The sequence below is a fragment of the Clostridium uliginosum genome, from assembly GCF_900112485.1.
GTDB lineage: Bacteria > Bacillota > Clostridia > Clostridiales > Clostridiaceae > Clostridium > Clostridium uliginosum.
Window position 1 is genome coordinate 1 of record NZ_FOMG01000017.1, and the last position, 57,671, is coordinate 57,671.

The 57,671-nt window shown below is 26.9% G+C and carries 57 protein-coding genes and 2 pseudogenes (1 of these 59 running past the window's edge); 46 read left to right on the top strand and 13 right to left on the bottom strand.

Annotation, left to right across the window (positions count from 1 at the left end):
- Positions 1 to 269: 269 nt before the first annotated feature.
- The gene (locus tag BM027_RS11345; RefSeq protein WP_090091766.1) at positions 270 to 2,570 is read left to right on the top strand and encodes a sensor domain-containing diguanylate cyclase; all 2,301 of its coding nucleotides are present in this window, start codon (positions 270 to 272) and stop codon (positions 2,568 to 2,570) included.
- 367 nt (positions 2,571 to 2,937) lie between these two features.
- Here the strand turns inward: BM027_RS11345 and BM027_RS11350 are convergent, their stop codons facing one another.
- On the bottom strand, positions 2,938 to 3,438 hold the full coding sequence (locus BM027_RS11350) for a GRAM domain-containing protein (protein WP_090091768.1): 501 nt from the start codon (positions 3,436 to 3,438) through the stop codon (positions 2,938 to 2,940).
- A 426-nt stretch (positions 3,439 to 3,864) separates the two neighbouring features.
- Here BM027_RS11350 and BM027_RS11355 point away from each other — a divergent pair, with 426 nt between their 5' ends.
- The 6 genes from BM027_RS11355 to BM027_RS11380 all read left to right on the top strand — a co-directional run bounded on the left by BM027_RS11355 (position 3,865) and on the right by BM027_RS11380 (position 8,417).
- The gene (locus tag BM027_RS11355; protein WP_479723318.1) at positions 3,865 to 4,434 is read left to right on the top strand and encodes an MBL fold metallo-hydrolase; all 570 of its coding nucleotides are present in this window, start codon (positions 3,865 to 3,867) and stop codon (positions 4,432 to 4,434) included.
- 244 nt (positions 4,435 to 4,678) lie between these two features.
- Positions 4,679 to 5,302, top strand: a complete 624-nt coding sequence (locus tag BM027_RS11360) for an HAD family hydrolase (RefSeq protein WP_090091770.1) — start codon at positions 4,679 to 4,681, stop codon at positions 5,300 to 5,302.
- 310 nt (positions 5,303 to 5,612) lie between these two features.
- Positions 5,613 to 6,338, top strand: a complete 726-nt coding sequence (locus BM027_RS11365) for a hypothetical protein (RefSeq protein ID WP_090091772.1) — start codon at positions 5,613 to 5,615, stop codon at positions 6,336 to 6,338.
- Between the two features lie 245 nt (positions 6,339 to 6,583).
- On the top strand, positions 6,584 to 7,075 hold the full coding sequence (locus tag BM027_RS11370) for a GNAT family N-acetyltransferase (RefSeq protein ID WP_090091774.1): 492 nt from the start codon (positions 6,584 to 6,586) through the stop codon (positions 7,073 to 7,075).
- A gap of 87 nt (positions 7,076 to 7,162) precedes the next feature.
- On the top strand, positions 7,163 to 7,822 hold the full coding sequence (locus BM027_RS11375) for a flavodoxin family protein (protein ID WP_242943320.1): 660 nt from the start codon (positions 7,163 to 7,165) through the stop codon (positions 7,820 to 7,822).
- 166 nt (positions 7,823 to 7,988) lie between these two features.
- Positions 7,989 to 8,417, top strand: a complete 429-nt coding sequence (locus tag BM027_RS11380) for a DUF6678 family protein (protein WP_090091778.1) — start codon at positions 7,989 to 7,991, stop codon at positions 8,415 to 8,417.
- 95 nt (positions 8,418 to 8,512) lie between these two features.
- On the opposite strand, the gene BM027_RS11385 is transcribed toward BM027_RS11380, so the two are convergent.
- A complete protein-coding gene (locus BM027_RS11385; protein WP_090091780.1) occupies positions 8,513 to 8,803 on the bottom strand; it encodes a hypothetical protein in 291 nt (96 codons plus the stop codon).
- Positions 8,804 to 8,979: 176 nt separating this feature from the next.
- Between BM027_RS11385 and BM027_RS11390 the strand changes: the two genes are divergently transcribed.
- The 6 genes from BM027_RS11390 (at position 8,980) to BM027_RS11415 (ending at position 13,324) form a co-directional block, all read left to right on the top strand.
- On the top strand, positions 8,980 to 9,438 hold the full coding sequence (locus BM027_RS11390) for a hypothetical protein (protein WP_090091782.1): 459 nt from the start codon (positions 8,980 to 8,982) through the stop codon (positions 9,436 to 9,438).
- 252 nt (positions 9,439 to 9,690) lie between these two features.
- Positions 9,691 to 10,383 (top strand): L,D-transpeptidase family protein, encoded by a 693-nt coding sequence (locus BM027_RS11395; RefSeq protein ID WP_090091784.1) that lies wholly within the window; start codon positions 9,691 to 9,693, stop codon positions 10,381 to 10,383.
- A gap of 378 nt (positions 10,384 to 10,761) precedes the next feature.
- Positions 10,762 to 11,130 (top strand): hypothetical protein, encoded by a 369-nt coding sequence (locus BM027_RS11400; protein ID WP_090091786.1) that lies wholly within the window; start codon positions 10,762 to 10,764, stop codon positions 11,128 to 11,130.
- Positions 11,131 to 11,683: 553 nt separating this feature from the next.
- Positions 11,684 to 12,307, top strand: coding sequence for a class I SAM-dependent DNA methyltransferase (locus BM027_RS11405; RefSeq protein ID WP_090091788.1), 624 nt, complete (start codon positions 11,684 to 11,686; stop codon positions 12,305 to 12,307).
- 104 nt (positions 12,308 to 12,411) lie between these two features.
- Positions 12,412 to 12,858 carry a hypothetical protein gene (locus tag BM027_RS11410; RefSeq protein ID WP_090091790.1) on the top strand — a complete coding sequence of 149 codons (447 nt, stop codon included), beginning with the start codon at positions 12,412 to 12,414 and terminating at the stop codon, positions 12,856 to 12,858.
- Positions 12,859 to 12,901: 43 nt separating this feature from the next.
- Entirely contained in the window at positions 12,902 to 13,324 is a 423-nt protein-coding gene (locus tag BM027_RS11415) for a GNAT family N-acetyltransferase (RefSeq protein WP_090091792.1), read from the top strand.
- Between the two features lie 137 nt (positions 13,325 to 13,461).
- Here BM027_RS11415 and BM027_RS11420 read toward each other — a convergent pair whose 3' ends face one another.
- The 3 genes from BM027_RS11420 to BM027_RS11430 form a co-directional block, all read right to left on the bottom strand.
- Complete coding sequence (locus BM027_RS11420) at positions 13,462 to 13,983, bottom strand: hypothetical protein (protein WP_090091795.1); 522 nt, start codon at positions 13,981 to 13,983, stop codon at positions 13,462 to 13,464.
- 71 nt (positions 13,984 to 14,054) lie between these two features.
- Positions 14,055 to 14,774: a hypothetical protein gene (locus BM027_RS11425; protein WP_090091797.1), complete on the bottom strand. Its 720-nt coding sequence runs from the start codon at positions 14,772 to 14,774 to the stop codon at positions 14,055 to 14,057.
- A 16-nt stretch (positions 14,775 to 14,790) separates the two neighbouring features.
- Positions 14,791 to 15,588, bottom strand: coding sequence for an ATP-binding cassette domain-containing protein (locus BM027_RS11430; protein ID WP_242943321.1), 798 nt, complete (start codon positions 15,586 to 15,588; stop codon positions 14,791 to 14,793).
- Positions 15,589 to 16,084: 496 nt separating this feature from the next.
- Here BM027_RS11430 and BM027_RS11435 point away from each other — a divergent pair, with 496 nt between their 5' ends.
- Positions 16,085 to 16,786: an MBL fold metallo-hydrolase gene (locus tag BM027_RS11435; protein WP_175559979.1), complete on the top strand. Its 702-nt coding sequence runs from the start codon at positions 16,085 to 16,087 to the stop codon at positions 16,784 to 16,786.
- 436 nt (positions 16,787 to 17,222) lie between these two features.
- On the opposite strand, the gene BM027_RS11440 is transcribed toward BM027_RS11435, so the two are convergent.
- Positions 17,223 to 17,540 (bottom strand): hypothetical protein, encoded by a 318-nt coding sequence (locus BM027_RS11440; protein WP_090091802.1) that lies wholly within the window; start codon positions 17,538 to 17,540, stop codon positions 17,223 to 17,225.
- A gap of 222 nt (positions 17,541 to 17,762) precedes the next feature.
- Here BM027_RS11440 and cbiD point away from each other — a divergent pair, with 222 nt between their 5' ends.
- From cbiD to cobT, 11 genes are all read left to right on the top strand, one after another.
- Positions 17,763 to 18,977: a cobalt-precorrin-5B (C(1))-methyltransferase CbiD gene (gene cbiD, locus BM027_RS11445; RefSeq protein WP_090091804.1), complete on the top strand. Its 1,215-nt coding sequence runs from the start codon at positions 17,763 to 17,765 to the stop codon at positions 18,975 to 18,977.
- Positions 18,978 to 19,219: 242 nt separating this feature from the next.
- Positions 19,220 to 19,822: a precorrin-6y C5,15-methyltransferase (decarboxylating) subunit CbiE gene (cbiE, locus tag BM027_RS11450; protein ID WP_090091807.1), complete on the top strand. Its 603-nt coding sequence runs from the start codon at positions 19,220 to 19,222 to the stop codon at positions 19,820 to 19,822.
- A 9-nt stretch (positions 19,823 to 19,831) separates the two neighbouring features.
- Entirely contained in the window at positions 19,832 to 20,413 is a 582-nt protein-coding gene (gene cbiT / locus BM027_RS11455; protein WP_090091809.1) for a precorrin-6Y C5,15-methyltransferase (decarboxylating) subunit CbiT, read from the top strand.
- Between the two features lie 5 nt (positions 20,414 to 20,418).
- Positions 20,419 to 21,084 (top strand): cobalt-factor II C(20)-methyltransferase, encoded by a 666-nt coding sequence (locus BM027_RS11460; protein WP_090091811.1) that lies wholly within the window; start codon positions 20,419 to 20,421, stop codon positions 21,082 to 21,084.
- A gap of 18 nt (positions 21,085 to 21,102) precedes the next feature.
- Complete coding sequence (gene cobM, locus BM027_RS11465) at positions 21,103 to 21,861, top strand: precorrin-4 C(11)-methyltransferase (protein WP_090091813.1); 759 nt, start codon at positions 21,103 to 21,105, stop codon at positions 21,859 to 21,861.
- A gap of 182 nt (positions 21,862 to 22,043) precedes the next feature.
- Positions 22,044 to 23,279, top strand: coding sequence for a cobalt-precorrin 5A hydrolase (gene cbiG / locus BM027_RS11470; protein ID WP_090091951.1), 1,236 nt, complete (start codon positions 22,044 to 22,046; stop codon positions 23,277 to 23,279).
- Between the two features lie 838 nt (positions 23,280 to 24,117).
- Positions 24,118 to 25,803: an AAA family ATPase gene (locus BM027_RS11475; protein ID WP_090091815.1), complete on the top strand. Its 1,686-nt coding sequence runs from the start codon at positions 24,118 to 24,120 to the stop codon at positions 25,801 to 25,803.
- A 167-nt stretch (positions 25,804 to 25,970) separates the two neighbouring features.
- A complete protein-coding gene (cobJ, locus tag BM027_RS11480; protein ID WP_090091817.1) occupies positions 25,971 to 26,711 on the top strand; it encodes a precorrin-3B C(17)-methyltransferase in 741 nt (246 codons plus the stop codon).
- A complete protein-coding gene (locus BM027_RS11485) occupies positions 26,708 to 27,475 on the top strand; it encodes a cobalt-precorrin-6A reductase (protein ID WP_090091819.1) in 768 nt (255 codons plus the stop codon). Before cobJ ends, BM027_RS11485 begins: the two co-directional genes overlap by 4 nt.
- A 96-nt stretch (positions 27,476 to 27,571) precedes the next feature.
- A complete protein-coding gene (locus tag BM027_RS11490) occupies positions 27,572 to 27,976 on the top strand; it encodes a bleomycin resistance protein (protein WP_090091821.1) in 405 nt (134 codons plus the stop codon).
- 40 nt (positions 27,977 to 28,016) lie between these two features.
- Entirely contained in the window at positions 28,017 to 29,168 is a 1,152-nt protein-coding gene (gene cobT / locus BM027_RS11495; RefSeq protein WP_242943323.1) for a nicotinate-nucleotide--dimethylbenzimidazole phosphoribosyltransferase, read from the top strand.
- A gap of 175 nt (positions 29,169 to 29,343) precedes the next feature.
- On the opposite strand, the gene BM027_RS11500 is transcribed toward cobT, so the two are convergent.
- On the bottom strand, positions 29,344 to 30,750 hold the full coding sequence (locus BM027_RS11500; protein WP_090091823.1) for a peptide MFS transporter: 1,407 nt from the start codon (positions 30,748 to 30,750) through the stop codon (positions 29,344 to 29,346).
- Positions 30,751 to 31,074: 324 nt separating this feature from the next.
- On the opposite strand from BM027_RS11500, the gene BM027_RS11505 reads away from it, so the two are divergent.
- A complete protein-coding gene (locus BM027_RS11505) occupies positions 31,075 to 31,302 on the top strand; it encodes a hypothetical protein (RefSeq protein WP_090091826.1) in 228 nt (75 codons plus the stop codon).
- Between the two features lie 46 nt (positions 31,303 to 31,348).
- Here the strand turns inward: BM027_RS11505 and BM027_RS11510 are convergent.
- Positions 31,349 to 31,783: pseudogene (locus tag BM027_RS11510) on the bottom strand (multidrug resistance efflux transporter family protein); the annotation flags it as partial.
- Between BM027_RS11510 and BM027_RS11515 the strand changes: the two are divergent.
- The 7 genes and pseudogenes from BM027_RS11515 to BM027_RS11540 all read left to right on the top strand — a co-directional run.
- Positions 31,773 to 32,186: pseudogene (locus BM027_RS11515) on the top strand (cupin domain-containing protein); the annotation flags it as partial. The pseudogenes BM027_RS11510 and BM027_RS11515 overlap by 11 nt on opposite strands.
- A 222-nt stretch (positions 32,187 to 32,408) precedes the next feature.
- Positions 32,409 to 33,884 (top strand): sodium/proline symporter PutP, encoded by a 1,476-nt coding sequence (putP, locus tag BM027_RS11520; protein WP_090091830.1) that lies wholly within the window; start codon positions 32,409 to 32,411, stop codon positions 33,882 to 33,884.
- 406 nt (positions 33,885 to 34,290) lie between these two features.
- Entirely contained in the window at positions 34,291 to 34,599 is a 309-nt protein-coding gene (locus tag BM027_RS18570; protein WP_242943324.1) for a lysozyme inhibitor LprI family protein, read from the top strand.
- Between the two features lie 408 nt (positions 34,600 to 35,007).
- Complete coding sequence (locus BM027_RS18815) at positions 35,008 to 35,109, top strand: hypothetical protein (protein WP_341465525.1); 102 nt, start codon at positions 35,008 to 35,010, stop codon at positions 35,107 to 35,109.
- Positions 35,110 to 35,158: 49 nt separating this feature from the next.
- Positions 35,159 to 35,620 carry a DUF421 domain-containing protein gene (locus tag BM027_RS11530; RefSeq protein WP_242943325.1) on the top strand — a complete coding sequence of 154 codons (462 nt, stop codon included), beginning with the start codon at positions 35,159 to 35,161 and terminating at the stop codon, positions 35,618 to 35,620.
- A 413-nt stretch (positions 35,621 to 36,033) separates the two neighbouring features.
- Positions 36,034 to 37,080, top strand: a complete 1,047-nt coding sequence (locus tag BM027_RS11535; RefSeq protein ID WP_090091832.1) for a MerR family transcriptional regulator — start codon at positions 36,034 to 36,036, stop codon at positions 37,078 to 37,080.
- Positions 37,081 to 37,266: 186 nt separating this feature from the next.
- Positions 37,267 to 37,716 carry a hypothetical protein gene (locus BM027_RS11540; protein WP_090091834.1) on the top strand — a complete coding sequence of 150 codons (450 nt, stop codon included), beginning with the start codon at positions 37,267 to 37,269 and terminating at the stop codon, positions 37,714 to 37,716.
- 440 nt (positions 37,717 to 38,156) lie between these two features.
- Here the strand turns inward: BM027_RS11540 and BM027_RS11545 are convergent, their stop codons facing one another.
- A complete protein-coding gene (locus tag BM027_RS11545; protein WP_090091836.1) occupies positions 38,157 to 38,807 on the bottom strand; it encodes a glycosyltransferase in 651 nt (216 codons plus the stop codon).
- Between the two features lie 543 nt (positions 38,808 to 39,350).
- Positions 39,351 to 40,007 (bottom strand): hypothetical protein, encoded by a 657-nt coding sequence (locus BM027_RS11550; RefSeq protein ID WP_090091839.1) that lies wholly within the window; start codon positions 40,005 to 40,007, stop codon positions 39,351 to 39,353.
- Between the two features lie 1,017 nt (positions 40,008 to 41,024).
- Here BM027_RS11550 and BM027_RS11555 point away from each other — a divergent pair.
- The 9 genes from BM027_RS11555 to BM027_RS11595 all read left to right on the top strand — a co-directional run bounded on the left by BM027_RS11555 (position 41,025) and on the right by BM027_RS11595 (position 49,167).
- Positions 41,025 to 41,555, top strand: coding sequence for a cob(I)yrinic acid a,c-diamide adenosyltransferase (locus BM027_RS11555; protein ID WP_090091842.1), 531 nt, complete (start codon positions 41,025 to 41,027; stop codon positions 41,553 to 41,555).
- 156 nt (positions 41,556 to 41,711) lie between these two features.
- Positions 41,712 to 42,245 carry a bifunctional adenosylcobinamide kinase/adenosylcobinamide-phosphate guanylyltransferase gene (locus BM027_RS11560; protein WP_090091844.1) on the top strand — a complete coding sequence of 178 codons (534 nt, stop codon included), beginning with the start codon at positions 41,712 to 41,714 and terminating at the stop codon, positions 42,243 to 42,245.
- A 130-nt stretch (positions 42,246 to 42,375) separates the two neighbouring features.
- A complete protein-coding gene (locus tag BM027_RS11565; protein ID WP_090091846.1) occupies positions 42,376 to 43,134 on the top strand; it encodes an adenosylcobinamide-GDP ribazoletransferase in 759 nt (252 codons plus the stop codon).
- An 87-nt stretch (positions 43,135 to 43,221) separates the two neighbouring features.
- Entirely contained in the window at positions 43,222 to 43,602 is a 381-nt protein-coding gene (locus BM027_RS11570; RefSeq protein ID WP_090091849.1) for a P-loop NTPase family protein, read from the top strand.
- Positions 43,595 to 44,197 (top strand): histidine phosphatase family protein, encoded by a 603-nt coding sequence (locus BM027_RS11575; RefSeq protein WP_090091852.1) that lies wholly within the window; start codon positions 43,595 to 43,597, stop codon positions 44,195 to 44,197. The genes BM027_RS11570 and BM027_RS11575 overlap by 8 nt, the downstream gene beginning before the upstream one ends.
- Positions 44,198 to 44,375: 178 nt before the next feature.
- Entirely contained in the window at positions 44,376 to 45,326 is a 951-nt protein-coding gene (gene cbiB, locus BM027_RS11580; protein WP_090091855.1) for an adenosylcobinamide-phosphate synthase CbiB, read from the top strand.
- A complete protein-coding gene (gene cobD / locus BM027_RS11585; RefSeq protein WP_090091858.1) occupies positions 45,319 to 46,392 on the top strand; it encodes a threonine-phosphate decarboxylase CobD in 1,074 nt (357 codons plus the stop codon). The genes cbiB and cobD overlap by 8 nt, the downstream gene beginning before the upstream one ends.
- Positions 46,393 to 46,726: 334 nt before the next feature.
- A complete protein-coding gene (locus BM027_RS11590) occupies positions 46,727 to 47,377 on the top strand; it encodes a Dph6-related ATP pyrophosphatase (RefSeq protein WP_090091860.1) in 651 nt (216 codons plus the stop codon).
- Positions 47,378 to 47,661: 284 nt separating this feature from the next.
- Complete coding sequence (locus BM027_RS11595) at positions 47,662 to 49,167, top strand: cobyric acid synthase (RefSeq protein WP_090091862.1); 1,506 nt, start codon at positions 47,662 to 47,664, stop codon at positions 49,165 to 49,167.
- A gap of 301 nt (positions 49,168 to 49,468) precedes the next feature.
- On the opposite strand, the gene ytaF is transcribed toward BM027_RS11595, so the two are convergent.
- The gene (gene ytaF / locus BM027_RS11600; protein ID WP_090091864.1) at positions 49,469 to 50,092 is read right to left on the bottom strand and encodes a sporulation membrane protein YtaF; all 624 of its coding nucleotides are present in this window, start codon (positions 50,090 to 50,092) and stop codon (positions 49,469 to 49,471) included.
- A gap of 366 nt (positions 50,093 to 50,458) precedes the next feature.
- Between ytaF and BM027_RS11605 the strand changes: the two genes are divergently transcribed.
- Both BM027_RS11605 and yidA read left to right on the top strand, forming a co-directional pair.
- Positions 50,459 to 51,454, top strand: coding sequence for a Gfo/Idh/MocA family protein (locus BM027_RS11605; RefSeq protein WP_278320238.1), 996 nt, complete (start codon positions 50,459 to 50,461; stop codon positions 51,452 to 51,454).
- A 201-nt stretch (positions 51,455 to 51,655) separates the two neighbouring features.
- Positions 51,656 to 52,468, top strand: a complete 813-nt coding sequence (gene yidA, locus BM027_RS11610; RefSeq protein WP_090091866.1) for a sugar-phosphatase — start codon at positions 51,656 to 51,658, stop codon at positions 52,466 to 52,468.
- Positions 52,469 to 52,728: 260 nt separating this feature from the next.
- Here yidA and BM027_RS11615 read toward each other — a convergent pair whose 3' ends face one another.
- On the bottom strand, positions 52,729 to 53,790 hold the full coding sequence (locus BM027_RS11615; protein ID WP_090091869.1) for a lactonase family protein: 1,062 nt from the start codon (positions 53,788 to 53,790) through the stop codon (positions 52,729 to 52,731).
- Between the two features lie 547 nt (positions 53,791 to 54,337).
- On the opposite strand from BM027_RS11615, the gene metA reads away from it, so the two are divergent.
- Together metA and BM027_RS11625 are read left to right on the top strand one after the other, a co-directional pair.
- Positions 54,338 to 55,258, top strand: a complete 921-nt coding sequence (metA, locus tag BM027_RS11620; protein WP_090091871.1) for a homoserine O-acetyltransferase MetA — start codon at positions 54,338 to 54,340, stop codon at positions 55,256 to 55,258.
- 489 nt (positions 55,259 to 55,747) lie between these two features.
- Positions 55,748 to 57,100, top strand: coding sequence for a sodium-dependent transporter (locus BM027_RS11625; RefSeq protein ID WP_090091873.1), 1,353 nt, complete (start codon positions 55,748 to 55,750; stop codon positions 57,098 to 57,100).
- Between the two features lie 192 nt (positions 57,101 to 57,292).
- Here BM027_RS11625 and BM027_RS11630 read toward each other — a convergent pair whose 3' ends face one another.
- On the bottom strand, positions 57,293 to 57,671 hold the 3' portion of the coding sequence (locus BM027_RS11630) for an undecaprenyl diphosphate synthase family protein (protein ID WP_090091878.1). 263 nt of this gene lie beyond the right edge of the window; 379 of the gene's 642 nt are visible here — the last part of the coding sequence; the start codon falls outside the window, past its right edge; the stop codon is at positions 57,293 to 57,295.

Here is a 57,671-nt window from a genome sequence, read left to right on the forward strand (position 1 = left end):
CTTATGTGATGTATTTGTTGTTTTTAGCGAAATCATTATATCACAAAGGAATGGCTTATTTATTTTTTACAATTTTTGTTTACTCAACAACCTATTTATATATAAGTTTTAATTAATAAAATTCACTATTTTCAAAGTTATCTTATTTACATTACTAAAAAATACACAGTAAATTTAAATGAATAAACTTTTTTAGAACATATATATAAATTTTCAAAAAGAGCAATGTGAAAAATTTACACTATCTATTATCTAAGGAGTGTAGTGATATGAAACAATATGGATTTATATATGATAATTTTGAAAAAATGCAATCTTTTATTTATAGTAAGAATATTAATAAGAACGAGAATGTACTTATTCAAGTTTTCACAGGTGTAGTTGAAATAGGATTCATTAAAAGCATTATTGATGAGCTACTGTTTATATTGCCACAAGCAGAAATTGTAGGTACAACAACTGCTGGTGAAATATATAAAGAAAATACGTTAAACAATAGCACTATAATATCTTTTACTATTTTTGAAAAAACGAAAATTAAATCAAAGCTTTTAAATAATAATAATAATGATAATGAATATAAATTAGGTATAAATATTGTGGAAGAATTAGTAGAAAATGATACAAAAGTTATTATCTTATTTGCAGATGGATTATTAACAAATAGTTGGAATATTATTAAGGGGATACAATCAGCTAATAGTAACATTATTGTTTGTGGTGGTAAAGCCGGTGATAATGGCTATTTAAAAGAAACATTTGTATTTACTAAGGAAGGTATTACTAAAAATGGTATAGCCGCTGTTTCACTTACTGGAAAACAATTAAATGTTATAACAGATTATAGTTTTGGTTGGTCACCTATTGGAAAATTAATGACTATTACTAAAGCATCAAAGAATAAGATTTATACAATAGATAATGTTAAAGCTGTTGATATTTATAAAAAATATCTTGGAGCTGAAGTAGCTAAACAGCTACCTATGTCTGCAACTGAATTCCCATTAATAACAAGAAAAAATGGTGTTGAAATGGCAAAAGTGGCTTATAGTTGTAATGATGATGGATCATTGAATTTTTTGAGCAACGTTGAAGTCAACGATAAAGTTCAGTTTGGCTATGGAAATGTAAATATATTAATAAATAATTCGCTAGAAATAGCTAATAGATTAAAAAGAAGAAATGTTGAAGCAATTTTTATTTATTCATGTTCAGCAAGAAAATCTTTTATGCAAGATAAAATTAATCTTGAGATGAATCATCTAAATAACGTTGCATCAACTTTTGGATTCTTTACTTATGGTGAATTTTTTACAATTAATAATTCATATAAACTACTAAATGTAACAATGACAATACTAGCACTTTATGAAGGAAAACAAAATTTAAATAATAGCGAACTTATATTAACTAAAAATGAAAGTCCAACGAAAAGTTTTTTTGAAGGAAAGGATCTAGGCGTAATTAAAGTATTTACAAATCTTGTAAATCAAGCTACGAAAGAATTACAACAAACAAATGAAATGTTAGAATCACAAAAATATAAACTTGAGCAAATGAATGATATAACAAAGTCTATTCTTCAAATAAATAGTGAAATGATATCTTCAGGTGAATTTGATGTGTTAATTCAAAGAATACTTGATAAGGTATTTGACATAATTCCTAATGCTAAGATGGGAAGTATTTTAATCGAGAAAAATAATAAATTATATTACAAGGCTACAAAGGGATATAATTTAGATACAATAAAAGGTATAACATATAACTTTAAAGATACATATAAATGTAACTTAAATTCTATTGAGGAGTTATTTAATCCTAAAATTTTTACAAATCTAGAAAAGAATCTATTTCATAAAGAAGCTAAATATAATTCTTGGAAAAACCTTGTATATGAGACTCCACGAGAACTTTTAACTTGTGGTATTGGAATTGATGGTGAAGTTCTTGGATTTATAAATATATACAATACAAATAAAGATATGGATTTTAGTGAAGGAGATAAAATTTTACTCAAATATATATGTTATGATATCGCTATAGCTTTTAAAAATTTTAAATTATTAGAAAATATCTTGTATATGTCTAGATATGACAGTTTAACGGGATTATATAACAGACATTCTTTTAAAGAAATATTAAGTAAAAGTTTAGATAAAGCAAAGCTTTCAAAAGAGATTTTTGTTATATGTATGATAGATTTAAATGATTTAAAAATTATTAATGATACTTATGGTCATGATGCAGGAGATAAAATTTTAAAGAAATTTACAAATACCTTGAAAATAGAAACTGGTAAGAATGATATTTTAGGAAGAATTGGAGGAGATGAATTTATAGGGCTATTCATTAATAAAAATAAGAATGAAGTTATGGAGATTATGAGTAAGATTTGTATTGTTCTTGAAAATTCTCCTTTAGATTTTAATGGAGACAAAAAATATATTAAATTTGCATATGGATTATCTGAATTTCCAAATGATTCAGATGATATTAATGAACTTCTAAAACTAGCAGATAAAAGAATGTATGAAAAAAAGAGAATAATGAAGGAAAATCAGAAATAAAACAATTTTAAATTCTGAGCTATTGAAATAATAAACTAAAATATCATATTATTCAGAAATGAATTTATTATATTTTTTATTGCATAATATTAATAAACGATGATGAACTATAATCAAAAGTACAATAAAGAAGACACTATCTAAAATGTCTTTTAAGAAATAAATACTTATTATAAAAATGACTTATTGGGGAAGGATTTTCTTTTAAAAAGCACAAAGAGCAGTATTAGATATTTATCTTTTACTGCTCTTTTTATGATGTGACAGCATGGACACATCAGTCTATTTAATAATAATTTTTTGATAAAAGTGCATGTTTTAATATAGTGTTGAAACATGATGAAAATTCGAATTAATACTTGCTAATTTAAAAAGAAGAAATTTCATCATTTAATTTTTTTACCCAGGTTTTTCGATTGGTAACAACGAATTTTTCAATAATACCACCACTAATTACAATTTGTAGACCATTAGGAATTAATCCAAGGGTAGATACAGTTTTTACTTCAATTATTTGTTCTAAAGGAATCATAGTTTCATGTTTCTGAACATTAAAAGCATGAGACTTAAAAATAAGTTCTTGCGAAGTTAAATAAAGCCATCCACCAACTCCTTCTGCACCTTTAAAGTGATTAGCTCCTCCGTCCATAATAACTTTTTTACCATTAGTTACCTCTGAACTAATTTTCTTAAATTTTTTCTTTTGAATTTCAACAAAAGCACTAAGTATTAAACCAAATAAAAGTCCTGAAATAACTCCTGAAGCAATGCCACCATAAATACTTTTGGATATGCCAAAAAATAATCCCATTATTATTCCAAATGGAATTCCAGCAGAAAAAAATGTTTTATAAAAATCCTTGTTCATATTTTAATACCTCACCTATTTAAAATTAATTAAACACTATAAAACTCTGGTTAATTAAATTATAGTTTTATATTGAATTTATTATAGCATACTTTATAATGGTAATATAATGAAGCAATTATAATCTGTAAATATGAGGTGAAGATTTATGATAATTAGATCAGCAACCACTATATATTTTTCACCAACAGGTACAACTAAAAAGCTAGAAAAATCATCTATAGACCAAAGTTTATTGTATCTAAAATGTTAAAAGTGAAAAACAAAGTCAAAAAAACTCCAAAAATATTTTTGGAGTGATAGAATATATTCTTATATAATCTAGTAGTAAAAATAAGTAATAACTTAAAATATTATATTATTCAGAAATGAATTTGTGATATTTTTTTGATTAATAATACTTGAAATGGGATAATTATTTAATAAATAGGCTATGTTTTAAAAGCGTTAAAATTAAATAATGGAATAATTACACATATGCACTCAGACCATGTAGGTTCTTTAGGAAGTTTTGTAGGATATTGTTATTGGAAATCAAAAATAACATCAAATATATATTTTTATGAAAAAGAAAAAGTAGGAAAGTTTTTAGAGCTAACTGGTGCAATTGAAGGTGAGAGTTTCATTTTGCATAATACAAATAATAAACGAATTGATTCTTTAGAGTTAACGTTAAGTTCTTATCTAACTGAACATGCAAAAACTGTAAATACATATTCCTTCATATTAAAATTTGATAAAGAAAATGATATTTTTTATAGTGGAGATACATGTAAAACTAATATTGATGTAATTCCATTTTTAAAAGATGGAAATATTATTTATCATGATACTTGTTTAAATGATTGTGAAGGAAATGTCCACACATCATTAAGAGTATTAAGTGAAACTGTTCCAAAAGAATATAGAAAACAAGTTTACTGCATTCATATTGATGGAGAAAATTTTGCACAGGAAGCTGAAAAACAGGGATTTAATGTTGCTCAAGTAATATGATTTTGAGTTGGGTGGAAAGTGTTTCTTTAATAAATAATATTCTTTAAAAATTGAATTATATTATATTGTAAAAATATGATATAATTGAGATATATTTGTGTGAATTAGTCACAAGAGTAATTATTTGAGTACTAAGGCACATTTAAAAAAATAATAGACCAATTATACGACGCATCTTTGGTCTATTATTTTCTTTGATGTGCCTAAATCATGTAACTATTTATTTTAATTATGGAGGATAATAATGTATAACTATATTATATTTGATATTGATGGCACAATTTTAGATACTGAAATTGCAGTTCTTTCATCACTTCAAAAATTATTGAATGAAGAACTTAATAAAAATTTTAGTTTCGAAGAATTAAGGTTTGCTTTAGGTATTCCTGGGGAAGTAACATTAAATAAACTTGGAATAACTAATCTTTTAGAGTCCAATGAGAAATGGAATAAATATTTAAAAGAATATTTTCATCATGTAAAAATTTTTGATGATATTAAAGATACTTTAGATAGGTTAAAAGAAATGGGAATTTCAACAGGTATAGTAACTTCAAAGACTAAAGAAGAATTCATAAATGATTTTGTACCTTTTGAATTAATTAATTACTTCAATTTAGTAGTTTGTGCAGATGATACAGAAAAACATAAGCCTAATCCAGAGCCTATTCTAAAATTTATTGAATTGTCAGGGGCAGATAAATCAAAAACTATATATATTGGCGATACTAAATATGATATGGATTGCGCATTTAGTGCTGGTATAGATTTTGCATTAGCTTTATGGGGTGCTAAATCATCAATAGGAATTAATGCAAATTATATTTTAGAAAATCCTAAACAAATATTAGAACTTACAAAAGCTTAAGTTGTTAAGTTCTTATAGATATAGAAGGATTAGTAGTTAAAATTAAATATGAAAAATAACTGATTAGAATACTGTATTATTCAGAAGATGAATTTGCAGTATTTTTTGTTGCAAGTATCTATTTAAAAATTGGAAGATAAAAATTATATATTCTATATTTTAAATGTGTTAAAAAGAGGACAATTAAGTAATTATAAGGAAACAACTAATAATATTTAAAAAGGTACTTTTATTTTTTTACCAAGATGATTAAATATTTATACTAAGATATCTTTTTATTAAAGATAAAATTTAAGGGGGGATGCTTGAAATGTTATCAGAAAAATCATTGAACTTAAAAAATATTTATAAAAATAGAATAATTAACATTATGCTTATTATCATTATGATTACAATTTTTTGCAACTATTTTGTAGGATGTGATACTAAAAATACAAATAATACTACTACAAATGAACCTATAGAAGAAATTAAAGAATCACAAAAAGTAAATAACAATACCATGAAGGAAACTATAGGAGAAATTAAAGAATTACAATATGGAGCATTTACAGAAATAGCATATGCTTCAAAAGATAGAGTGATTTTTTATGGACCTATTGGTTTGATTGTGTATGATATCCTAAATCAAGAAATTTATAGAGCAATAAATTTAGAATCAATTAATATGAATCATATTCAAGGTGATGAAGTTACTATATTTAAGGTAAAAGACAATGGAAGTCAAATATTAATGTATAATGATTCTGACCATAAAAATAGATACTTATATGATATAGAAAATGATACATTAGAAAAAACTGATAATAAGGATTTTACAGATGAATATGAAGGAGTGAAATATTTTGACAATGATTATTTAAAAAATCATGAAGATATGGTAACTGCTTCTAATTATGCTTATATAGATAAGAGTAGTATTTGTTACTTGATTTTGCCTAAGGAAGATGAGGGCACAAAAGGAATATCACATCTGCAAATTCTTATATTAAATAAAGATACAAATAAAGAGGAAATGTATACTGTTTTCAGTTGATTTATATTTTTATATTATTCTGTATTTATAAATTTAAATATCACATTATTCAGGAATGAGTATAGGGTATTTTTGCTTTGCAATACTTAGGCAATAGGATAACTATTTAATAAATGCTGTTTTTAGAATTTGAATAATATAGCATTTGGAGATATGTTACAATATGGGTATATCTGCAAAGATTACATCAAAAGAGCAAAAATTTAGTAGTATTGTGTTGTTAAAAAAATTTTTGAGGTGAAAATATGAATATAAGAAAAGCTAACTTAAAAGATTCAGAAAAATTTTTAGATATGTTAAAACAATTAGATAAAGAAATAAAATATATGTTATTTGAACCAGGTGAAAGAACAGCAACAGTTGAAAAAATAAAAGATAGAATTAATATAGATATTTTTAAGCAACTAACATTAATAATAGATGATGGAGAAAGGATAGGCGGATTTTTATCAGCAGAACGAGGCTATACTAAAAGGATTAGACATAGCGCATATGTGGTTATTGGTTTATTAAAAGATTATAGAGAACAAAAATTAGGTACTAAATTATTTGAAGAAATGGAAAAATGGGCACTAGAAAATAATATTACAAGATTAGAATTAACTGTAGTAGAATCAAATGAAGTTGGAATTAAATTATATGAAAAAATGGGATTTAAGAAGGAAGGACTAAAAGAAAGATCTATGATAGTTGATGGAAAATATGTAAATGAATATTATATGGGAAAAGTGCTTTAAAAATTCAGATGATGATATTAAGATTAAAGAAATACCTGAGGGTAAGTATCTTGTTACTTGTGTTAATGTAAAAGATATATGATACGCATGAAAAATGTTTTCAACTGGTTAAAAATCAGTTCTTATAAAGAAGGGAAACACCAATGTTTAGAAATTAAATTATGTGGAGGTAAGGAAAAAATGAAAACACTAATTATCAGTGGTTCTCCAAGAAAGAATGGAGACTCAATGACTTTAGTTAACGAAATGGTAAAATATCTTGATGGGGAAGTACGAGTGATTAACACTTACAATAATAATATTAGTCCTTGTGTAGATTGCAGATATTGTTGGGATAACAAGGGGTGTTGTATTAACGATGAAATGCAAGAAGTATATCAACTCCTTGATGAAGTTGATAATGTAATAATAGCTTCTCCATTATATTTTTCTGAACTTACTGGACAACTTTTAAGCCTTGCAAGTAGATTACAGCTATTTTTTGTTTCAAGGTGCATACGAAAAGACAGCGAGTTTAAACAGAAAAAGAAAAATGGTGTGCTTGTTATTTCAGCAGGCGGGGATACACACGATTATGAGCGTTCATCAAGAACTGCAAATATTATTTTTCACCAAATGAATACAACTCCGATTGGTATTGTCAGTACTATACATACTAATGATATACCAGCCAAAGAAGATATTGAGGCTTTAGATAAAGCTAGAGAACTTGCATTGAAATTAAATGAGTTACATAGTCTAGCATAATATATGTTAGTGAATTAGGTGAGTAATAAATATTAATATTTAAATATAAGGCTCTGTTTTAGCAGAGTGTTGATATTGTTATATAAAGCTCATGGACTATGCCAACAATATCAACACTGCTTTAAAACAGAGCCTTGTATAAAATTAATTGATTAATGGGGGTCATATGGAAAAGTCAAAAATAAAATTTGATTTAGAAAAATATAAGAAGAAGGTTGCTAATGTAGTAGAACAGAAAAAAATGTTTTCTGTGATGAATCAAACAAAATGGAAAGAATTAAGAAATGCTATGATTAATGATTTACCATTTCCACCACCTTATATATGTAAAGATATATTATTTGATGATTTAAAACTACCGGCATTTGACAAGGATGTAACCTACATAGGAAATTGGGACTATGAAATGTTATATCCTTTTGTTGGTATCCAATGGATAAAAATAAGACCAAGATATCTTAAGCATAGAGGACGCTTAATAGATGGAGAATTAATTGATGAAACAGAAGAATTTATTTCGGTATTAAAAAGATATTCAATTCCCTATGAAGAAGAAAATAGAGTTTTTACTATTTATGGATACAAGGAAATATGAAATATATTAATTTAAGTAAGTATACTTAGAAGATATAATCAGATGTAAAGTTTTATGCTTTTCTAAGCATCCAAAGATATTAATTTTATAAATTTCTATAATCCCAAAATAGCAGTTGGTAAACTCCACAGAAATACTGGCCAAAACAATAATATAAAATTAAGTACTATTAATAACAGCCCTAATTTTGTTTTATTTTTAATTAATCCTACCATTGAAAATATTCCACCAATAATTGCAAATATAAATGGTCCGTAATACAATAAAAATCCTTCTAAATGTGTAGAATGAGTAGGTATTAGTTGAATAAACTCATTTACCAATACAAAAAAGGATACTATTAAAATACCTAAAGAACATTTTGTAAATATGCTTTCTTGTTTCATATGCTACCTCCTTAAATTATAATATAAGGTTATTGTTTATTATAACATAATTTACAAAATATATAATAATTAAGTCATAATGGTATAATGAACTAATTTACTATGAAGTGAATAATATAATATGTATGGTGTTTACTAATAATTTTAAAGAGATTATTATAAAGCAGGTGTTTGAAATGGCTATTGTATTTAATCGAATTATGTTTAATTTAAGACGAGGATATTATAGATATATTGGTTCAGGTTCTGGTAGGCAAGTATTCGATTTGGGAAATGGATATGTAATCAAAGTGGCAAGAAATAGAGCCGGAATTGCACAGAATATGTGTGAGTATAAAATTTCATTTAATGATCCTTCCGATTTATTTGCAAAAGTTATAAAAGTTTCAAATGACTTTAATTTATTAATAATGCAGAAAGCTAATAAAGTATACAATATTTCATATGTATGGAAGTATTTCAATATTACAAATAAAAGGGAACTGTTTAACTTAAAAGAACTACAGAATATTATGAGGAAATATAATTTATTATTGGCTGATTTGGATAGGGAAAGTAGCTGGGGAATAATTAATGGACGGCCTGTTATTATTGATTATGGTTTTACAAGAGAAGTCAGAGAAAGATATTATTAATCTTTTTAGATATAAGGCAGGATATATATCCTGCTGTATTACATAACAACCTTATACAATGAACATAATAGTATAATACGATGACTTAACTATAGCAAAGTATTAGAATTAGAAATGCTGAACTGCACTATCTAGGTCTATTCAATTAGTTATGCAAGGTATAATAAAGTATAAATTGTATAAAAATATTTTAATATAAAAATAAATAGGTAGCATACTAGAAAGGACATCATATGAAGTGAGGTGTAATTTTTGAAACGAAAGAGGTTTCTAAGAAATATTTTTTTTGTAGTTACAATTATTTTTATATTTAATATAAGCGGATATACTGTACAATCAGCTTCAAAAGTTGATTCTAATAAAAATCTTGTTATACTAGTAGATCTTAGTGAACAAAGAATTTATTTGGTAGATACTGAGAAAAATATAATTTTAAAAAAATATAGCATAGCTAGTGGCAAACAAGAAACACCGTCTCCAATAGGTACATGGAAAGTCGTCGGTATGGCTAAATGGAGTGGAGGATTTGGTACAAGGTGGATTGGATTAAATGTGCCTTGGGGAAAATTTGGAATTCATGGGACAAATAGACCGGGAACAATTGGTTCTGAAGCTTCTCATGGTTGTATTAGAATGTTTAATAAAGATATTGAGGAATTATATGAGTATGTGAAATACGGAATGACAGTAACCATATATGCAGGACCAAATGGTCCATTTGAAAAGGGATTAAAAACATTAAAGCCAGGGGATAGAGGATCAGCTGTTTTAGAGGTACAAAGAAAGATGAAAGAGAAAGAGTATTATCCAGGAGATTTAGACGGAATATATGGAGATGGTATGAAACAGTATGTAATAAAATTTAGAAAAGACAATAACCTTACAATTAGCCATAATATAGACCATGAATTTTATGAAAAACTTGGAATAAGGTTGGTAGATTGAAAGATATAAAGAGACTAATCTTAATTTTAACGCTTTGTTTTAACACTCTGCTAAAACATAGCCAATTTTAAAAGTTGAGGTTATTTTCTTATATTATATATTAATAAAAATAAATAACAAATTTAAATATCGCATTATTCAGAAATGAACTGCACCCTTTCGAGTGACAGATTTTTATTTTTTTAATCTGTCTATTTTAAAGGGAGCATATCAGAAATGAATTTGCGATATTTTTTGTTTCTCAATACTTATAGATGGTGTTAATTAAGATAAAACAAGTAAATTATTGTCGAATTCTTTATAAAAATTTACTCATTAAAATGGTACAGTTCCCCTTGGAGATGAATATCATGGTATTTGAAAGGAGATGTTTAAAAAATGGATTTTGAAAGAGAAGATTGTTACAGAGATTTGCATACGTTACAGGATTTACAAGATAAATGTAGGAGATGCTTGCACTATCACGTTACTTTAACAATGACAGATGGAAACATATTTGATGGAATTATTGAAGATGTAGATACCAATCACATTAACGTGTTGGTTGGTGAGGATGCAATGGAGCAAGAAAATGAAAATCAATTTGATCAACAAAGGCAATATCATGATCAGCGTCGTCCAAGAAGAAGATTCAGACGCTTTAGACGTAGATCTATTCCATTTAATACTTTAGCAACATTATCATTATTATCTTATCCTTACATTACTCAACCACCATATCCATATTATCCATACTATCCTTATTAATTGGGGACACTTAATAATTCAGTTCTGAATTTAAAAAATAGGTGCTGTTTTAAAACCGTGTTGATATTATTATATATGTAAAGTACTAAGAAATTGTTTCGTTTATTGCTTGTATGAATTTCTTTAGAATCAAGCATAAATGATGCAAGTTTTAATAGTAGAATTTATAGTATTAACATTTATATAAGAACATTTATATAAGAACATGTACATTATAAATTTGAAAATGTGAAAAATAAGGGAAAACAAAGTAAATACATTGGTATAGCCATCGCTACATGCGATACTGTAGATAGTGAGTAGCTTTGTATAAATACAAAACTACTTGCTACTACTCAAACTTGTACAAATCAAAGTGTTTTTGAAATTGAATAATATGGCATTTATATGATATGATTAAAATGAATTTACATAATATTTGGATGCTAGACAGGATATTAAGAGGTAGTGTTTTCTCAAAAACACTTGAAGAAGTATTAAAAAGTCACTGTAAAGAAGTAAAAAAGAAATATAGTATTGTGTACACTAGAGATAAAAGGGAGGCAAGTTAAAAATGAGTTTTGATGATTATGCTAAAACTTGGGATACAGATAAAAGAATTAATAGAGCAAAAATAATAGCAGATGAAATAAGCAATTCAATTGATATTGATAAGAATTATTCTGCTATGGAGTTTGGGTGTGGAACTGGTCTTGTAAGTTTTAATCTTTATGATAAATTTAAAAGAATTACCCTTATTGATTCATCAAAAGGAATGATAGATATACTCAACTCTAAAATTAATAAATACAAAGTAAATAATATGGTTACTAATCATTTAGATATATCGGATGAAAATTCATTAGATATGAAATTTGATGTTATTTATAATTCTATGGTATTGCACCATATTCATAATACCGAAGCAATAATAAAGAACTTTTATAAATTACTTAATAAAAATGGTTACTTGTGTATTGTAGATTTGGATGAAGAGGATGGCAGCTTTCATAAAAAATATCCAGATTTTGATGGGCATAATGGTTTTAATCAAGAGGAATTAAAAAGTATTTTAATTAATGCTGGATTTAATGATATAGAATCAAAGACATTTTATTATGATGAAAAAATTATAGAAGGTCAAAAAGTTAAATATTCACTATTCTTAATGAAGGCAAGGAAGTATACAAATTCTTAGTTAGGCATATTAAAGAAAATAACAAGTCAAATAGACTAGCTGACTTACTTATTATTTATTTTAATATGCCTTATATATGAAAATCATGGTAATGAGGTGGGAAAATGAGTTTTTATATAAATAATGTTTGTAGTAAAAAATCTTATAATTCTCTTATAACGTCAGAATATCAAAGTAAGAGTAAAGATATACATGAATCACAAGAGAATACTAAAGATACACAGAAGGTGCAAAAAAAGAAACAAATTATATCAGAAACAGAAGGAAAATATTATTGTACATATATGGTGGATGAAGAAGGGCAGAAAGTTTTATTAAATAAAGTTCCTATTGCTCAAGTGGAAACACAAAGCAACTTACAAAATACAATTGCATCTCATGAAACAAATTCCTGCAATCATAATATAGTAAGAAATGCTCGTACAGCTTTTGAGTGCAAACAAGAACTGCAAATGGAAGCAGCTCATAGAAAAAATTTACATGAGGTAATGGATCTTATAAAAGGGAATATTGGGATTCAAAGCAATTCAAAGAAATATTATAGCTATTAATCTGTAAATTATATTTATGTTAATACGCAAAGGAGAAAAAGAAATGAATCTAAAAATTCAATATAATTGTCTAAATATAGATTGGAATTATGTATCTACATTATTAAAAAACGTTGGAATGGCTTATTTTGAAGGAGAAGTTCATAAGAAGGCTTTTGAAAATAGTCATACTGTTGTATTTGTTTTTGATGATGACAAGCTAATTGGTTTTGGTCGTGCAATTTCAGATGGAGCTTATCAAGCTGCAATCTATGATATAGCAGTATTACCTGAATATCAAGGTAAAAAGGTAGGTGCAATAATTGTTAATAGTATTTTAAAATATATACCTCAATGTAATGTTATATTATATGCTGCACCTGGCAAAGAAATTTTTTACGAAAAGTTGAACTTTAAAAAAATGAAAACAGGAATGGGATTATTTCTTAATGCAGAAAAAATGCAGACGAAAGGTTTTATAGAATAAGGCTAAATAATATTTTTTTAGAAAATTAGATAATATAGTATTTACAAAATATTCTATAGTAAGAATTATTTGTGTGGCTTAGGTTACTCCTTGATTCAATGAGTAGCCTGCTCTTAAGATTTATTTTACTTTAATTATCAATCTACATCAGAACGATCATTTAATCGTTCTAATAATTTTTTAGAAGGGCTTTCATGAGAAAGGCTTATCTTTGATTCAGATGAATTCTTATTAAGTTCATCATTGGATTTCATTTCATCTTCTATATCAGCTAACTTTTTTTCCATTTTGTCAATAAAATCTTGTGTTGATTGTTCATAATATAATTTTTGATCTCTTTTAGTATCCTCTAAACCACGTCTACATCCAAGCAAAAAATCTTCAAGTTCTTTTTTGTAATCTTCTTCTGTTTTTGTCTGTTCACTTAAATCTGCTATTTTTATTCCAAGTTCCTTTACTTCCTTAGACTCTTTAGTATCAGTACTATAAGTACCTGTCTTCTCTAAATTGCTTTTTTTAGAGTTAAACTGTTCTGTTAATTTTTTTACCTTATCTTTTAAATAATTGTCTGATGAAGCTACTACAAAAGTACTTCCTGCAGTAGAAACAATCAACAATGTAAAAATTGCGATTTTTAATAGATTTTTATTTTTATTCATAAATATATCCTCCTAATCACCATTTTTTTGAATGTGCCTAATATCAACACAGCTTTAAAACATAGGGAAAATCAAAATAATAATTTTTTCATTAATTTTAGGTAAATAAAACTTAGTATTAAAATGTAAAATACACTATGTACTATGGGAATTGTAAGTATACTTATAGAAAATTTCCCAAGTGTCATACATGAATTAATTACCTCAGATACAGGCGGAAAAATCCACATAATTGTTTTTGCAATAGGACACTCATTTACTAACGCACATTTAACGATGGATAGCAATGTACATAAGAATAAAAGCGTTACTGCTACATTTCGTGTTCCAGTAATTTTTGTCTGAAAAATAAATCCTAATAACAGACCCATGAATGCTACTAATACCTGAATAAGAAATGCTAATAAAAGATCAATTAAACCAATATTATTTTCAAAAAAAGCCCCAGCCTTAACTAAATTAGCGATTATCGGCCAAATTACCCCAATAAAAGATAATACAATCCCTACAATCCATAAGAATATTATTTTAGAAAGCCAATATGAATTATTATTATTTACTTTAAGAAACACAATTTGCTCTGTACGTACATCTTGTGTTTCACAATAGATGAACGCAATCCAAGTCATTATACAAAACAGAACATTGGAGCATATCATTATGCTTGATGTAAAATGTACAGGACCTTCACTATAAAAAATAAGTTGAAATAAACAAAAAAATAAAAGTGGAATCATAAACTTATTGCATTTTATATAAAACTTATAATTATACTTTAATAAAGCTATCAAAAAATCTCTCCTTTTACTATTTAAAATATTTTAATACATATCCGTCTTGCAACATCTTTAAAAGTAGTTTATTACTGCTACTTTCTATCACTTTTAATGTCAATGATTCTTCATCTTCAGAATATTCTCCAATATCTTTAAGTTCTAAATCCAATTGAATAGTACTGTTTTCCTTTTTCTCAAAAACAATAATAGTGTATATAATCTTTTCAAGTTTAGGTTTTTGTATTTCAAATATTCCTTTATTTTCGATTTGAAGTATTCTGCTAGACAATTCTTCAACTAAAAACATTTCATGACAAGACATAATAACAGTTACCCCTTGAGATATCAGTTGCTTAACAATACGAATAAAATTCTTTTGTGAATTAATATCTTGTCCTGATAATGGCTCATCTAATAGTAATACATCAGGCTTTTTAATTAGTGCTTGAAGTACAGCTACTTTTTGTAATGTACCTTTAGATAAATGTTTCATAGGAACATCTTTCATATTTTCTAAATAGAAATCTTCGTAAAGAATTTTAATCTTTGCACTATATTCTTCCTTACTTAAATTCTCCAATTCTCCTATGCATTTCAAATATTCTTCAACAGTTAAATTAAGTTTAGAATAGTTTTCCGGTATGTAATTAAATTTAATGTCCTTATCATAAATTATTTTCCCTTTACTTGTAGTAGTAAGCCCACATATCATACGAAGAAAGGTGCTTTTACCCATTCCGTTATTGCCTAAAATTGCTACACTTTCTCCTTGTTTAAATTTAACATTAACATTATCTAGAATTACTTTCTTTCCAAATTTCTTACTCAAATTCTGGACTTTAATAATATATTCTTCCGTGATTTTCACCTTCTTTATTCTATTTTGAAAATTTTATAAACATAATATATAAATATAGGCTTTTTAGGATATGCCTAAATTTTAATATGCCTTATTAACGATCAAGTTGTCTCGACTTTAGTTTACTTAATATATATTTCATATACCTTAAACAATACAATACAACTATTTCCTTTATACAAAATTATAACATAAGAAATGAAAATAAAGGAAATTATTCAGGTCTGTAGAAGTGATTTTCTCTCACTTAAGAAGTTGGAGTGTTAGCAATGGTAGAAACCAGATAAATTCAAATAATATTTTTATAGTAGAGGATACAATTGCTACATTATATGTAGATTTGAAGTAAAAACTAATAAAAGTGTTCTTTGAAAATTGAATAAAGGAATAGCTAAAAATATGTTATAATTTATTATTATAGTAAAAAAATACAATATAAATTCAGATATTATACAGGAGTTGAATTATGAATAAATTAAAGTTTCTAGGAAGAGGTTCAGGATATAATGTTAAGGAAGGAAATACATCAGCATATATAATAAGAAATGATACATTATTACTTATAGATTGTGGAGAAGATGTATTTAAAAAAGTCGTTGAAAAAAATCTAATTGATAGTATAAAAAATATACATATATTAATTACACATATGCACTCAGATCATGTAGGTTCTTTAGGAAGTTTTGTTGGATATTGTTATTGGAAATCAAAAATAACATCAAATATATATTTTTATGAAAAAGAAAAAGTAGGAAAGTTTTTAGAACTAACTGGTGCAATTGAAGGTGAAAGTTTTATTTTGCATAATACAGATAATAAACGAATTGATTCTTTAGAGTTAATGTTAAGTTCTTCTATAACTGAACATGCAAAAACCGTAAATGCATATTCCTTCGTATTAAAATTTGATAAAGGAAATGATATTTTTTATAGTGGAGATACATGTAAAACTAATATTGATGTAATTCCATTTTTAAAAGATGGAAATATTATTTATCATGATACTTGTTTAAATGATTGTAAAGGAAATGTCCACACATCATTAAGAGTATTAAGTGAAACTGTTCCAATGGAATATAGAAAACAAGTTTACTGCATTCATATTGATGGAGAAAATTTTGCTCAGGAAGCTGAAAAACAGGGATTTAATGTGGCTCAAGTAATATGATTTTGAAGGTGAAATTATGGTTAATAAATAATCTTCTTTGCAAATTGGATAATACAGTATTTATAAAATATGCTATAATAAGAATTATTTGTGCATATTAAGTCACAAGAGTAAAAAGTATCAACCTGGGGGTATGCAAATGAATAAAAAACACATACTAATTAATACTTAGGTACTCTTTTATTTCTTGTTTCAGTTATTATATATAATATATTTTTATATCAGAAGGCTTCCAGTTTAAACTCTAAAAAAGATATAGCCTAGGGATAAAGCATGGGTATACATAAAAAAATAACTAATTGGAATACCGTATTATTCAAAGATGAATTTGCGGTATTTTTTAATCTTTGATATTAAAACAGTTAGTGATTATATGAATGAAGAAACAGTAAAAGATATTGATGAGAAAAAAGAAAAATATATACCCATAAAATACCTATTTAGAAAAATTAATAGCTATTTGTCCACTACCTAATATTGCTATAATATCACCATTTTTAAGAGAACCTAAGTTTATAATTTCATCTACAGTATCAAATTTTTTATAGAATTTCTGATTAACATTAGAATCAAGTATTATTAAACTTGTAACATTGTTTGGGGTTATGAGCTTGGCAGTAGCATTAATTTGAGTAATTTCAGAGATATTATATATACCTTGTTTATAAGTATCTGATATGGGAATTGCATTTGTGTTTTCTGTAAATGCAATTATTGATATTAAAAAAACTATTAAAAATTTCTTGATTTTCATTGTGTGCACCTCGCTTTATTATATTTTGTTCGGTTTAAATAAAAATATACACTCTATGAATAGCTGAACTTCTATCTAATTATTAATTAATATTTGGCTATGTTTTAGAAGAGTGTTGATATTGTTATATAATAGCGAATTTAACCGTCCATGAGCTTTATATAACAATATCAACACGGTTTTAAAACATAGCACAAAATTACAATTTGGAGGTGAAAATTTGTGTTTGAAATGTATGTGGAAGGCGGAGGAAAAAAATTAAGGTGTGGTTATACAACAGGATCATGTAGTGCTGGAGCAGCAAAGGCAGCTACAATGTTTCTTTTTGATAAAGTAGAAACATTGGATAAAATAGAAGTAACATCTCCAAAGGGAATTAATATAGAAATGCCAATAGCATCTATAGTTAGAAAAGATGATTATGTTGAGTGTACTATTCTAAAAGATAGTGGAGACGACCCTGATATTACAAGGGGAATTGAAATAAAAGCAAAGGTTAGAAGAATTACTGAAAAGTGTGTAGATAATGATATGAAATCTATAATGGATCATGAAAAATATAAGAATATCAATAAAAAGTATTTTGTTAATGAGTTTGATAGGATTTCTGAAGATTTTAATGAACTTGAAGATATTGATATTGTTGTGATTAAGGGTGGAATAGGGGTTGGCACTGTTACAAAAGAAGGGCTTTTTGTAGCTAAAGGGGAACCTGCTATTAATCCTGTACCAAGGAAGATGATAAGACAAGAAGTAATGAAAATTTTACCTAATGGAGAAAGAGTTGAAGTTACAATTTCAGCACCGCAAGGAGTAGAAATAGCAAAAAAGACTTTTAATCCTAGGCTTGGAATTGAAGGTGGAATTTCAATACTTGGAACTACAGGGATTGTTTATCCTATGTCTGAGGAAGCACTTAAAGCATCTATAAAGTTAGAGATCACTCAAAAGGCTTTGAATAATGAAAGATTAGTATTAACTTTTGGAAATTTAGGCGAGAATTATTGTAAAGTGCTAGGATTTAAAGAAGAGGAAATTGTTATATGTTCAAATTTCATAGGATTTGCTTTAGAAACATGCGTTTCTTGTAAGGTTAAATCTATTGTCATAGTTGGACACATAGGAAAAATGAGTAAAATAGCTTATGGTTGTTTTAATACTCATAGTAGAGTAAATGGTGTAAGACTTGAGGTATTTGGATTAGAGCTTGCACTTCTTGGATATGATATTTCACTTGTTGAAAAAATTCTTAAGCAAAAAACTTGTGAAGGTGCTGTTAAGCTTTTAGGTGAAGGATACTCTAAATTATATAAAAATATAGGAAATAAAATTTTAGATAAAATGCGAGAATATGTTTATGGCGAGTTAGAAATTGATGTAGTTATGTATTATGGTGCATCAGATCCAGTCTTACTATGGAGTTCATTAGAGCAGTAAGGCATCTTTAAAGAGATAAGGCGCATATTCAAAAAATATCCAGTCAATATGCTAATCTGTTTTGTGATATACTTTGAGGATGTAATTAACTGATAACACAACTATGAGCTAATTACATCTCCTTGTCTATCACAAAATATACAGTGCATATTGGACTTCTATTTCTTTTCAGATGTAAGTAAGGCATTTTTGAAGAGATAACTAGTAAATATGAAGTTTAAAAAAATAACTAGAGGTGAAAAATGTTATATATAGTAGGTCTTGGGCCGGGACATAAAGATTATATGATTAAAAAATCAATAGATGTATTAGAACACTCTGATATTATTGTAGGATTTAAAAGAGCCTTAGATTCATTAGAGTTTATTAATAAAAAAAAGATTTATTTGAAGAGTTTAGCAGATATTGATAAAATCTTATTAAGTGAGCAAGAACAAGTTATTTCAGTTGTTGCATCTGGTGATCCAACATTTTATGGAATAACTAATTACATAAAAAATAATATTACTGAAGACTTTGAAATAATACCTGGAATTAGTTCTTTTCAATATTTAACTTCAAAGGTGAAGTTAACTTGGAATAATGCATATTTAGGAAGCTTACATGGTAGAAGTGATGAGTTTTTAAAAATGGTTAAAGAAAATGAAATAACAATTTGGCTTACAGATAAAAAAAATAATCCAACTGAATTATGTAAGTTACTAGATAATGAATTAATTAATTGCAAAGTGGTTGTTGGAGAAAACCTTTCTTATGATGATGAGGTTATAAGTCAAGGAAAACCTAAGCAATTCTTAAATAAAAGCTTTAGTGAATTATGTGTTTTTATAATTATTAGAGAGTAAAGGTGAAAAATGATGTTTATAAAAGATGATGAATTTATTAGGGGCAATTGCCCTATGACAAAAGAGGAAATTCGAATGATTTCTATAAGTAAAATGAATTTAAAAGAGGATTCATTTGTATTAGATATAGGAAGCGGAACTGGTACTATTTCAGTTCAAGCTTCAAAAATTGCAAGATTTGGTAAGGTATTAGCTATAGAAAAAGATGATGAAGCTTATCAAGTTACAAAAAGTAACATTGAAAAATTTAATTGTAATAACATTAAAGTTGTTAATGAAGAAGCAACTAAGACGCTTACTATGCTTATAGGACAAAAGGTGAGATTTAATTCTATATTTATAGGGGGTAGCGGAGGCGACTTAGAGGAAATTATTTTTAATGCAAATAATCTTTTAAGAGATGATGGAACAATTGTTATGAACTTTATTACATTAGATAATGCATATAAAGCTATAGAAAAAATTGAATCATTAAAATATAAAGTTGAAATTTCCTTAGTTAACATAAGTAAAAATAGGGAAGGTACCTTTATGATGATGGCTAATAATCCAATATATATAATTGAATGCAAAAAAAGAAAAGAGGAATAATAAAAATGGCAGTATTATACGGCGTAGGAGTAGGACCAGGAGATAAAGAACTTATAACAGTTAAAGGTGTAAAGATAATACAAAAGTGTGATGTTATAGTTGCACCAACTGCAACTGAGGGTGGAGAAAGTATTGCTTTTGAAACTTCAAAAGAATATGTAAGAGAAGATGCTGAAGTTGCAATTATGCACTTTCCAATGGGCGGAAAAGATAGACTTAAAAAATCTAAAGAAGCATATGAATTCATAGAAAAAAGATTAGCAGAAGGAAAAAATGTAGCTTTTTTAACTATAGGAGATCCATATGTTTATAGTACATATATCCATATGTTAAGTCATGTAAAAGAACATGGGTTTGAAGTTAACACAATTCCTGGAATAACTTCTTTTTGTGCAGCTGCAAGTTTAGTAGATAGAACTTTAGTAATTGGTGATGAAAAGTTAGTTGTAATGCCAGCTACAAAGGTTAATGAGATAACAGATGAAAAATTCATTGTAGTAATGAAGATGTATAAACGTGAAGAAGAAGTTTTAGATGTCTTAGAAGAAAAAGGCTTTAGTTACACTTATGTTAGCAGAGTTGGAAGAGAAGGCGAAACGGTGCTTACAGACAGAGAAGAAATCTTAAAACTTAGAGATTATATGTCATTAATTATAGCAAGTAGAGATTAGAGAAAGAGGAGTGGTAAGATGGTTTATTTTATAGGAGCAGGACCTGGATCTGTAGATTTAATTACAGTTAAGGGAAGGGATTTGTTAGAAAGAGCTGATGTTGTAATATATGCAGGTTCTTTAGTTTCTAAAGAACATCTAGAGTATTGCAAGGGAGACGTTCAAGTTTATAATTCAGCTAATATGACATTAGAAGATGTAATGGAAATTATGACTATGGAAGATGCAATGGGAAAGTTAGTTGTTAGATTACATACAGGTGATCCATCAATATATGGAGCTATAAGAGAGCAAATGGTGGAGCTTGATAAATTTAATATAAGATATGAAGTTGTTCCAGGCGTTAGTTCATTTACAGGAGCAGCAGCAGCAATAAATAGAGAATTTACACTTCCAGGTGTAACTCAAACAGTTATTTTAACAAGAGTTGAAGGAAGAACTCCTGTCCCAGAAACAGAAGATCTTGAAGCTTTAGCAGCTATTGGAGCATCTATGGCAATATTCCTTTCTATTTCAATGATAGATAAAGTTGTTGATAAATTAAGATCTGGATATAAAAAGAATGTTGCAATTGCTGTTGTAGAGAGGGCAACATGGGAAGATGAAAGAATAATAATGGGACATTTAGATGATATAGTTGAAAAAGTTAAGGAAAATAACATTACTAAGTGTGCTCAAATATTAGTTGGAGATTTTATTGATAGTAATTTTGATAAAAGTTTACTATATGACAAGAGCTTTTCTCATATGTTTAGAGATGCTGAGGATATAAAATAATGAACAAAAATTTCTTTACAGAACAAGCAACAAGTAATAAGAAAATCTGTGAAGCAAATGATGATTCAACTAAAAAACCTGATAAAGAATTATTTATCAATGATGATATTTTAGATGTTAATAAAGATGGTTTGATTAAAAGTAGTATAAGTATAATTTGTCCATCTCCTAAAGGTAAGGAGATGGCATCTTTTCTTCAAAAAGCTTTAAATGCAAATCTTTATATAAAAGAAGCTTATAAAGTAGATGACACCAATTTACCTGAAACTACATTTAAAAATATTGAAGATGCAAAAGAAACTGAGAATGAGGTAAAGGAAACTGGTAAAGAAGATGATTCTAATTTATCTGAAACTATAGTAAAAGATTTTGAAGTAGTAAAGAAAAGTGCTGATTCAAAAGAAATTCATTATGAGGTAAAAGAAACTGATAATGCAGAAAAGATTAATGAAAAAGAAAATATAGATATAGAATGTGAAATACTAAAACAATCTAATGAGATTTACAAGATATCAAATTTTAAGTTAAGTGATGTTACAGAAAAAGCAGTTAAATGCTCTCATAGTATTATATTTATAGGATCAACAGGGATTGCAGTAAGGGCAATATCTCCATTTATAAAAACAAAGGATATAGACCCTGGAGTTGTTGTTGTTGATTTAGCTAATAAATATTCAATAAGTTTATTATCAGGACACTTAGGTGGAGGAAATGAATTAGCACTTAAAGTGTCTAAGATTTTAAATAATATTCCTATAATAACTACAGCAACGGATAATTTAGGAATAGTTGCACCTGATATTGTTGCAAAGGATAATGACTTAATTATTGAGGATTTAAAAAAAGCAAAGTACATAGCTTCTATTTTGGTTGATGGAAAAACAGTTGGAATAAAAGATGATTATAATAAAATTGAGATAAGTAAGGGCTATGAAAAAGTTGAAGAATTAAGAGAAGATTGCATTTGGATAACTCATGATTTGAAATATGATAAAGAATATAAATCAGATTATTCAAATATACTAAAATTAATAAAGAAAGATTTAGTTTTGGGGATAGGCTGTAGAAGAAGTACTCCTTACAAAAAATTAAAGCAGTTTATAAATGAAAGTTTAGAAAAATACAATCTTGATATAAGAGCAGTTAATAAAATTGTATCTGTAGATGTTAAAAAGGATGAAGAAGGTCTTATTAAGTTGGCAGAAACACTTAATTGTCCATTTAAAACATTTGAGAGAAAAGACATACAAACTGTTCAAGATAAATATGAAAAAAGTGAATTTGTACTTAAAACCCTTGGAATAACAGGAGTATGCGAACCTTGTGTAGACCTTGCAGGAGCAAAAGTTATTATTAGTAAGATAAAACATGAAGGTATGACTTTAGCTATTGGAGTATTAAAAAATACATTAACATAAGGCATGTTCTATAATATGCCTTATATAGGGGGGATGAATATGTACAATACAATTGCCTTAATACCAATGATATTAGTTTTAGTATTATGGGGACTAGGTATTTATGCACTTATTTTATTAATTAAGGCATTAAAGATTTATATTAATAAAAATTCTTAGTATTTATAATGATAAACATAAGGCATATAAAATAAAAAAAGCTCGTCAAAGAAAGAAACTTTTTAAAACATTGTAATAAAAAAATAGCGTGTAGCAGATAAGCCACATTAAAAAATCGCTATGTTTTAAAACCGTGTTGATATTGTTACATATTGTTCAGCGTGCTAAAGAATTGATATAGGAAACTCGACTCATATTCATTCGCTGAGTAAGTTCGAGCAGCAAAATATAAAATTTTGACTCTCACTTAAGAACATCTAAATGAGTATAGTCCTATTCCAGCTTGTTCCAAAAACAAGTTTCGGACAAGCAACTAATATGACAATACTCATTAAGAGTTCTAAAAGTCCAATTCTAATGCACACTTCACAAAAATGTAACAATATCAACACTATATTAAAACAAAGCCTAAAAAATAAAAGACTAGTATGCATATCTGTTGTTTTTTCGTGTACCTAATATTATTAAAAGACAGTAAAATTGGCTATAATAATGTATAATTAAAGTAAGGGACATTTTAAAAAAATAATAGACCAATTAGGTTGTTTATTTTGATTTATACTGAGTGGTGGGCTATTAATTGAACTTACATCTTTGCTCATGTACCCAATAGACCACGCATATTTGGGCTATTATTTTTATTTGTGTATAAAATTGAAAAAGAGAGAAGGTGCATCAAATGAAAAAAAATATACAAGTAGGAATCTCTGATTTTAAAGAATTAATAGAAGGAAATAATTATTTTGTAGATAAAAGTTTATTAATAAAAGAGTTCTTAGAGAATGGAGCAAAAATAATATTAACTCCTAGACCAAGAAGATTTGGTAAAACATTAAATTTAAGCATGCTTAGATACTTCTTTGATATAAGAACTAAAACAGATACTAAAGATTTATTTAATGGATTAAAAATAGATAACGAAAAAGAGATAATGAAACTTCAAGGGGAATATCCTGTTATTTTTATTACATTTAAAAATCAAAAGCACCTGTCATATGAAGATTTTAAAGATGGAATTCAGATGTTATTATCTAATTTATACAAAGAGCATGACTATTTATTAGAGAGTGACAAATTATCAGAATTTGACAAGGATGATTTCAAAGAAATAATTTCTAGAAAAGCACAAGTAGGAATATTTTCAGAGGGAATAAGCAATCTCATGGGATATATGTATAAGCATTATGGAAGAAAAGTAATGCTATTTATAGATGAATATGATGTACCAATTCAAGAAGCATATATACGTGGGTATTACAATGAAATGATTGTTTTAATTAGAACTTTGTTAACATCAGCACTTAAAGATAATGAATATGTTGAAAAGTCATTGATAACAGGGATACTTAGAGTTGCAAAGGAGAGTATTTTTTCAGGACTTAATAATTTAGAAGTGGATACTATTTTAGGATATGACTTTAATGATAAATTTGGATTCACTGAAGAAGAAGTTGAGCAATTATTGAATTACTACAATGCAATGGATGATATAGATGATATAAAAAAGTGGTATAATGGATATGTTTTTGGTGGGAAAATAATATATAATCCTTGGTCTGTTTTAAATTATTTAAAAAAGAAAAGAGAAGGCTTCATGCCTTATTGGATTAATAGTAGCAGTAATGATTTAATAAAGAAATTATTACTTAAAGGTGATAACAATATGAAGCTTGAACTTGAAGAGCTTATAGAAGGAAATTCAATAAGTAAAATAATTGATGATAGCATAGTTATGTCAGAGGTTGAAGATTCTAATGAAAACATTTGGAGTTTTTTACTTATGAGTGGATATTTAAAGGCAGTTAAGACAGAAAATATAAGAGGAAGACTACATTGTGAACTTAAAATTCCAAATGAAGAAGTTCATATCTTTTATGAAAATTTGATTGAAAAATGGTTTAAAGAATCAATGACAAGTCAAAAATATGAATTGATGTTAAAGACTTTAGTAACTGGTGACATAGAGATTTTTGCAGGATTATTTAAAGAATTTGTAATAAATAATATAAGTTACTTTGACGTATCAGGAAAAGAACCAGAAAGAGTTTATCATGCATTTGTACTTGGAATGCTTATATCACTTTCAAAAAGTTATGAGGTTAAGTCAAATAAAGAAAGTGGATATGGAAGATATGATGTTATGATAATCCCTAAAAATATTTCTAAAATAGGAATTATTATTGAATTTAAGAAAATTGATGATTTCTTAAACGATACAATAGAAGAAGGAACACAGAAAGCATTAAAGCAAATTGAAGATAAGAAATATGAAACAGAATTATTAGAAAAAGGAATACAAGATATAGTAAAACTTGCTATTGTTTTTAAAGGGAAAGAAATTAAGGTTACTCAAGGAAATAAATAAAGCATTGTAAAATAAATAACTAGTCAAATAGATTAGCATACTGACTTGTTATTTTTTTTGCATGTCTAATATTGTAAAAATCAATGTTCTTTTAAATTTGCAGTATTTTTTATTTTATAATAAGATATTGCTAATTATAAAAAATAAAAAAGGATGGTAATTTAAATATGGGAAAACTTAGAGTTATAGGAATAGGACCTGGAAGTATTGAAAATATGAGCTTAAGAGCTTTAAAGGCTATTGAAAATAGTGATGTAATTGTAGGATACAATAAATATATAGATATGATAAAAGATTTAGTAGAGGGAAAAGAAGTTTATTCAACAGGAATGATGGGGGAAGAAGATAGATGCAAGGAGGCTTTAGAACTTTCTAAAGATAAGAATGTAGCACTTATAAGTACTGGAGATTCAGGAATTTATGGAATGGCTGGATTAATTCTTGAACTTAGAAAAGATGAAGAGGTTGAAGTAATACCAGGAATTACTGCCTCAAGTTCAGCAGGATCAGTAGTTGGAGCACCACTTATGCATGATAATTGTAATATTAGTTTAAGTGATCTTATGACACCTTATGAAGATATAAAGAAAAGAGTAAAGTTAGCTGCAGAAGGTGATTTTGTAATTTCTCTTTATAATCCAAAAAGTAAAGGAAGAAATAAGTACTTGATGGAATGTATTGATATAATTAGAGGATTTAGAAAAGATTCAACTCCAGTTGCAGTTGTAAGAAATGCTTTAAGAGATGATCAGAATTATACATTAAGCCAAATAAAAGATTTTGATGATTCAACTGTAGATATGATGTCTATTGTTATAGTTGGAAACTCAAAGAGTTATTTGAAAAATGGATATTTTATAACACCAAGAGGATATGCTAGTAAGAAAAGGGATGTTTCAAGAAGATGATAGGATTTATATTAGGAACATCAGAAGGAAGAAAAATTTTATCTTTAATAAATAAATATACTGAGGATATTGCTGTTAGTACAGCTACAAGTTATGGTGGGGAACTTCTTAAAGAATTTAAGATTAAAGATTTAAACACAAAACCTTTGAATAAAGAAGAAATGTTAAATTGGATAAAGTCTAACAAAATAAAAGTTTTAGTTGATGCTTCTCACCCTTACGCTAAAGAAGTTACTAAAACTGCTTTGGAATGTGCAAATGAGCTTGAAATTCAATATGTGAGATATGAAAGATTAGGTGCACTAGAAAATATTACTGGTGAAGATATAATAAGAGTTAAAAATTATGATGAAGTTATTGATAATATAAAAAAAATAGAAGGAAATATTTTAAACACTACAGGTGGAAATAATGTTTCTAAGTTTGTAGATATAGACTTTAATTATAGAATTATACATAGGATTCTACCATCGCCTAAAGTTTTAACAAAGATAGTAGATGCAGGAATTAAAATTAAAGATATAATTGCACTTCAAGGACCAATATCTTATGAACTTGAAAAAGCGTTTATAGCTCAATATGATGTAAAAGCAATTTTAACTAAGGATAGTGGAATTGAAGGTGGAGTGATAGAAAAACTTAAAGCGGTAAGAGACAACAATATTAAATTAATAGTAATAGAAAAACCTAAGTTTCAGTATGATTTAGTATTCAATACTGAAGAGAGCTTGATAAAATTTTTAGTTCATGAATACAAACTTTAAATGAAAAAACTCTAAGTTTATTTTATACGCTGATAGAAGATTATAGTGTTAGCATTGATGTGAATTTGTAAATTAAAACAGAATGGAGTTATTAAGATGATTTTCAATAAAATGGTGCCTGAGTTATCTGTTAGTAATATAAATGTATCAAAAAAATTCTATGTTGAGATACTTGGATTTAAGGTAGAGTATGAAAGAAAAGAAGATAAATTTGCTTTTATTTCATTTGATGGTGTTCAACTCATGCTAGATGAAGGAATTAATGGGAGCTGGAGTACAGGAATGACAGAATATCCATTTGGTAGAGGAATTAACTTTCAGTTTTTTGTAAAAGATATTGAGAAAATTATATTGAACTTAAATGATAATAACATAAAATTATTTAAAGAACCTGTTATCAGTGAATATAGAATAAATTTAGAAAAACAAATATTTAAAGAAATATTAGTACAAGATCCAGATGGATATTTATTACGATTTTCAGAGTTGCAACAAAAGTAATTTATAATTATAAAGTGAAATATGTTTTGGGGGATATAAAGTGAAAAATTATAATGAGGAATCAAATAAGATAATTGATAAAAACCAAAATGAAAATAGATTAAGAGAAATAATTGATCAAATAGAAGATATAAATAATGAAATTGTGGTAAAGGCAAATGAAAGGATGAATTCACTTGCTAAACCTTTAAATAGTCTTGGAAAACTAGAGCAGATGGCGGTTAAGCTTTCAGGAATTACAGGAGAAATAAAGAACACATTAGATAAAAGGGCAATAATAATAATGTGTTCTGATAATGGAGTTGTTGAAGAGGGAATTGCATCAGCACCTCAATATGTAACTCTAGCCCAAACAATAAATTTTACTAAGGGATTAACAGGGGTTGCGGTAATTGCTAAAGCAAATAATACAGACTTAAAGGTAATTGATATAGGAATTAATAGTGACTTTGAACATCCTTTAGTATTGAATAAAAAGATAAGAAAATCAACAAATAACATAGCTAAAGAAAATGCAATGACTTATGATGAAGCTATTAATGGAATTTTGATTGGAATAGAAGCTGTTAAAAATGCAAAAGAAGAAGGTTATAAAATTCTTGGAGTTGGAGAAATGGGAATAGGAAACACTTCAACTAGTAGTGCAATTTTATCATCACTTACAGGCTATAAAGTAGAAGATGTTGTAGGATATGGTGGAGGAATTTTAGAAGATGCTTTTAAAAAGAAAATAGCAGTAATAAAAAGAGCCATAGAAATAAACAAGCCTAAAATAGATGATCCGATAGATGTGATAGCTAAAATTGGAGGCTTTGATATAGCAGGCATGACAGGGGTATTTTTAGGAGCAGCATATTATAAAGTGCCAGTAGTAATTGATGGATTTATATCAGTAGTTGCAGCACTTTTAGCTTTTAGGTTAAATAAAAAAACAAGAGATTATATGTTTACATCTCATGGCTCAAAAGAGCTTGGATTTAAAGTTGCAATGAAAGAACTTAATTTGCAAGCAATCTTAAATTTAGACATGGGACTTGGAGAAGGAAGTGGATGCCCACTGGCTTTTTCAATTATGGATTCAGCTTGTGCTGTAATGAATAACATGGCTACATTTAAAGAAGCGGAAATTAATGATAGTTATTTAGATGAATTAAGGGCTATTCAAAAAAATAACAAGAACATTATCAACTAGATATAATTAAGATCGATATTATATTTATTAAATATCTTATAACAATAAACATTATCATATATTATCAAATGATAATGTTTATTTTGCGTTAATAAGATAATAATAGATAAACAGTATATTTAGAAAAAAAGCGTACTAGTAAAAAGTATCTTACTAGTACGCTTTCTATATAATATTATTTCATCATTGCTACTAATCTCTTATTTAAAGTTAATAGTATTAATCCTATAACGATTGAAATTACAGCTATTCCACCAAATATTTCTAAGTGTCCTAAAGTTTCAGTGTATGCAGCAACACATCCTGCTATTTTATTACCAACAAAACTACTTAATAACCATACACCCATTAGGAATGATGCAAGCTTAGCTGGTGCTAATGAACTTACCATTGAAAGTCCTACTGGTGATAAGCAAAGTTCTGCAATTGTATTAAGATAATAAGCTCCTACTAACCATAACATGTTAGCTTTTACTGCAGTATCAGTTACATTTCCGCCTCTTTGCATAACAGCTCCTACCATTAGTAAGAAACCAACACCTAACATTATCAAACCAATTGCCATTTTTGTAGGAATGCTTAAATCCCCTTTTTCTCTGTTAGCTAATTTAATCCACAATTTTGATATTGGTATTCCCATTAATATTATAAATAATGGATTTAATGATTGGAACCATGAAACTGGCATCTCCCATACACCAACTTGTCTGTTTATGTAATCTTGAGCATAAATTGTAAGTGAACTTCCAGCTTGCTCAAAGCCTGTCCAGAAAATTATAACAAAAGCTGCCAATATACATATAACGATAGTTCTATTTTTTTCTTGTTTAGTTAAAGGTCTATTTACTGTTTCTTTATCTACAATGTTTTTTGCTTTGCCTACTGCTGTTTTACCAATGTCTCCAAGATATCTGTCTGACAGTAAGTTAAATAATATTTGTCCTATAACCATACCAATACCAGCAACCAAGAAACCATATCTAAATCCGTAATGTATAATTTCTCCTGCTTGTTTTGTTACCATTATTTTTTCAGCTAAAGTACCACATATAAGAGGAGATATAAATGATCCTACATTTATTCCCATATAGAAAATAGTGAAGGCGGCATCTTTTCTTTTATCTCCTTCAGGATATAAGTGTCCAACTAGTGTTGAAATGTTTGGTTTAAAGAAACCATTACCAATTATAAGTAAAAATAATCCTAGATATAACGCCGTCATACTTTGATTTGAAAATAATACAAATTGACCTATAGCTATTATTATTCCACCAATAGTAATAGCTTTTCTTTGTCCTATATATCTGTCAGAAATATATCCACCAACTATTGGAGTAAGAAATACAAGTGATGCAAACGTACCGTACATATTTAATGCTGATGCTTTGTCAACACCAAGACCACCTCGTACAAATTCTGTAGTTAAATACAGTACAAGTAAGGCTCTCATTCCATAGTAACTAAATCTTTCCCACATTTCAGTGAAAAATAACAAATACAATCCTGGTGGGTGTTTCATCTTGCTTGTTTTATTCTCTGAAACTTCATTCGTCATTTCACCATTTGTCTGTCTAAGTTCCATAATCAACCTCTTCTTTCGCTCATTTTTAATAATATTGTAATTTTAACAATTAATTTGACATTTCGCAAGTTTTAAATTGCATTTTTATGAACAAATGAATTATTCTTCATACTTTTGTAATGTATAAATATACATTATAAAAATTAATTAACATTTATCTTTCACAACAAAAACTTCATACAATTATTATTTTATTATTATAGTTATGAGTTTATTTGCAATTACTTATAATAACAATTTTTTTATTAAAGAATAGACAACTATATTAAAAAATATATTTATTTGATAATTATTCATTTTTAAAAAAATTATACATGTCACATTATGAAAGATTTCAATAAATTTCCTGCACTTTTTATACTCAAATTCAAATTTTCAGATAAAGTTAAAGCTATAGTTTTGTTCTTTGATAGGTTAACAGATGAGGAATTAAAGGCTATTAAGCCTTGGATAAAGAATACAACTGAAGAAAAACTAGCACAAAAGGATACAGAAGTTTTAGATTCAGATAAGAAGGAGTTTATAAGTATGGTAGCAAGTAAAATTGAATAAATAGTGGGATATGTTTGACCTACACAAAGCATATCGAGACTAATTTCTATGATTCAATAATACTATTTAAAATCATTCCAATAACCACGAGTAGTATTCCTATTAGACTAATAAATGTTGGAATCTTATCATGAAATATAAATACTCCTCCGATCACTGTAAATATTACCTCACCAGACTGTGTTGATTCTATGACTGCTAACTTATGTGTATCACTGCTTACTATATCAGTTGCTTTAAAAAATAGTATTGTAGCAATAATTCCTGAGAAAACAGCAACTATTAAAGACTGAAATATTTGTTCTTTACTTGGTAAACCAACAGATAATACGCCAGAGATTGATATGATTACCCAAAATGGCATACTGCATAGTGTCATACCAAAAACTCTTTGAAAGGTATTAAATCTATCACCACAAACCTCCATCATTTTACGATTACCAAGTGGATAAGAAAATGCGGCTAAAATAACAGGTACAATACTATGGAAAATTGCAACTGGATTAAAAGTATCTTTTTCATTATTCATTGATGAAAATCAAGATGATTTGAAGGTAATATATCAAAATGACATTAGTCCAATAATAGAAGATGATAATAGAATGAGGTTGTATCCAATATTTCCATTTGATGCGAATAAGGGCTTTGAAATATTCACCATAGAGTTGGAACCAGGCTGTAATCATATATCTACTCCTCATAATGATGGTGTAGAAGAATACATTATAGTTACTGAAGGTGAAATTGAAGTGGATATAAATGATAAAAAATTTATATTACAAAAGGGTAATTCTATTAGATTTATGGCTAATAAGCCACATACATATAAGAATATAAATCAAAATATGTCAGTATTCCAAAATATAATACTTTATTTTAAATAATATAGTTAATACGTAACCTTCTTATATGGTATAACAGTAAAAATATTCCACATACAAATCAATAACTTTTGGCTGTGTTTGTAAAATTAATTGTCCATTATTAATTAATATGATAATATATTCATATTGTTTTTATTAAAGAGTTATTTTATTTAAACATATTTAAACAATATTGAAAAATTATCATTATAAACAAATGACTAATTGAAAGGAGATTTTAATATGAAATTATGGTCTATGATTGCTATTGCAGTTTATATACTTATTTTGTTTGTGATAGGGTACTATTCTTACAGAAAAACATCTAATATTTCAGATTATATGCTAGGTGGTAGAGGACTCGGACCTTTGGTTACAGCACTATCTGCTGGTGCAAGTGATATGAGTGGCTGGATGCTTATGGGACTTCCAGGTGCAGTCTATTTAACTGGCATTTCCAGCATCTGGTTAGGGGTAGGATTAACAGTAGGAGCTTACTTAAACTATCGTTTATTAGCTCCAAGGTTTAGAGTTTATACAGAACTTGCAAATGATTCATTAACAGTTCCAGACTATTTAGAAAATCGATTTAAAGACAAATCTAATATGCTTAGACTTGTATCAGGTATAATAATACTTGTTTTCTTTGTTCTTTATGTTTCATCTGGGGTTGTAGCTGGTGGAAAATTATTTGAAAATACTTTTGGGTTAACTTATACAATGGGTGTAGTAGTTACCCTAGCAGTAGTTGTTATTTATACATACTTTGGTGGATTTTTGGCAGTAAGTCTTACAGATTTCTTCCAAGGAACTCTAATGTTTATTACATTAATAATGGTACCAGTTGTAACATTTATGAACATAGGTGTAGACCCTGGAACATTTGCAAATAGAATCAAAGATATTGATCCTGCATTGTTCGATATATTTAGAGGAACAAGTGTAGCTACTATTCTAAGTTTTTTAGCTTGGGGACTTGGCTATTTTGGGCAACCACATATTATTGTTCGTTTTATGGCAATTAAATCTCCAAATGAATTAAAATCAGCAAGAAGAATAGGTATTGGTTGGATGGCAATAGGTCTTTTAGGTTCAGTTGCAAGTGGTCTTACAGGACTTGTTTATTTTACAGAACACAAAAGTCCATTAAGTGATCCAGAAACAGTTTTTCTTCGACTTGGAGATATTCTATTTCATCCGTTCATTACAGGAATCATACTAGCTGCAGTACTTGCTGCTATTATGAGTACTATTTCCTCTCAACTTTTAGTTTGCTCAAGTTCTATTACAAAGGACTTTTACTTAACATTTTTTAATAAAGAAGCTTCACAAAAAGAACAAATGTTAATAGGTAGATTATCTGTGCTAGTAGTTGCAGCGTTTGCTACAATTTTTGCATACTTACCAAATAAAACTATTCTTGATATAGTTGGGCAAGCGTGGGCCGGTTTTGGTTCAGCGTTTGGACCAGTGCTTTTATTAAGCCTTTATTGGAAGAGGATGACTAAATGGGGAGCACTATTTGGTATGATTGTTGGAGGATTAACAGTTATTTTATGGATTAGTTTTGGTTTATCTGGTTACATATATGAGATGATTCCAGGATTTTCACTATCACTTATATCTGTTATAGTTGGTAGTCTTATGACTAAAAAACCGGATGAGTCCATTAATAAAGATTTCATTAGTATGGAAGAAATATTAACAAATATGAATTAAAAAAGAATTATTGTGTATTAAATAGCACCCCATTAAGTAGATATAACAAAAGAAACTGTTGTAAAATCTATTTAGTGGGGTGATTTGAATGAAAAAAAAGACAATGTTATGTTTAATTTTAATAGGATTAGTCAGTTTTAATTTTATAGGGTGTATGAGCAATAATTAAAATACTAATCAAAATAGTGAACAACAAGAAAGTATATCTAATAAAAATAGTAAAACTGATGAAAAAGATACAAATACAACTGATAATAACCCAGATACTAAAATTTGTGGAAATAATAAAATAACAGATAATCAAGGAAAAGATAAAGTAGTAAAAGAAAATAATGCTGATACTAAGATTACACAAGAAAGTAAAAAGAAAATATATAAGGACAAGTTAGATAATATTGAGTTGAGTATGAAGGATTTAGAAGATTTATATGGAGGCAGTACTCTAGAAATGAAATCAGCAGCGAGCCAAGAGTACCAAAGATGGGATAATGCTTTAAATGAAATATATGATGTATTAAAGCAACAACTATCATCTGATGAGATGAACAAATTAAAGAAAGAAGAAATTAAGTGGATATCAGACAGAGACAATAAAGCTAAAAAGGACTCGTTAAAATATGAGGGTGGAACAGCGGAGTCATTAATATATGGAACATCTTTAGCACAAACAACTAAAGAGAGATGTTATGAATTAGTTGAAAAATATATGAAATAGGGGTTGTCTCAGAATTACCAAGTGAAGTAATAACAAAGAAATAGAAATAACATTTATTAAAGAAGACTAGAAAAATTTCGCTAATAGTTTCTAACATTTAAAGTTGTACCCATAAAAGAATGCTCCTAATATGCATTAGGACAATCATTTATGGAACAACTTCAAATGAAGAAACTCTAAGCTCATTTTTCAATGCTTCTTACACAAATGTTATTTCTATTTCTTTTTTGAATATACATCATATCAGTAAATGATTTGTATTATGAGACAGTTCCATAAATTAAAATAATATAAATGGTAAATAATATAGGTAATAATTGATAAGGATGTGTTTAAATGAAAGTCTATTTAATCCTCTTTTTTAGGTCGGTTGTTACCTATTTTGTTTTGGTTGTTTTAACAAGAATTATGGGAAGAAAACAAATCTCTCAATTGACATACTTTGATTATGTGGTTGGAATAACAATTGGCTCGATTGCATCAGTAGCATCACTAGATAAGAAATGTTAATATGTTCGATGGCATTTTCTGCATTATTATATGGAGTATTCTCACAATATTGGTTTCGGAAATAACTTTAAAAAATATTAAATTAAGGTTATGGATAGACAGTGAACCGTTGTTAATTATAGATAAAGGGAAAGTTATTTATAAGAATATGAAGAAAGCCAGATATAACATTGGAGATTTATTAATGCAGTTAAGAGATAAGGATATTTTTTATATTACCGATGTAGAAATAGCAATATTAGAGCCAAATGGTACGCTTAGCGTTTTAAAAAAGGCAGAACAAACCATATTAACTGTAAAAGATATGAATATTAAGAAACCTAAAACTGGTATGATGATAGATCTTATTTTGGATGGTAAGATTTTATCTGAACATTTACCACAAATTCAAAAAAATGAAGCTTGGGTTATTGCACAATTAAAATCAAGAAATATTTATAATATTAAGGATGTAGTCTTTGCAGGTATTCAAGCAGATGAACAGATATATATTGTTACCAAGGACAATTAAATAATCATTCAACATAAAATACTATAATAAATATTTAATAGTTTTTATTTACATCGCTATGTTTTAGAAGAGTGTTGATATTGTTATATTTTTGTAAAGAGGACATTGAAATTGGACTTTTAGAACTCTTAATGAGTATTGTCACATTTTCTGCTTGTCCAAAAGTTTGTCTTTGGAGCAAGCTAAAATGGGACTGTACTCATTTAGATGTTCTTAAGTTCAATTTCTTAGTCGACTTTACAATATATAACAATATTAACACGGTGTTAAAATAGCGCAAAATATTTTAATAGCTCTTATTGACTTTAATCTAAGGAGAAGGTTTAAAATTATATTAGACACATTTGAAAAATAACAGACCAGTATGCTAGTCTGTTATTTTATTTAATGTGCATTAAAGGGGGAATGCAACTATGAGTAATGTATACAATATAAATGAAGTAGCTAAAATATTTAATATTACTACTAATAAGATTAGGTATTATGAGAAAAAGGGATTAATAGAACCTTTACGAGATATAGATAATGAGTATAGAAAATTTAATGATGAAGATATAATAAAACTTCAATCTATACTTCTTTATAGATCTATAGGTTTATCAATTAAACATATAAAGGATATATTAAACAATAGCAGTAACAATAATTATTTAAACCATTTTAATAACCAATATGAGATTGTTAATAGTGAAATTCATAAATTAACTGACATTCGAAAATCAATTGGCAAAATACTAGATAATATTTATGAGGCTGATGATTGTAGTATAGATAATAATATATTACATATTATAAAACATGCTGATGAGTTAAATAAAATCAGGGATAATTGGAAGGATAAATGGGATTTTGATAATTGGGCTACTTCATATGATAATGATGTATTAGAGGATAGAGGAGCATTAAAAATATATAAGAATTATAATTTAATATTGGATAATGTATATAAATTAACTATTGATTCAGAAATAAATAATCCATATATATTAGAAATAGGGGTTGGAACAGGTAATTTAGTAAGTAAGTTTTTAAATAATGATTTCGCTATAGTTGGAATAGATCAATCTAGAAAAATGTTAAATGTAGCTAAACAAAAATATCCCCAATTGAAAGTTAGATTAGGTGAGTTCTTAAAAATACCATATAATGATAAATGTTTTGATATTATAGTATCAACATATGCTTTTCATCATTTAAATAGTATGGAAAAATCTATAGCTATAGGAGAAATGATTAGAGTATTAAAAGATAATGGAAAAATAATTATAGGTGATTTAATGTTTGAAAGTAAAGAGGATGAAGAAAGAATTTTAAAAGGTTTATCGATGGAACAAATAGAGGAAATAAATGACGAGTATTATTCACATATAGATTTTTTACAAGATGAGTTTAAAAAGTTTAATAAGATATTAAAATATACTAGAGTAGATAATTTTAATTATATAATAGAAATGAAATAAATAATAAATATTATGGAAATATATAAGTTTTTTGCTTAGTCTTTTCACCTTGAAGCATCTTTTTATAGTAGGCTAATATAAACTTAAAGTGTATTTTTTACACATAATGTCTAAATTTGACTAATTATCGAATTTAAAGTAAAATAAACTGTGCAAAATTTATATAAATAAGGGGGTGAAAAATTTATGTATATTGTAATGTTTTTATTAGTAATTGGAATATCAATTATTGCAATGTTTCCACTTAAAGCTTTTTCTCAAAAAATATATAATGAGACTGGATACAATGCATTAAAGGGATTATCAAAGTTTTTAATGATTTTACTTGGATTTTTAAATATAATCTTCGGTGTTGTTGTTTCAGTTACTATAGAAAGTAAATACTATGGACTCCTAGCATTATCAGTAGGTATTCTTCTAGTATTATATTTAGGACTTATTTTTGTAAATAAAAAGGCTGGGATAAAATATTCAATTTTATTATCATTACTTCAAGGAGTTAGTGGTACTGTTTTTATAATTTTAGTTTTTGTTAAAAAAAGCTTATTAGGTGGTCTTGTTAGTGGACTTTTTGATATATTATCTGTAGATGAAAGTAAATATCAACCTTCTAATCAAAATAATACTTCTTTATAAAGTGAATATGCTGTATTTTTCTTTCATTGTACCTTTTATTAATGTACAAGTTATTGATTAAACTAAGTAAAAAGTTTTTTTGAATATATAATTGAAATGAAAATATGGATATATACTAAACATAATGAAGATAGATAAAAACCTAAAAAGAGGGCCTATATAGATTTGTTTAAATCCAAATCTATATAGGCTCTTATGTTTTGGTGTTTGAAGTTTGTTCGTAGGAATTATATCCTATCTATGCTAACATATTTGCCTTGTTTATAGTTTTAGGCATATTTAAAGAAAATAACAAGTCAGTCATCGTGACTTTTTTGTACTATACTGTGTCAGTAAAAGTAGCTAATAATGGCAATATTAATTGTCTTCACTTCATTGTCTAGTTCAAAAAAATTTTAAGAATCTTTGACTAATTATTTATTTTAATATGCCTTATAAAATTATTTGAATTTGTCTGGGAATTGTTTTATTATACCATCAGAAATCATATCGGCGAACTTAATCATATGGTCTTCACCCTTATCAAAAGATTCAATATCTAATTTCCAATCCTTATTTAATCTAGCAACAACTTCGTCTGTTGTTAATTTTAAATGTTTATATAACATATCTTGTAAAGTTGCATTAGACCAGTTAGGATTTGCACTAGATAAAAATTTAGAGATTTCATCTGCATTTTTATACCATAATTTATTATATTTTTCAAGGTCATCTTTATTATTACTCTTAGCAGCATCAACAACTTGACCTGCAATTGAAATATGTTCTCTTAAGAGTTCTGAAAGTTTTTTTCCTGCTTCTTCTCCGTAATATGGTTTAATTGAAGCACCGATGTCATCTTGATTTTTAAGTAATCTTTGTAATACAGCATCTTTATCTTCAAGAGATGCTAAATCGCTGATAATAAAATTTCTAGTCCATAAAACATGATCAATCCAAAGTTTTCTTTCTTCCATGTTTAAATTCATTGAAGCCTTATGTGGGGTGATTTTATCAGCACACATATTTTCTAGTGTATGTGCTTTACAAGGTATGGCTAATGTAGTAAAGCATAGAACAAATAATAGTAAAGTCGAAAAAATTTTTTTCATTATAATGTACTCCTTTTATTTTGGCTATGCCTTAATTGAATATTGATATTACAATACCAACACTGTTATAAAACATGACCTTTATTTTTTATAATTTATCTGTATTTTGTTCAAATAAAAAAAAATATATACTATGAAAATATTTCAATAAGGCATATGAAAGAAAAGAACAAGTCAAATATGTGACGTATATTTGGGGTCAGACAAGGAGGTAATGTTATCTCATAGCGTGCTATTAGCTAATATTACCGACATGAGTAGAGAACCAAAATCTATGATTTTGTGTGAATCACTTACTCAGCGAGTGTATACGAGTCGAGATTCCTTATGACGCAAAATAGACTAACATACTGACTTGTTATTTTTTGAATATGCCTAAAGTACTCAAAATTGGAATTTAATATATATAAATACAAAAGAGCACATATAATTCAAATTATTTACGGATATGATGTATATTTCTTAGTTATTACTTCACTTGATAATTCTGAGACAGCTCCATTTCCTTCAATAGCTATTTGTGAAAATTAGTTATTGAACAACCTAACTATATATATGTCTTATGACACTTTCATTATTTTTTGATGCTTCTATAATGCCTTTTGAATCCTTAACTTTTATGTTTTTATCAATTAAAAAGTTAAAGATTTGATTTAATTTCAAGTATGAATTTTCTTTATTCTTAAAGTAATCTAATGATAAATCTAATTGTATTTCTTTATCTTCTTTAGTTATTACTTTTATATAAAATGGATCTCTTAAATATGGCATATATGCAACTGGAGCATATGCAGTCAATGTAAGAATATTAGAAACATCCATAATTTTTTTCTTATAAAGTACACTAACTTCTTTGATATTTTCATAATAAACTACTTTTTCAAAATCTTTTTCCTTTCCAGATAGACCTTTTAAAAAACGTTTTAAAGAATTTTTATAATTATTACTATTAACATAAATAATTTTATCTTCATTTAATATCCAGTAATTAAAAAAATTATTTAAATACAATGGATAATATACTAAAATGTTAAAAACCATTACTGCTAATGCTAACAAAATAGAATATAGGAAAGACTCAGCTAATAAATAACAACAAAACCCAAAAATAAGCATAGCCAAAGAGGTAAATATTATTGGCGTTTTATTAATAAGTCTGCCAATAAAAAATGGTAATTTCAAATTATTATTATTTTTCATTAATATATCACCCTTTCTAAAATATATGTTTGAAATATTTTTTCCTTTAATAAATGATGTTGGATAATAATTTGATAATATAAAAATGTAATTATATTGTCTATATGATAACCATTTGAATTGATTAAACTTTCATAGTAATAAATATTTGATTTTAATATTACTTGAAAATATTTACTATATATATTATATGCTATAATAGTGCGAAATTGTTTGAATAGTTTTACAATTAAGGAAAATAATAATATAATTTTAATGTTAGATATAAACTAGTTCAAAATGATATTCAATAAAAATAGATTGAAAATAGGACAATTATTCTGTGTAGTAAATGTTTTTATAATTTGGAAAATTTAAGGATTCGTGGGCGAATTTGATATGAACGTCATGTAAAATGGGCAGTGTTAGCATATTTAGTGGATGAATTTAATAAAAAACAACAAGGAATAAAAACGAGAAAATGGGGCTGTCTCATAATACAAATCATTTAATGATATGATGTATATTCAAAAAAAGAAATAGGAATAACATTTGTGGAAGAAGCATTGAAAAATAAGCTTAGAGTTTCTTCATTTGAAGTTGTTCCATAAATGATTGTCCTAATGTATATTAGGAACAATCTTTTATGGGTACAACTTTAAAGGTTAGAAACTCTAAGCTTATTTTTCTAGTCTTCTTTAATAAATGTTATTTCTATTTCTTAGTTATTACTTCACTTGATAATTCTGAGACAGCCCCATTTCCTTCAATAGCTATTTATAAAAATTAGTTACTGAACAACTTAATTATGTATAAATAAGTACGATGAATTATTAAAGGAAATATATTATATTAAGTATAAATAATCCAATAATATTAAAGGTATTATTGGATTATGTTATAATTATCTTTAATAAGGGATATTTAAAAAAATAAGTTAAAGATTAAGGCATATGACGCAAAGTAGAGTAGCTGATTTACTTGTTACTTTTTAAATATGTCTAAAGCTTAAAATATAGAAATAAGGAGTCAAAATAAATGGAGTTAGGATTAATTCATATTTATTGTGGAGATGGTAAGGGAAAAACCACAGCAGCAATGGGGCTTGGAATAAGAGCGGCAGGAAGAGATAAGAAAGTATTACTTACTCAATTTTTAAAGGATAATAATACCGGAGAGCTAATCTCCATTGAAAAACTTGGAGAAAATTTTAAAGTTTTAAAAGGAGAGCCGGTAAAAAAGTTTTTTAAATTTATGTCAGAAGAAGAACAAATACACACTAAAAAAGAACATGAGGAAAGATTTAAAAAGGTTATATCAAAAGCTATTAAAGAAAATGTTGATTTACTTATCTTAGATGAGATAATTGCGTCAATTAATTTAGATTTAGTATCTTTAGAAGAGGTAATTAATTTTTTGAAAACTAAGCCTAAAGGTCTTGAGGTGGTTTTAACAGGGAGAAATCCTGATGAAAGGTTAGTTGAACTAGCAGATTATGTTTCTGAAATTAAAGCTATAAAGCATCCATATAATCAAGGAATTAATTCAAGGATTGGAATAGAAAAGTAAATTTTTTTAAATTTAGATATCTTTTAAGTGAATGTTGATATTGTAATATAAAACGCATGGACAGTGGGATTCACTTTATATTATAATAGCAACACTATTTTAAAACATAGCCAAGATTTAAAATTTAAAGCTGAAAGGTAGATTTTATAAAATATTATGAAATATTTAATAATTGGTGGATCTAAAAGTGGGAAATCAGGGGTGGGTGAAAGAATAGCTCTCTCTTTAAATAAAAATAAAGTAATATATATAGCCACAATGAAACCTTATGATACAGAAGATGAGAAAAGAATAGAAAATCATATTAAAAATAGGCATGGTTTAGGATTTGTTACTTTAGAAAAATATAGGGACTTAGATGAAATATTAAAAGATATAAGTGAAGAAGATACAATATTAATTGATAGCTTAACTTCACTTTTAACTAATGAAATGTTTGTAGAAAATGATATAATAAAGACTCCGTCATCAAAGATATTACATTATTTAAATGAAATTATGAATAAAGCAAAGAATGTAGTGATAATATCAGATTACATCTTTAATGATGCAATAGAGTATGATTGTATAACTGAGAACTTCAAAAGAGAACTTGGAAAAATCAACACAGAATTAGTTAGGGTTTGTGAAAATGTTATTGAATGTAGTTTTAATAATGTTAAATATCATAAGGCATATGAAATAAAATAATGAGTCAAATATGCAATGCATATTTTGAGTCAGAAAAAAGAGAAGAAAATAGTGAATTATTATTTTTTTAAATGTGCCTTAATTAATGAACCTATACAAATAGATAAAATAGAAAGGAATAGCTTAAATTATGAAAAAGCTTATTAAGGGACTACTTATGGCTCTAACAATGTTTACTATCATTCCAATGCCATATGTAGAGTGGGATGATGATGGAGCTAAAAATATGATGAAATTTTATCCTGTAATTGGACTAATTGTAGGAGCAATATGGATGGGAATTTATTATTTATTAAATTTATTAAACTGCTCAATAATTCTAAAAAGCATTTTACTTATGATAGTTCCATTTATTATAACTGGAATGTTACATTTAGACGGATTTATGGATGTTTGTGATGCAATTCTTTCAAGGAGAGATAAAGAAGAGAAACTCAGGATACTAAAAGATTCTGCAACAGGTGCATTTGCAGTAGTATCATTAGTTATCTTATTTTTTATTCAATTTGGAACAATGTATTCTTTTATAGAAAAAGGAATTAATCCAGTTGCTTTGATTTTAATTCCTATAGTAAGTAGGAGTGTGGTTGCATATTTACTGTTAAGTAAACCTACAATAAAACAGAGCTCACTTGGAGCATACTTTAAAAAGGGAACTAATATAATTGATAGGAGTATTTTATTAATTTCATTAATATTAGCATTTTTAGCTGCGTATATTTTTATAGGATATAAGGGTATGTTTATGGTTGGAATTATGGGGATTGCAATTACTTTAGCTACTGAAAAATGTATTAAAGAATTTGGTGGAATATCTGGAGATGTAGCAGGTTTTGCTTTAGTTAAAGGAGAAATAGCTGGGCTTTTAATATTATCTATTATTTTTTAAGAAATAGCTTTTTATAAACGCTATGTAATAATATCAACACGGTTTTAAAATATAACATTTTTAAAGTTATGAGAAAGGAGCAATTAAGTGATTTTAGTTTTTGGTGGAGCATATAATGGAAAACTCAATTTTGTAAAGGAAAAGTATAACTTAAATGAAGAAGATCTGTTTTTTTGCAAAGATGAAAAACTTAAATTATCTACTAAAGCGATAGTAGGGCTTCATATCTTCATTAAGAGTTGCATTTTAAAAGGAATAAATCCATTGAAATTTATAGAGGATAACTTAAATATGTTAGATGGAAAAATAATTGTTTGTGATGAAATAGGTTCTGGCATAGTTCCTTTAAAAAAGGAAGATAGAATATGGCGTGAAGAAACAGGACAAATACTGCAATTTTTATCGAAAAGATCAAGTAAGGTGTCTAGAATATTTTTTGGAATGGAAGAGGTATTGAAATATGAATGATATTAATCTATATTTGATAAGACATGGGAAGACTTATTGTAATAAAGAGGGATTATATTGTGGTAAATCAGATATTGCTTTATGTGATGAAGGAATATCTGATTTAATGTTAAAGAAAAAGGAAAATGATTATCCCGTTACTGAAACTTATTTTACTAGTGGATTAAAGAGAACTAATCAAACTTTAGAAATTTTATATCCTAAAGAAAAGTATGATGTTTTACCAGAACTATGTGAATATGATTTTGGTGAATTTGAATTAAAGTCATATGAGGATTTAAAAGATAATCGTGAATATCAAAATTGGATTTTAGATGATATTGGAACTATTAGTTGTCCAAGCGGAGAAAGTAAAAAACAATTTAGAGAAAGAATTGTAATTGGACTTAATAAGCTTGTAGAAGACTTAAAAAGCAAAAACAAAAAAAGCGCTTTGATTGTTACACATGGGGGAACTATAGGAACTTTATTAGAAATTTTATATGATGATGAAAAAAGCTTTTTAGACTGGCAACCTAAAGTAGGAGACGGGTATAAACTGAAGATATCTACTGGGGTACCATTTAAAATAATAAGTGTTACTGAGATATTTTAATAATTAGGCATATTTAAAAAAATAGCAAATCATATGCTTGTTTATTTTGAACATATTATATCTGCAAGTTCTACTAATAGTTAAGCTATAAGCAAAACTAAGCTCATTGTATGCTGCAAAATATAAGTTGAATGCTTACTAGTTATTTTTAAAAATATGCATAAAAGGTGGTTTATGAATGATAGAGATAACTATTGGATTTATTTTGGATTTATTAATTGGAGATCCAGAAAATCCATTTCATCCAGTTAGGATAATTGGAAACATAGCAAGTAAATTAGAAAAATTATTTAGAAATTTATTTAACAACTATTTAAAGTTAGCTGGACTTTTTGCGTGGATAATAATAGTATTATTAACTTTTGGAGTTAATATTTTGATAATAAATATAGCCACAAAGATAAACTTATATTTTGGAATGATTTTAGGCGGAGTATTAATATATTTTTGTATATCTTCTAAAGGATTAGTTGTAGAAGGATATAAAGTTATAAAATTTTTGATAAAAGCTGACATAGTAGGTGCTAGAAAGCAATTAGCATTTATCGTTGGAAGAGATACACAAAGCTTAGATAAACAAGCTATTATAAGAGCAGTAATAGAAACAATAGCAGAAAATATGTCAGATGGAGTAATAGCACCTTTATTTTATGCAGGACTTGGAGGAGCACCACTTGCTATGGCATATAAAGCAGTTAACACTTTAGATTCCATGTTTGGTTATAAAAATGATAAGTATATGGATTTTGGATATTTTCCAGCTAAGCTAGATGATGTATTTAATTATATTCCTGCTAGAATAACAGGGCTCTTAATAGTAATAAGTTCTGGAATTTTAGGTTATGATTATAAAAATAGTTTTAAGATTTATAAAAGAGATAGATATAACCATTCAAGTCCTAATAGTGCACATCCAGAAGCAGCTATGGCAGGAGCACTCGGTGTGGAACTTGGAGGATCAAATTTTTATTTTGGCAAGTTAGTAGAAAAACCTACAATAGGAGAAAAAATAAAAGAAATATCAATTGAGGATGTTAATAAAACAGCAAAAATTCTTTATTTTACAGCTAGCTTAGGTTACATATTATCAATAATTATAAATAGTATTGGAGGATATATTTGTGGCTAACTTAGGACATGGAGGAAATACAAAAGAGATATCTAGAAAAAACGGAATAGACTATAATAAGATAATGGATTTTTCATCTAATATTAACCCTTTAGGAATGTCTGATAAAGCTAAGGCATCAATAATTGAAAACTTAAATGAAGTAGAGAAGTATCCTGATATAACTTATTTTGAATTAAAAAGTGCAATAGCAAAGTTTGAAAATATTAATAGTGATAATTTTATTTTAGGAAATGGAGCAGCAGAGGTATTATTTAATGTAGTTAGAGCGTTAAACCCTAAAAAGGTACTAATTCCTGTTCCTACTTTTTCTGAATATTATGAAGCTACAGAAGCAATTAATGCAGAAATAAATTTTTATAATATAAGTGAAAAAGATAACTTTAGTATAAGAAAAGATATATTAGATTATATAAATGAAGATTTAGATTTGATTTTCATATGTAATCCTAATAATCCAACAGGGGTAGTAACAGATAAGGACTTATTAAGTGATATTTTAAAGAAAGCAAAGAAAACTAAAACTACTGTTTTAATAGATGAATCATTTTTAGATTTTATAAAAGAAGATTTATCTATGATTTCTTATATAGAAGAATATCAAAATTTGATTATAATAAAGTCACTTACTAAATTTTTTGCACTTCCAGGAATGAGAATTGGATATGGAATAAGTAGCAATAAAGAGTTAAAAGATAAAATAGAAAAGATAACTCCGGCTTGGAACATAAATATATTAGCAGATATAGCTACCAGAGCATCACTTGAAGATAAAAACTATATAAAAAAAACAATTGATTTTATGGAACATGAGAAGACTTTCTTATATAATGCTTTAAAAGAAATAAAGGAATTAACAGTATATAATCCAAGCGTAAATTTTATATTATTTAAGATTAATGTAAAGATTAATTTAAAAGAAAAACTTTTAAAGGAAAATATATTAATAAGAAGTTGTAGTAATTATGAAGGGTTAGATGATTCTTATTATAGAATAGCAGTAAGAACTAACGATGAAAATATTATATTAATAAAAAGTCTGAAAAATATTCTTAATATGTGTTAAAATATGTAAATAGGATTAAAATATTACGCTTTGTTTTAAGAACGTGTTGATATTGTTATATAAAGCTCGTGGACAGTGAAATTTACTTTGAAAACTCTAAAATGAATATTAGTCCTATTAATGCATGCTCCCAATCAAAGATTGTGACAAGCAATTAATAGTACAAATATTCATTAAGAGTTCTACAAAGCAAATTTCAATGCCAGTTCGCTATTATATAACAATATCAACACTCTTATAAAACATAGCGAAATATTATTATTAAAGTAAACTAGTGAAGGGAAAAATATATTTAACTAGTAAGTATAAAATATGTCTTATAGTAGGTGTATATATGGATAAAATAAAATTTATTACCTCTTATAGTGGAGGAAAAGATAGTATGTTGGCTTTGTATAGGATGATAAATAAAGGATATAAACCAGCAGCGCTTTTAGTTACGTTTGATGAAAATAATAATTCTTGGTTTCATCAAATACCAAAAGAATTGTTTGAGAAAACTTCTAAGGCTCTAGATATTCCATTATTAGAGGTTAACTGTGCTAATGGAGAGGATTATTCGATTGAATTTTCAAAAGCTTTAAAGAAGGCTAAGGAAAATAATATTAATTTATGTATCTTTGGAGATATAGATATAGAAGAACATAAGAAATGGTGTTTAGACAGATGTAAAGAAGCAGATATGATTGGAGAGTTCCCTTTATGGCAAGAAGATAGAGAAGGATTAACTAATGAGTTTTTAAATTCTGGATTTAGTACTGTAATTAAAAAAGTGAATTTAAATTTATTAAAAAAAGAATTTTTAGGATTGAAGTTAACAAAAGATATAATTAGTGATATAAAGGACTTAGGATGTGATCCAAGTGGAGAGAACGGAGAATATCACACATTTGTTTTTGATGGACCTATCTTTAAAGAAAAAGTAGACTTTAAAATTATAAAAAAAGAAACTTCAAGTAATTATGGATATTTAATAATAGATTAGATTTTGTCAGCAATTTACAATGTGTAAGGTACATTCAAAAGAATAACAGACCAGGATGATTGACTATTTTGCATCATACTGCATCATTTGCTATTAACTAAGCTTACTTTCTTGCCATTGCACCAAAGTTATGATGCATCTTTGGTCTGTTATTTTATTTTATGTGCTTAAGTAAATGCTTCTTTTGAACACGCCAAAATAAATTAAACTTTAATTATAAATAGTTAATCTAAATTGCAAATTATTGAATGCTTTATATATAAAATATGGTTTTGGAGGATAGTATGGATAAGAAAAATATAATGTTTTTAGGTACAGCATCTTCAGTTGGAAAGAGCACTCTAGCAACAGCTTTATGTAGATTTCTCAAAAATCAAGGATTAAAAGTTGCTCCATTTAAGGCTTTGAATATTTCTTTGAATTCATATGTTACAAAGGATGGGCTAGAAATGGGTAGAGCTCAAGTAGTACAAGCTGAAGCATGCCAAATTGAACCTGATGCTTTAATGAACCCTGTATTATTAAAACCAAATGGAGATAATACTCAAGTTATAGTCAATGGAAAGGTTTATGTGAGTATTGAACCTTATAAGTATAAAGAATTAAATCAAGAATTAAGAAATGTTGTAAGATGTGCATATGATAAATTAAGTAAAGATTATGATTTAATTGTATTAGAAGGTTCAGGGAGCTGTGCAGAAATTAACCTAAAGGAAAGTGATATATCAAATATGAATATGGCAGAGAGCGTTGATGCGCCTGTGATTTTGGTATCTGATATTGACAGGGGAGGAGTTTTTGCTTCTATTGTTGGAACTATTCAACTATTATCTGAAGAAGAAAGAAAAAGAGTAAAAGGTGTAATTATAAATAAGTTTAGAGGTAATAAAGAACTATTTAAACCAGCGATTAAACAATTAGAGGATATAATTAAAATACCTGTTCTTGGGGTTATGCCTTATGAGTTTTTAGATATTGAAGAGGAAGATAGTGTTACAGATAGAATTAAAAATGGGAAAAAAGTAGAAGACGACAAACTTGACATAGCAATAATTAGACTTTCGCACATGTCAAATTTTACTGATTTTGCGGTGCTAGATAGAATAAAAGATGTTAATATTAGATATGTTGATAATGTAAAAGATTTGAAAGAGCCTAATATGGTAATTATTCCAGGTACTAAAAATAGTATCGAAGATTTAAGGACATTAAAAGAAAATAAATTATTTGACGAGATAATAAATTTGAATAATAAAGGAATTTTAATACTAGGAATATGTGGTGGATATCAAATGCTTGGAAAATTATTATTAGATCAAGTAGGAGTAGAAGGCAAAGCGTTGCAAGAAGAAGGTTTTGGGCTTCTAGATATAAAAACAAGATTTAATGAGAGAAAGTCAACTAAACAAGTAGAAGCAAAGGTAATATGTAATCTTAATGAGATAAATACTCTAGAATCAAAAAATGTTATTGGATATGAGATACACAATGGAATAAGTAAAGTTGGTAAAAATGCAAAGCCATTTATAAAAGATTCAAAAGGAAATATTGTTGGAGTATGCAATAAAACTGGAACTGTAGCCGGAACATATTTGCATGGTGTATTTGATTCAGAAGACTTTACAAATGCTTTTATTAATTCACTTAAGGAAATTAATAATATTAAATTTTCAGAAGAAGATGAAATAAAAAGAATAGATGAATATAAAAATGAGCAATATGATAATTTAGCAAAAATGTTTGAGAAAAACATAGATATAGATAAGATAAGAAAAATATTAGATATTTAGGTACATTCAAAAAAATGTAAAAATCAGAAATAGGACAAATATTTGCTATATAAACCCAGAAAATCATACTAAGTATTTCTAAAATTTCAAGTTGTACCAAAAACAGTTTGTTTTAAAGACAAGCTTTTGATAAACAATTTTGTAACAACTTAAGGCATATTAAAGAAAATAACAAGTCAAAGATACGACGCATATTTGACTTGTTATTTATTTTAATGTGCCTAAAATAAAGAAATACTAGTCACAATTTTCCAGTGTTTATCTTGCAATTATTTGTCCTATTTCTTTGAATGTGCTTTATTTATAAAAATTTAATAACTGCTAATATTATAAGTAATAAACCAGAGAGCCATGAAAGCTCAATGTTTATATTTTCAGCAAATTTTTTACCAATAAACACGCCTATAGATACTGCTATGAATCCTATGATAAAGCATAAAATAATAACTTGAAGATAGTTTATACTAACTAAACTAGAACCAAATCCTACAGCAAGACTATCTAATGATAATGCTAGTGCTAAATAAAATGATTCTTTAGTGCTTAATATTTTAGATTTATCAAAATCTGCTTTTATTTCATCAGCGTAAACATCTAATACAAACTTAAAATCGAATAATTTAAAAGTTAATGGGGTATCTATCTTAGAACGCTTAGATATATAAGATTTAAAAATGCACTCAAACAAGCGATATATACCGAGTCCCATTAAGAGAATAAATCCTATTATTTTGGGTAGGTTACCTGGTAGAAAATTTTTTACTATAGATCCAATCAATAAAGAAATCCCAAGCGTGGATGTAGACACTAAATTTATTATTAAAGCAGAAAGTGGTGGGATTTTAATTTTAGATGTACCATAAGCAATGCTTGCAACAAAGGAATCTATACATAAAGATGATACTAACAATATTGATTCAAGCATAACAATACCTCAACAAATTCTTAAATATATTTTATATTATGAAAAAAATACATATTAGTTACAAAATATGAGTTTAATGGACACAAAAGAAAATAACAATCCAAAGATGCGACGTATATTTTCAATGTTCCTAAAATGTAGATACCCACAAGCAAAGTTTTAGTTATGTGGTAGATTAACCGAAATAAATATTTAATTAATTATTATTAGTTATTATTTGTTATTGATTATTATTAATTAGTATTGTAAAATAAGTATGAAATTTCAAATACAAAATAAATAGCTCTGCCTTAACACACTGAACAATATGTAACAAGATCAACACGGTTTTAAAACAGAGCTCAAAAACGAGAGGGGGATACAATCATGACAAGCAAAATTATTAGGTTCGGTATAGTAGGAACAAATTTCATAACGGAAAATTTTTTGAGCGCAGGAGCATTAGAAAAGAATTTTTCTTTAAATGCTATTTTTTCTAGAAGTGAAGAAAAAGCAAAAGAATTTGCATCAAAATATGGAGTTGAAAATACTTTTACAGATTTAGAAAAAATGGCTAATAGTGATTTAATTGACGCAGTTTATATTGCCTCTCCCAATGCATTACATTGTAAATATTCAAAACTGTTTTTAGAACATAAAAAACATGTTTTTTGTGAAAAGCCAATAGCTTCTAATGAAAAAGAAGTTAAGGAAATGTTAGAAATTGCAAAGAAAAATAATGTGGTTTTAATGGAGGGAATGAAGACAACTCTTTTACCTAATTTTAAAAAGATAAAAGATAATTTACATAAGATAGGTAAAGTAAGGAGATATTTTGCGAGTTATTGTCAGTATTCTTCAAGGTATGATAAATATAAAGAAGGAATTGTTATAAATGCTTTTAAACCTGAATTATCTAATGGAGCAGTAATGGACATAGGGATTTATACAATCTATCCAATGGTATGCTTGTTTGGAATACCAAATAAGATAAAAGCAAATGCAATTATGTTAGAATCAGGTGTTGATGCACAAGGAAGTGCAATTTTTGATTATGATGATATGGATGGAATGGTTATTTATTCAAAGATAAGTAATTCATATCTGCCATCTGAAATTCAAGGAGAAGAAGGATCAATTATAATAGATCATATAAATACTATGGAAAATATTAGTATAATGTATAAAGATGGAACAACTGAAGTTATCTCAGAATCTCAAGAAAAATATGATATGATTTATGAAATTCAAGAATTTATTCAAATAATTAATGATAATTTACTTGAATCAAATGTGAATAGTAATAGTAATTCTTTAGAAACTATAAAGATTTTACAAGAAATAAGACATCAAGTAGGTGTAGTATTCCCAGCAGATATATAAGGTATCTTCAAAAAATGCCTTATTATGATATAATTATTTTTAAAGACTGGCTATGTTTTAAGTGAATGTTGATATTTTAAAATATAGCCAAAGGCACATTTAAAAAAAGCAATAGACTAGTATGACGTAAAATATACGGTGCATCTTTGGTCTATTATTTTCGTTCATGTGCCTAAAGATTAGAATTATTGGAGGAAAAATATGTACAAATTAATAGCACTAGATATGGATGGCACATTATTAACAAGTGATAAGAAAATTTCTGAAAAGAATAAAAAGGCTATAAAGGCAGCTGAAGAAAAAGGTGTTAAAGTTGTTTTAACTTCAGGAAGACCTTCTGATGGTTTAACAAGATACTTAAAGGAACTTGATTTATTAAAAGAAGAGGATTATGTACTTAGTTTCAATGGAGGAGTAGCTCAAAATGCTAAAAGTGGAAAAGTTATATCAAAGATAGCAATAAAAGGTTCAGATTTAAAATATTTAAGCAAAATAGCTAATGAATGTGGCATAAATATTCATGCGTTCTCTTCAACTAAGGGACTGATAACTCCTAAAACTAATAAATATACAGATTATGAAGCAGAGATGAATGAAATTAATGTGAATATAGCAGATTTTAACTCAATAGATGATGATGAGGATATAATAAAAGTAATGATGATAGATCCAGAACCTATATTAGAAGAAGCTATAAAAAAATTACCTAAAGAAGTTTATGAAAAGTATACTGTGCTAAGAAGTGCACCTTACTTCTTAGAATTTATGAATAAGGAAGTTGATAAAGGCTTAGGGTTAAAAAAGCTTGCTGAAACTCTTGGAATAAAGCAAGAAGAAGTTATTGCTATGGGTGATGCAGGAAATGATTTATCAATGGTTGAATATGCAGGACTTGGAGTAGCTATGGGTAATGCATTCCCAGAAGTAAAAGAAATTGCTAATTTTATTACAAAAAGTAATGATGAAGATGGAGTAGCTTATGCAATAGAAAAGTTTGTTCTATCAGAAAAATAGATTGGTATATTGAATAGTTATTTTTTAAAAATACATTAGTTACATAAAAAAATAGAAATAACATTTATTCTAGAAGACTAGAAAAATTTCACTAACAGTTTCTAACATTTGAAGTTGCACCCATAAAAGATTGTTCCTAATATGCATTAGGACAATCTTTTATGGAACAACTTCAAATTAAGAAACTCTAAACTTATTTTTCAATGCTTCTTTAACAAATGTTATTTCTATTTTTTTGTTTGTTTTAAAACATAGTCATATTATTCAATGAATTTTATGCAAGTTGGAGTTGGAACATCTTCTAAGCCAATAAATTTTAATGCTCCGGTTGATGGATTGATAGAAAATATAGATATATTATCAGAATCTTGATTACCACAAATTATAAATTTTCCATATGGATCCATTTGGAAATCACGAGGAGAATTTCCTTTGCAAGAAAAAGTATCTACATATTTTAATTTTCCATCAGTTTCATTTATATAAAATAAACTTATTGAATTATTTTTTCTATCTGAAGTATATAAAAATTTATTGTTCTTATGAACGTGTATAGCAGCACCAGATTTTTCACCTTTATAAGTATCTGGTAAAGCACTTATAATTTGAGTATTTTTAAATGGAACTTGTTCATTTGGATTATATATAAAAGTGAAAATTTCACCTGTTAATTCACTTAAAACATAATAAAAAGGCTTTGATTTTGAATAAGTTACATGTCTTGGACCAGATCCTTTAGGGAATGAATAACTAAGATCAGCTCTTTGAGTTAATTCATTATTATCCAATGTGTATACCATTAGTTTATCAATGCCTAAATCAATTGATAAAATATATTTTTCATCATGTGTAAAAATAGAACAATGTATATGTGGCTCCTGTTGTCTTAATGGATCTGTACTTGAGCCTGTATGTTTTGCAATTTTATAAGAATTTAAGATTATTCCATCTAAGGTGTTATAAACAATCATTTTATTTTCATGATAATTTGATGAAATTAATAATTGTCGGTTCTTTCTTATGGTTATATGACAAGGTGGTTTTGTTTCTGAAAGATTATAATTAATCAAATCAATATTATCTTTTTCTCCAAAAAATTTAAATGAAGATACCCCAGATTTATCTCCAACTGTGCAAGTAGAATATAATATATTTCTTTCTTTATCAATGGCTAAATATGTAGGGTTTTCAATTTCATAAGCTAAATTAATTTTCTCTATTTTACCAGAGCTTAAGTTAAAGCTAAATTTATAAATACCCTTACTTGTATTTTTAGTGTAAGTTCCAATGAACCCAATGATGACATCTTGATGTAATATCAAATGTAGTCCCCCCTTTTATTTTTTAGGTTATGTTTTAAAATATCAACATTTAATTAAAACATATCCATTTTTAAAAATATGCATTATATAATTATAAGTATATCATAAATAAATACAGATAAAGTTTAATATGAATTTTCAAAAAGTTCAATTTTATATTTTTAATCATATAATGTAAAAAATATAAGAAAAGTATAATTATAAAAAAGATTTAATGGAAAAATTTGATAAAAAGATATGAAACTTTATTAAACAATTAATATTTAAATTAGCTATACTAGTAGTAATCGGATAAATATTTTTAATTAGATATATTATTAAAGCAGTTTTAAAATTAAGGCACATGAAAGAAAATAATAGACAAGTATACTAGCCTATTATTTTCTTTCATGTGCCTAAGTGAGATTTTAGGATAAGAATTGTTAATTTCTAATATTGATAACATATGTTTTTTTGGTATAATAAGTTAAGGATAAGGTATTTAGGAACATGAAAGAAAATAATGCCAAAAAGAAACAATAAGCATATAAGAGGGGGGGCTTTTGGAATGCCAATAAAAATTCCTATAGAATTGCCAGCATTTAAAGTATTATCTGAAGAAAATATATTTGTAATGAATGATAAAAGGGCAGATACACAAGATATAAGACCATTAAAGATAGCAGTTCTTAATTTAATGCCTAAAAAAATACTAGCAGAAAATCAATTATTAAGGTATTTATCTAATACACCATTACAAGTTGAGGTAAAGCTAATTCAAACTAAAACTTATGTTTCTCATAACACTCCAATAGAACATTTAGATAAGTTCTATAGTTATATGGAAGAAATAAAAAATGAAAAGTTTGATGGATTAATAATTACTGGGGCACCTGTTGAACAAATGGAATTTGAAGATATTGCATATTGGGATGAGTTAACTGAAATAATGGAGTGGAGTAATAAAAATGTATTTTCAACATTACATATTTGTTGGGGATCTCAAGCTGCATTATATTATCATTACAATATACCAAAGTATGAACTTGATAAAAAATTATTTGGTGTATTTCCTCACTGGGTAAATGATGAAAAAGCAGATTTAACTAGAGGACTAGATGATGTATTTTATGCACCACATTCTAGACACACTGAAGTAAAAAAAGAAGATATAGAAAAAATTAGTGAACTTGAAATTTTATCTGAATCAGAGGAAGCAGGAGTATTTATTGTGGCTACAAAAGATAGGAGAAAAGTTTTCTTGATGGGTCATCTTGAATATGATAGAAACACGTTAAAAGAAGAATATGTTAGAGATAGAGAAAAAGGTATGGAAACCGATATTCCTAAAAACTATTTTGTAAATGATGATGTGAATAGTATTCCTAATTTTACTTGGAGAGGGAGCGCTAATATAGTTTTTGGAAATTGGTTAAATTATTGTGTATATCAAAATACTCCATATAATATTAATGATATTTCAAAGTAAGTCATATTTTAAATTATAGGATATGCTTAAAAAAAGTATTGATATTGTAATATATCCTACTTATATTATTGTAAATTAAAGAATAGGTGTTTTAACATAAGGAATCTTCAAAAAATAACTAGTCAATATACGTTGTATATTGGATTGATATTTAAAAAAAGATCCCTAGAACTTAAATGTTAAAACGCCTATTTTTGATTTGCTAAACATATTAAGGCATATTCACATAAAAAGTAGTATATATATTATTTGATTTTATACATAAAAATTAAAAATAATTTCACGAAAAATGTTATAAATAGTCTAAAATAATGATAAAATATATATGATTTTATTAAGATGCATATTTGTTTTTTTATTTTCGCTCATGTACATAAGGTTTAAATTATAAGTTTATTTTTAAAATACCTAAGTTGAAAATAAAAGCTCTGTTCTAATATCAACACGGTTTTAAAACAGAGTCAAAATAAAAGAAAGTGGAGGGGTTACGTGGAATCAAAAAGAGAAAAGTTTTCATCAGGCTTAACAGTCTTTTTAGCAACACTTAGTTCCGCTGTAGGGTTAGGTAATATATGGATGTTTCCTTATGTTACAGGAAAAAATGGTGGAGCAGCATTTATAATTATTTATTTGATATGTGTAGTATTAGTTGGAATGCCTGTACTTATTAGTGAATTTATAATAGGTAGAGGAACTAGGAAAAATGTTTATGGAGCTATTTCCACAATTACAAATAAGAAAAAATTTAAAAGTATAGGAGTTATAGCAATATTGGCTACATATTCCCTGTTGTTTTTTTACACAGTAGTTGTAGGGTGGGTTTATTCATATGTATTTAAAGCATTAGTTGGAAGTTTTAAAGGTGTTACTTTGGAGCAAGCAAGTAATATATTTAATACTACTAGTGCAGGAGCAATATCATCAATTATTTGGCAATTTATTGCAGTTGCAGTAGGTGGAGCTATTTTAGTTTTAGGTGTTAAGGGTGGAATAGAGAAGTTAACAAAAACTTTAATGCCCGTATTAGTTATACTACTTGTAGTGTGTGCTTTTACAAGTTTAACATTACCTGGATCAATGGAAGGCGTTAAATTTTTAATTAAACCCGATTTTTCAAAAGTACATATAGGAGTTGTTCTTTCAGCATTAGGATTAGCATTTTTTAAATTATCTGTTGGTACAGGGACAATGATTACATATGGTAGTTACTATACTGATGATAATAATTTAATTGCTACAGCAAGTAAAGTTGCAATATCAGATACAATAGTATCATTATTAGCAGGGCTTGCAATATTTCCAGCTGTTTTTTCATTTGGAATGGAACCAAGCAGTGGACCTGGACTGTTATTCAATACTGTACCATTAATATTTTCAAAAATGCCAGGAGGATGGATTTTATCAATTATATTCTTTTTACTAACATCAATGGCAGCAACAATGGCTATGATATCTTTATTAGAAGTATTAATAGTTTTCTTTAATGAAGAATTAAAAATAGAAAGAAAAAAAGCAGTAATAATTAACATAATAATAATAACAATAATAGGTTCATTAGCTGCATTATCAGGAAATCCTAATGGCGTTTTAGGTAATAAATTAATATTTGGAAAAACATTCTTTGATCTTTTCGATTTACTTGTTTCAAAAGTATTTTTACCGGTAAATGGGTTTTTGATAATTTTACTTGTTGGATATTTTGCTAATAAAAAGTTTGTAAATGACCAATTAACCAATAATGGAACTTTAAATAATGAAAAAATTGCAAATGCATTAATATTCATTATGAAGTATATCGCACCAGTTTTAATTGTTGTGGTATTCTTAAAATCTTTCATATAAGGTATATTAAAATAAATAACGAGTAAGTCAGCTAGTCTATTTTCTTTTATGTACTTAAACCACATTCAAAAAAGTAGAGATATGCTTCAAAACTAATACTAATATTTAGTCAAAGCATATCTCTACTTTTTTATTAGGTTCTGTTTAAAACACTATATTAAAACAGAAACTTTTATTTAAATAGATATTATTCTAGCCACCTAGTGTAACATCTTGTTTATCATACCAGTTTAGAGCATCATAAAAATCTTGTTCTTTAAAATCAGGCCAATACTCATCTAAAATATAAAAATCTGAATAAACAGATTGAGCAGGTAATAAGCCACTTAACCTTCTTCTTCCACCCCAGCGAATAATTAAATCTATTCTGGAAATATCTTTTGAATGTATGTAAGGAATAATATGTTTTTTGTGAGAATTATCTTCTTTTAAAAGATTTAAATCCCACTCCCAACCATAATTTATTAAAAAATTTGCTTTGATTCCACCACTACCAAATTTAGTTCTTTTAGTAAAAGGTAATAATTCTTTTGGAAATAAGTCAGATTCTGTATTTCCTAGTACTAATATC

Bases quoted from the DNA above. Each gene is read 5' to 3' on its own strand.
- BM027_RS11605 (WP_278320238.1), top strand. From the start codon at position 50,459: ATGACAAGCAAAATTATTAGGTTCGGTATAGTAGGAACAAATTTCATA.
- BM027_RS18570 (WP_242943324.1), top strand. From the start codon at position 34,291: ATGAAGGATTTAGAAGATTTATATGGAGGCAGTACTCTAGAAATGAAA.
- BM027_RS11415 (WP_090091792.1), top strand. From the start codon at position 12,902: ATGAATCTAAAAATTCAATATAATTGTCTAAATATAGATTGGAATTAT.
- BM027_RS11345 (WP_090091766.1), top strand. From the start codon at position 270: ATGAAACAATATGGATTTATATATGATAATTTTGAAAAAATGCAATCT.
- BM027_RS11590 (WP_090091860.1), top strand. From the start codon at position 46,727: ATGGATAAAATAAAATTTATTACCTCTTATAGTGGAGGAAAAGATAGT.
- BM027_RS11535 (WP_090091832.1), top strand. From the start codon at position 36,034: ATGAGTAATGTATACAATATAAATGAAGTAGCTAAAATATTTAATATT.
- BM027_RS11360 (WP_090091770.1), top strand. From the start codon at position 4,679: ATGTATAACTATATTATATTTGATATTGATGGCACAATTTTAGATACT.
- cbiG (WP_090091951.1), top strand. From the start codon at position 22,044: ATGGCATCTTTTCTTCAAAAAGCTTTAAATGCAAATCTTTATATAAAA.
- BM027_RS11565 (WP_090091846.1), top strand. From the start codon at position 42,376: ATGAAAAAGCTTATTAAGGGACTACTTATGGCTCTAACAATGTTTACT.
- cobJ (WP_090091817.1), top strand. From the start codon at position 25,971: ATGGGAAAACTTAGAGTTATAGGAATAGGACCTGGAAGTATTGAAAAT.
- cobM (WP_090091813.1), top strand. From the start codon at position 21,103: ATGGTTTATTTTATAGGAGCAGGACCTGGATCTGTAGATTTAATTACA.
- BM027_RS11405 (WP_090091788.1), top strand. From the start codon at position 11,684: ATGAGTTTTGATGATTATGCTAAAACTTGGGATACAGATAAAAGAATT.
- BM027_RS11540 (WP_090091834.1), top strand. From the start codon at position 37,267: ATGTATATTGTAATGTTTTTATTAGTAATTGGAATATCAATTATTGCA.
- BM027_RS11475 (WP_090091815.1), top strand. From the start codon at position 24,118: ATGAAAAAAAATATACAAGTAGGAATCTCTGATTTTAAAGAATTAATA.
- BM027_RS11385 (WP_090091780.1), bottom strand. From the start codon at position 8,803: ATGAAACAAGAAAGCATATTTACAAAATGTTCTTTAGGTATTTTAATA.
- BM027_RS11550 (WP_090091839.1), bottom strand. From the start codon at position 40,007: ATGAAAAATAATAATAATTTGAAATTACCATTTTTTATTGGCAGACTT.
- BM027_RS11485 (WP_090091819.1), top strand. From the start codon at position 26,708: ATGATAGGATTTATATTAGGAACATCAGAAGGAAGAAAAATTTTATCT.
- BM027_RS11505 (WP_090091826.1), top strand. From the start codon at position 31,075: ATGAAAGATTTCAATAAATTTCCTGCACTTTTTATACTCAAATTCAAA.
- BM027_RS11555 (WP_090091842.1), top strand. From the start codon at position 41,025: ATGGAGTTAGGATTAATTCATATTTATTGTGGAGATGGTAAGGGAAAA.
- BM027_RS11370 (WP_090091774.1), top strand. From the start codon at position 6,584: ATGAATATAAGAAAAGCTAACTTAAAAGATTCAGAAAAATTTTTAGAT.
- BM027_RS11410 (WP_090091790.1), top strand. From the start codon at position 12,412: ATGAGTTTTTATATAAATAATGTTTGTAGTAAAAAATCTTATAATTCT.
- BM027_RS11365 (WP_090091772.1), top strand. From the start codon at position 5,613: ATGTTATCAGAAAAATCATTGAACTTAAAAAATATTTATAAAAATAGA.
- BM027_RS11460 (WP_090091811.1), top strand. From the start codon at position 20,419: ATGGCAGTATTATACGGCGTAGGAGTAGGACCAGGAGATAAAGAACTT.
- BM027_RS11500 (WP_090091823.1), bottom strand. From the start codon at position 30,750: ATGGAACTTAGACAGACAAATGGTGAAATGACGAATGAAGTTTCAGAG.
- metA (WP_090091871.1), top strand. From the start codon at position 54,338: ATGCCAATAAAAATTCCTATAGAATTGCCAGCATTTAAAGTATTATCT.
- cbiT (WP_090091809.1), top strand. From the start codon at position 19,832: ATGATGTTTATAAAAGATGATGAATTTATTAGGGGCAATTGCCCTATG.
- BM027_RS11400 (WP_090091786.1), top strand. From the start codon at position 10,762: ATGGATTTTGAAAGAGAAGATTGTTACAGAGATTTGCATACGTTACAG.
- BM027_RS11380 (WP_090091778.1), top strand. From the start codon at position 7,989: ATGGAAAAGTCAAAAATAAAATTTGATTTAGAAAAATATAAGAAGAAG.
- BM027_RS11440 (WP_090091802.1), bottom strand. From the start codon at position 17,540: ATGAAAATCAAGAAATTTTTAATAGTTTTTTTAATATCAATAATTGCA.
- BM027_RS11560 (WP_090091844.1), top strand. From the start codon at position 41,712: ATGAAATATTTAATAATTGGTGGATCTAAAAGTGGGAAATCAGGGGTG.
- ytaF (WP_090091864.1), bottom strand. From the start codon at position 50,092: ATGCTTGAATCAATATTGTTAGTATCATCTTTATGTATAGATTCCTTT.
- yidA (WP_090091866.1), top strand. From the start codon at position 51,656: ATGTACAAATTAATAGCACTAGATATGGATGGCACATTATTAACAAGT.
- BM027_RS11490 (WP_090091821.1), top strand. From the start codon at position 27,572: ATGATTTTCAATAAAATGGTGCCTGAGTTATCTGTTAGTAATATAAAT.
- putP (WP_090091830.1), top strand. From the start codon at position 32,409: ATGAAATTATGGTCTATGATTGCTATTGCAGTTTATATACTTATTTTG.
- cbiB (WP_090091855.1), top strand. From the start codon at position 44,376: ATGATAGAGATAACTATTGGATTTATTTTGGATTTATTAATTGGAGAT.
- BM027_RS11545 (WP_090091836.1), bottom strand. From the start codon at position 38,807: ATGAAAAAAATTTTTTCGACTTTACTATTATTTGTTCTATGCTTTACT.
- BM027_RS11390 (WP_090091782.1), top strand. From the start codon at position 8,980: ATGGCTATTGTATTTAATCGAATTATGTTTAATTTAAGACGAGGATAT.
- cbiE (WP_090091807.1), top strand. From the start codon at position 19,220: ATGTTATATATAGTAGGTCTTGGGCCGGGACATAAAGATTATATGATT.
- BM027_RS11595 (WP_090091862.1), top strand. From the start codon at position 47,662: ATGGATAAGAAAAATATAATGTTTTTAGGTACAGCATCTTCAGTTGGA.
- BM027_RS11435 (WP_175559979.1), top strand. From the start codon at position 16,085: ATGAATAAATTAAAGTTTCTAGGAAGAGGTTCAGGATATAATGTTAAG.
- BM027_RS18815 (WP_341465525.1), top strand. From the start codon at position 35,008: ATGGGAAGAAAACAAATCTCTCAATTGACATACTTTGATTATGTGGTT.
- BM027_RS11350 (WP_090091768.1), bottom strand. From the start codon at position 3,438: ATGAACAAGGATTTTTATAAAACATTTTTTTCTGCTGGAATTCCATTT.
- BM027_RS11375 (WP_242943320.1), top strand. From the start codon at position 7,163: ATGAAAAATGTTTTCAACTGGTTAAAAATCAGTTCTTATAAAGAAGGG.
- BM027_RS11575 (WP_090091852.1), top strand. From the start codon at position 43,595: ATGAATGATATTAATCTATATTTGATAAGACATGGGAAGACTTATTGT.
- BM027_RS11420 (WP_090091795.1), bottom strand. From the start codon at position 13,983: ATGAATAAAAATAAAAATCTATTAAAAATCGCAATTTTTACATTGTTG.